A 57,671-nucleotide genomic window follows, 5' to 3' on the forward strand; every position below is an offset into this window, starting at 1 on the left:
ACGAAGAACGCGCCACGCCTGCCGCGCGAGGGCGACGTACTGGACATCCTGACGCGCACCTATGAAGCGTCCTGAGACACGAGTACGAAGCGTCCTGAGACACGAGCGGTCCCGAGACCGAGGGTGCCCGGCCCCGGGCATCCCCTGCAGGGCGGGGTCGCCGCAGGGCGGGGTCGCCGCCCGGGCGGGGCCGTTGGTCGGGCGGGCCGTTGGTCGGGCGGGGCCGTTGGTCGCCGTTCCCGCTCTTCCGTATGCCGTATGCCCCGTCCGGGAGCACGCTGGTAGGCATGAGACTGCGGCAGAGGGTCGCGGGCGTGCAGCAACCGGGGCAGTCGACGCATGCACTGCTGCTGCTCCCGATCCTGCTCATCGTGGTGATCACCGTGGTGGACATCCGCTCCCCCGAGAGCATCCATCTGGGCCCGGCCCTGGTCATCGCCCCCGCGCTCACTCCGTCGTTCGCCGGGCCGCGGACCACGGCGTTCGTCGGGGCGCTCGCGATCGCCGCCCAGACACTGATCGCCTTCACTCACGGCGGGATCGGCACCTCGAACCACATCGTCCAGCTCATCACCCTCACCGTGCTCTCGGTGATGGTCGTGGTCTACAGCGCGGTGCGGGAGCGGCGCCAGGCCCAGCTGGCGCAGGTGCGCACGGTCGCCGAGGCCGCACAGCACGTGCTGATGTGGCCGCTGCCCGAGCAGATCGGCCCGCTGTGGATCGCCTCGCTCTATCTGGCCGCCGAGGACGAGGCGCAGATCGGCGGTGACCTGTACGCGGTGACCCAGTACGACGGCGGGGTGCGCGTGCTGATCGGAGACGTGCGCGGCAAGGGCCTGCCGGCCATCGGGGAGGCGGCACTGCTGCTCGGTGCGTTCCGGGAGAGCGCCCACCGGCACATCCCGCTGGACGGCCTGGCCACGTCGCTGGACCAGAGCATCAGCCGCTACGCGACCGAGCTGGAGACGCCGGAGGAGGCGGGCGAGCGCTTCGCCACCGCCCTGCTGGTGGAGATCCCCGACCAGGATCCGGTCACCCGGATGACCAGCTGCGGCCATCCCCCGCCGCTGCTGCTGAGCCCGGGGCACGCGGTCTCGGTGCCGAGCCTGCACCCCTCGCCGCCGCTCGGGGTGCAAGGGGGGTCCGAGCACACGATGGACGTGTTCTCCTTCGAGCCCGGTGACACCCTGCTGCTGTACACCGACGGTGTCATCGAGGCCCGGGACGCGCACCGCCGGTTCTATCCGCTGTCCGAGCGGGTCACGCGCTGGACGGACGACAGTCCGGAGGCGCTGATGCACCATGTGCGGCGCGACCTGCTCGCCCACGTGGGCGGCCGGCTGAACGACGACGCGGCGCTCATCGCGGTGCACCGCACCGCCGTCGACCACCGTCGCCATCACCACCACCATGGCCGGGGAGCCGGTACAGAGGGCCTCCGGCAGGACTCCGGGGCCCGGTCGCACACGGGGTGAGGGCCTGGAGAGGGTGAGCACCCGGGGCGGGAGAAGGCCGACGGCGGAGAAGGCCCGGGGAGGATGAGATTCCGGGCAGGGGCGCGGGCACGCGCAAGGCGAGGGCACGCGCAGGAGAGGTCCCGCTCGGGGTAGCCGGGGAGGTCCCGCACGGCGTACGCCGTACGCGCTCGGATGCGTTCGGACGCATGGCCGGCGGCGCACGGGTTGGCCACGGGCCCCGGACGGGAGTGTCCGTGCCCCGCACGTTCAACGGTCTTTGGCCCAATGTTTTGTCGTGGCGGTGGTCCGCCCCGGCCGGTCGTTGCGAGAATCTCGGGCGCCCCGAGAACAGGGAGGTGCGATGTCCGTACGACACCTGCTCGCCGGTCTGGCCCTGGTGCCGGCGCTCGTGTTACCCGCCACCGCGCAGGCGGCCCAGGGCGGCCCGCCCCGCGCCCGTTTCGATCTGCAGGCCCACCGCGGCGGCATCGGCATGACGACCGAGGAGTCGCTGGAGGGGTTCGGCAAGGCGATGCGGCTGGGGGTGTCCACGCTGGAGCTGGACACCCAGATCACCAAGGACCTGAAGGTGGTCGTCAACCACGACCGGCAGATCAGCGGCGTCAAGTGCCGCGACACCGGGCCGCTCACGCCCGGCGATCCTCAGTACCCGTATGCCGGCAAATACATCAAGGACCTGACGCTCGCCCAGATCAAGACCCTGGACTGCGGATACCAGCAACTGCCGGGCTTCCCGGACCAGGAGGTCGTCAAGGGCTTCCGCATGGCGGAGCTGAAGGACGTCCTGAACCTGGTCAAGAGCTACCACGCCCACCGGGTCAGGCTGAACATCGAGACCAAGGTCGAGGCGGGCTCGCCCGAACAGACCGCGCCGCGCGAGGTGTTCGTGCGCCGCGTGTACGAGGAGATCCACCGCTCGGGCATCGAGCGGCAGGTGACCATCGAGTCCTTCGACTGGGGGGCGCTGAAGGTGATGCACCGGCTGGCCCCCCGGTGGCCGCTGGTGGCCCTGACGAACTACGACTTCCTCGAGGTCGGCCGGCCCGGGGCGTCCCCGTGGCTCGGCGGGATCGACGCCGACGACTACGGCGGCGACTTCGTCCGGGCGGCCGCCACCCTCCCCGGGGTCACGACCCTCTCCCCCAACTACGGCTTCCCGCAGACCGGCAAGGTCGGCGACCCGGGCTTCCGCTTCTACTCGGACGCGGCGATGGTCGCCGAGGCACACGCCCGCGGCCTCAAGGTGGTCCCCTGGACCTGCGACGACCCGGCGACGGTGGAGGCGCTGATGGACTTCGGCGTCGACGGCGTCATCACCGACTACCCGGACCACGTACGGCAGATCATGGCCGGCCGGGGCATGCCACTGCCCCGGGCGTACCACCCGCACGGCCGGACGTGACGGCCCCGGACAGCCGCGAGCCCCGCCCCGAGTGGGGGCGGGGCGGGACTGCGCGCCCGTCAGCCGGTCAGACGGCCGGCTTGAGGTCTGTGATCTTCAGGGTCTTCAGGTCGGACTGGACGTCGATCCTGCTGACCTCGGCACTGGGGCCGTCGCCCCAGGTGAGCGTGACCCTGCTGGTGGCGTGACCCGCGCCGGAGCCGGTGTGGTCGACCTTCCACTTCACCGGCACGTTCTGCGCGAACAGAATGCCGTCGGCGTGGTTCTTCGCCTCGAACGCGGCGACCTTCTTCTGGGCCGCGGCGGTCAGGTAGAAGCCGCGCAGCGCCTTGGCGGCGCCCGAGGCCGACGGGTCGTCGGTGGCCCAGACGGCGTCGATGTAGGCGCCGTAGAAATCGGCCACGTGCTGGGTGGCGTTGCGCGGGTCGCCCTGAGCGGAGGACACGGCGGCGGCACGGGTGGTGTGGCTCGTGCCGGTGCCGGCGAGGGCGGGCGTGACGGCGGCGAGGGTGAGGCCGGCGGTGAGGGCGACGGCGGTCACCAGGGTCTTGCGATGACGGACGGACATATGGCTCATTCCCCCGGTTTCTTCGCGACCGGGTTGATCCCGGCCTTCTACGGACCTTAAGACCGGCTTTCTCTCCGCCCGGTTCCGCTGCTTACCGCTTTCTTTTTCGCCAATTCCGGGCACCTGGCACCACCGCAAAGGTTGTGCCGAATTCCGGACCGATTCCCTGTCTTTTCGGCCAGATCCGTTCAGGCTGCCGGCGGATTCCGGGCTTCGACCAGCCGGGCCAGACGGTCCAGGGCCATGCGGGTGCCCGTTCGTTGTCCGCCGGCGGATGTCGTCGGGGATGCCCTCGTGCAGGATCTCGACGTCGGTGGCACCGTCGTGCGTCAACCTGCCGGCGCCGCCCGGGCCGTCGCGGGTGAGGGAGATCAGAAAGGGGGCCCGGCCCGTCGTACGGCACGAACGGGGCCGGGGTCCGGGAGGTGGTGGACGGACCCCGGCCCCGGGCCGGTCACGGCATGCGGGCCACCGCGCCGTACATCGCGATGTCCTCGTCGCGGACGTCCTTGTCACCGGTGCCGTCGGGGTGCCACTTGTGCACCTGGACGATGCCCGGTTCGACCAGGTCCAGGCCCGCGAAGAACTCGTGGGCCTCGTCGATGGTGCGCAGCCGCATCGGCATGTTGCGGGCCGCGTACTCGCGGGCGACCCGGCCCACCTCCTCGGGAGCGAATTCCGCGGTGCCGATGGACATCGCCAGGCAGCTCCCCGAGGGGAGCGGCTCCAGCAGCCGGCGCACGACACCGACCGCGTCGTCCGCGTCGAGCATGAAGTGGACGATCGCGATGACGGTGAGGGCGACGGGCCTGCTCAGGTCGAGGGTCCCGCGCAGTTCCGGGGCCTGGAGGATGGCCGCCGGGTCACGGAAGTCGGCCTCGATGTACGAGGTCCGGCCCTCGGGCGCGCTGGCGAGCAGGCCCTGGGAGAGGGTGAGGACGATGGGGTCGTTGTCGACGTACACGACCCGGGACTCCGGGGCCACCGCCTGGGCGATCTCGTGCAGGTTGGGCGAGGTCGGGATTCCGGTGCCGATGTCCAGGAACTGGCGCATGCCCGCCTCCTCGGCGAGCCAGCGCACGGCGCGGTTCATGAAGTCGCGGTTGGCGCGCATGTGGACCGGGAGGGCGGGCCACTCCCGGGACATGGCGTCGCCCGCCTCCCGGTCGGCGGGGTAGTAGTCCTTCCCGCCGAGGATGTAGTCGTAGATGCGGGCGGAGTGGGCGTTCTCGGTGTCGATGCGGTCGGCCGGCCATCCGTTGTCGGGCAACGCCGTGTCTCCCTTGCGGGTCGGGGGGTGTGGACTTGCGTCAGGAAACGGGCACGGGCACGGTCACAGCTCCTTGCGGATCGCGCCGAGCAGGGACTCGGTCTTCCTGGCGGGGGCCGCCTGCGCGCCGAGCCGGTCCAGCGCCTCTCGGTACACCACGACGTCGTCGCCCTTGTCGAGGTAGACGGCGCCGACCAGACCGTTGAGGTAGACGATGTCGGGCAGTTCGCGGGCCCGGAAGCGGAAGAGGTGGTACGCGCCCGCCCGCATCGCCGGGTGCGGGCCGTTGGCGAACGGCATGAGCTGCACGGTCACCTGGGGCAGCCGGTTCAGCTCGATGAGGTGGCCGATCTGCGCGCGCATCACCCCGGGGCCGCCGACCGGCCAGCGCAGCACGGTCTCGTCCATGACGACCCACAGCCGCGGCGGCCCGTTGCGGGCCAGCAGTTCCTGGCGGCGCATGCGCAGCGCGACGCGCCGTTCGGTCGCCCCGGCCGAGGCGTGCGGATTGCCCGCGCCCAGCAGGGCACGCGCGTAGTCCTCGGTCTGCAGCAGACCGTGCACGAACTGGTTCTCGTACGCCCTGATCTGCAGGGCCGCCTGCTCCAGGCTGAGGTAGGCGGCGAACCAGTCGGGCATCACGTCGCGGTAGGTGTGCCACCAGCCGCGCTTGTTGGCCTCGCGCACCGACTGCAGGAAGGTGTCGATCTCCTGCCGGTCGCTCACGCCGTAGACCTGGAGGAGTTTCTCGGCGTCCGCAAGGCGCAGCCGGGCGACCTTGGCGGCCTCCATGCGGCGGATCGTGGAGTGGCTGACGCCGATGGCCGCGCCCGCCTGCTCGAAGGTCAGGCCGGCCCGGGTCCGCGCCTCCTCCAGCTGTCTGCCGAGGATCATGCGCAGCACGGAAGGGGCACCGCCCCAGTCGGTCTCCGTGGTCACGCCCCACCCCCTCGCCCGGGCTTCAGGGTCACGGTCTCACGCGATCGCCCACTCGGACCCGTTCGATCACTTCTTGACGCAAGCAGCCTGCACATGGCCACTTGCAATTTTCAACTTGCCGGTTGCGGGCGGTTGTTGGCGGGTGCCACAGTGGACTCACTGCTCCGACTGACCGAAGGAGCAGGCGGCGCCGTCCAGTCGGGGGAGACCGGGCTGCACCACGGCCTCGCGGGAGGCGGTGTGTCGTCTGCTCTCCGAAGCGGCCGGCTCGTCCGACACGGGCACCCCTGTGACGCGAGGCCGCACGAAAGGCGTACGGCGATGGCACCGCCCTCCTCTCTCCCCCGACCGCTCCACCGGCTGCCCGAGGACCGGACTCCCGGCCGGCCGGCCCCCGGTCCGTCCCCGCTGCGGCTGCCTCCCGTCGGGCTTCCGGCCCGCCTGCCGGACGTCCCGGAGCCCGCGCACCGGCCGGCGGAGGCCGCCGGCGCCCCGAGACCACCCGGAGGCGAGCACCTGGGTCGACTCCCTGGGCCCGACGGCCCCGATCCGCTCGCCTCCGGGGCCGCCCTTCCCGGCCTCTCCGCCGCCTTCGAACTGCCGCCGCTGCCGGCCGTGGTCGGCACGGCCCGCCGCGTGGTGCACGACCTGCTGGCCGCCTGGGGCGTCGGCGAGAGCGCCCGGGACGACGCGGTCCTCATGACCTCGGAACTGGTCACGAACGCGCTGGTGCACGCGGCCGGCGAACGGATCGTGTGCCGGGTGCACCGGGCCGCGCACCGGGTGCGCATCGAGGTCGAGGACCAGAACCAGGGGCCCGCCCGTCCGGTCCCCCGGTGCGCCGGGCCCGACGACCAGAACGGGCGCGGCCTCTTCCTCGTCGACGCGTTGAGCGCCGACTGGGGCGTGTCGGTCGCGGCCGGACGGCCGGCGCGTGTCGTCTGGGCGGAACTGACGACACAACCCGACGCCCCGGACCCGTCCGCTCCCTCACCGGCTGCTCCCCCACCGGCTGCTCCTCTGCCAACAGCTCCCCTGCCGGCCGCACCCGGACCCGCACCCGCACCCGCACCGGCACCGGCACCGGCACCGGCACCGGCACCGGCCACCCCCCTCCCACGGACCGCACCCCACTCGTCCGAAGGAGCCCCAGCCCATGTCCCTGGCCACGCCCAGCCCCGACCTGGCCGCCGACCCGTCCTGGACCCGGACCCGCCCGAAACCGGGACCGGATGACCCGGCCACCGCTCGGCGGGTACGAGCCTTCTGAAGAGATGCCGGCCGCCGGAGGGTCCCGGCGGGGCCGCACCGGCGGATGGCTGCGGACGGCCGGGCCGGGCCGGGACCCGGCGCCGTGGCGAGGAGCCCGGCCGCGCGACCGGCACTCACACGCTGCGTGCACGCAGACCTCCGCCCCGCCCGCACCCCCGGTGGATTCACCTCCGATGCGAGCCGTTCGCGTCCGCCGGCGGTCCGGTGTCCCCGACACGGGCTCGGCGTCCGCTGCGCAGCGTGACACCGGGCGGCGGCACGGGCCGTTCGCGCCCGGCCCCGACGCCCCGCTCTTCCCGTTCCGTGTGCGCAGGGCCGGCCTCGGCTATGCCGCAGGCCCGCAACTGGAGTACCGTGCGGGCGAGATGGGCGGCCGGCGCCGCGCTGCCGCGGGCAGGGCCTGGGGACCGAGCCGTTCGGTGCCGGGGCCGTGTTCGCGCCTGCCCACGCCGGGATGAGCACCGTGCGGACCGGCGCGGAGACCGGAAACACCGTGGGCCGACGGGCCCTGGCCCGGGCGCGGTTCGTCCCGGACGAGGGACCGTCCGAGCACACCCTGCCGACGGGCGCGTGGTCGGCTCCGGCACGACGCCACGGCGGCCGTCCACTGCACCTGACCACCGCAGACATCCACCCCCCGGAGAGGTGACGTGACAGACACCGGATTCAGCCCGGACCGGATCGACACCGGCAAGCCGCACTCCGCCCGCATGTACGACTGGTTCCTGGACGGCAAGGACCACTACCCCGTCGACGCGACAGCCGCGCGCACGGTGCTGGACCTCTTCCCCGGCGTCAAGGACACCGCCTGGGCCAACCGGGAGTTCATGCACCGGGCCGCCCGCTTCGTCGCCGGCCGGGGCGTGAGCCAGTTCCTGGACGTGGGCACCGGGATCCCCACCGAACCCAATCTGCACCAGATCGTGCAGGACGTCGTCCCGAGCGCCCGCATCGTGTACGCGGACAACGATCCGATCGTCCTCAGGCACGCCGAAGCCCTGCTCCAGGGCACGTCCGAGGGCCGTACCGCCTATCTGCACGCCGACATCCGGGAACCGGGGACGATCGTGGAGTACGCCCGGGAGCACCTGGACCTCACCCGGCCCGTCGGTCTGTCGCTGATCGCGGTGCTGCCGTTCCTCACCGACGACCAGGATCCGTACGGTGTCGTCCGCACCCTGCTGGACCCCTTGCCGTCCGGCAGTCATCTGCTGCTCTCCCATGTCAGCGCGGAGTTCGACCCCGAGGTGTGGGCGCGGATCGAGGCCGTGTACCGGTCCGGGGGCGCTGAGGTGCGGGCGCGTTCGCACGCCGAGGTGTCACGGTTCTTCGCGGGCCTCGAACTCTGCGAGCCGGGAGTCGTGCCGGCCACCCGCTGGCGCCCCGACGCGGGGATGCGGGTCCACGAGGTGCAGCCGGTGTACGGGGGCGTGGCCCGCAAGCCCTGAGCGCCGGCGCGTCCCGCACCGGGCGCGCCGGGCCCTTCGGTCGGACATGTGCTGCGAAATGCCGCATCGAAGGGAAGTGTCCATGGCCGACGCCCCGCCGACCCCCGCCCTGCCCCTGCGACAGCTCGGCTTCGAGCACGTCGCCGCCGTCCTCGACCTCGGTCACCGGGTCTACGACACCGAGGCCATGCCCTACACGGGCTGGTCGCTGTCGGCCGTCGCCGGGCACCTGGACGCTCCGGACTCCGCGTGCCTGGTGGCGCTGGACGGCGCGCGGGTAGCCGGTTTCGTCCTCGGGTCGTTGTCGTTCGAGCAGCGTGCCGACTGGGGCTATCTGGAGTGGATCGCGGTCGACCCCGCCCATCAGGGCCGCGGGGTGGCCTCGCGGCTGGTGAAGGAGTGCTGTGCCCGGCTCGCGGCGGCCGGGGCGGTGTGCGTGGTCACGGACGTGGAGCGGCGCAACACCGCCTCCGCCGAACTGATGCGCCGCAGCGGCTTCACGGAACAGGCCACGGTCAGCCTGTTCGTACGGCCCCTCGCCGACTCCTCGCCGGCCGACACGGCCGCGGCCCGGCGTCACCTGACCCGGGCCGCGGCCGAGCGGGTGCGCTGAGGCCGGGGGCCCCTCGGGCTACCCGAAGCCGGGATCGCCCCCGGGCACGGCGTCGGGCAGGACACGGAAGCCGGAGAGGCCCTCGGGTTCCTCGGCGACGCCCGTGCAGTGGGTCACCTGCGCCGTCGGCGGACCCTCGGCCGCCCAGCGCGCCATGGCGGCGACGTCGTCCGGATGCCCTTCGAAGACGGCTTCCACATCTCCGTTGAGCAGATTGCGCACCCACCCCGCCACTCCGCGTTCCTCGGCGAGCCGACGGCAGGTGTCCCGGTAGAAAACGCCCTGGACCCGGCCGCTGACGTGCACGTGCTGGCGGACGCTCATTCCTGTGGCCCCCCGTCCCCGCACCGCTCGTCCTCGGGCGCTTCCCCCCGGCGTGCGGTGATCCGCTGCCGGTCCGGCCAGCGTACGTCGTAGGCCCAGCCGAGGCGTTCGAGCCAGCGGATCAGTCGGGCGCTGGCGTCGAGCTGACCTGTCAGCACGCCGTGCCGGGCGCTGGTCGGGTCGGCGTGGTGGAGGTTGTGCCAGGACTCGCCGAGGGACAGCGGCGCCAGCCACCACACGTTGCCCGAGCGGTCCCGGCTGCGGAAGGGCCGGGAACCGGTCGCGTGGCAGATCGAGTTGATGGACCAGGTCACATGGTGGACGAGGCTGACCCGCACCAGCCCCGCCCAGAAGAACGCGGTGAGCGCGCCCTGCCAGGAGCGGGTCAGCGCCCCGCCGAGCAGCGCCGGCAGGACGAAGGAGGCGAGGACCAGGAGTCCGAAGCGCTTGGAGATCAGCATCAGGGTGCGGTCGCGGACGAGGTCGGGTGCGTACCGGAGGGCCGAGGCGTGCTCGGTCTCGAAGAGCCAGCCGAGGTGGGCGTGGACCATGCCCTTGGCCAGGGCGCGGGGTGAACGGCCGTACCGCCAGGGCGAGTGCGGGTCCCCGTCGCGGTCCGAGAAGCGGTGGTGCTTGCGGTGGTCGGCCACCCAGGTGACCAGCGGCCCCTGCACGGCGAGACTGCCGGCCAGGGCGAGGGCGATCCTGAGGGGCCGTCGGGCCTTGAAGGAGCCGTGGGTGAAGTGCCGGTGGAAGCCGACGGTGATGCCGAGTCCGCTGACCAGGTAGAGGACGGCGGCGAGCACGAGGTCCGTGGGGCTCAGACCGTGCCGCCAGGCCAGGGGCACGGCGGCGAGGAGCGCCAGGAAGGGTACGCCGACGAACACGCCGATCATGAGCTGCTCGCCGTCGGGCCAGGACCGTGCCCTGCCTGCCAGAGGGGTGGATTGCGGGAACTCCGACAAGAGGGGACCTTTCGGCTGGGGCTTCCGGGGCGGGTGCCAGGGCTTGTCCGGCGGATCAGGCCGACTGCAGGCGACGGCGCCTTGGTGCAGGCGAGCGGTGCCGGGCGCGTTCGGCTGCGAGGCGGACGAGGGCGTCGATGCGAGTGCGGGACCCGCCGCGGGCGCAGCCGGGCGCGGGGAATCGGCAGCGCCGCCGTGGTGCCCCCGACACCCTTGCGGCCGGAGGCCGGGGGTACCGGGCTCCGCGACGTCGGCATGGTCCGCCGGACAGCCCTAGTCGACGGTGGTGAAGGCCAGTACCGCGTTCTGGCCTCCGAAGCCGAACGAATTGCTGAGGGCGGCCCGTATCCGCTGCGGGCGGGGTGTCTTGGTGACGACGTCCAGGTCCATCGACGGATCCAGGGTGTCGAGGTTGGCGGTCGGCGGGATCAGCTGGTGGCCGAGGGTGAGCACGGTGCAGGCGGCCTCGATGGCGCCGGCGCCGCCGATGGCGTGCCCGATGGTGCTCTTGACGGCGGTGACCGGCGGCGGGCGCCGGAAGACCTGGTGGAGGGCGTTGTGCTCGGCCGCGTCGCCCTGCGGGGTGGCGGTGCCGTGCGCGTTGACGTGGTCGATGTCCTCGGGGGCCAGGCCGGCGTCCGCGAGGGCGCCCCGGATGGCGCGGGCGGCGCCGTCGCCGCCGGGGTGCGGAGCGGTGAAGTGATGGGCGTCGCAGGAGGCGCCGAAGCCGGAGAGCAGGGCCGCGGGCCGGACGGCCCGGGCCCGGGCGTCCTCGGTCCGTTCCAGGACGAGGACGGCGGCGCCCTCGCCGAGCACGAAGCCGTCCCGGTCACGGTCGAAGGGCCGGGAGGCCGCCTCGGGACTGTCGGCGCGGCGGGACAGGGCGCGCATCTGGGCGAAGCAGGCGGCGGTCATCCGCAGCCGGGCCGACTCGCTGCCCCCGGCGAGGACGAGGTCGCAGGCGCCGGACAGCAGCCAGTCCCGGGCGAGGCCGAGCGCGCTGGTGCCGGAGGCGCAGGCGGTGCTGACGACCATGTTGGGGCCCCGCGCGCCGAGGTCGAGGGCGATCTCGGCGGCGGCCATGTTGGGCACGCTGCGGGGCAGCGCGAGCGGGGAGACGCGTTCCGGGCTGTGGTCGGCGAGCCGGTCGAACTCGGCCTGCCAGCCCTGCATGGATCCGGTGCCGACCCCCATCACGACGCCGACGCGGGCCCCGTCCCAGCCGTCGGGCGTGAGCCGGGCTTCGGCCACGGCCTCGCGCGCGGCGAGCAGCGCGAAGGTGGTGAAACGGTCGAGGCGACGGCTGAGCCGGTGCCCGAGCAGGCCGGCCGTGTCGAGGTCGGGCACCCGGCAGGAGAAGGCCACGGGCAGTCCGTCGAGCCCCGGATCGGCGGTCGCGGTGGACTGCCCGGCGCACAGGCCCGCCCACGCCGCGTCCCGGCCGATGCCGGCGGGTGTGACCAGACCCAGTCCGGTGACGGCCACCGGGGCGCGCCGCGCCTGGCCGCGCGCTTTCACGAGCTGCATGAGCGGTGATTATCCGCGTCCGGTCCAGTGGTTCCCGGCCACGACAACTCGTTCGGCCCAGGACGGCGGCCTCTACCACCCGGATGTGCGAACGCCGCTGACAAACCGTCAGCCGCCGGGGATGGGTACGAGCCGTCGTCGCCCTGCCGGCCTGGCGGCGTGCCGGCGGACACGGACAGGTCCGAACACCCCGCACGGAGCACGACCGGGCCTCGGCCGGGACGACACCGAGGCCGTCGGACGGACGGGCCGCGCCGACCGGTGACGGGGCGGTGCGGTGCGGTGCCTTGGCCGTCGAGTGGACGGGGTGGCGGCCGGTGACGGGCGGGGCGACACCGAGGACATCGAGCACGCAGGCCGCATCGACCAGCGGCAGGACCAGGCCACGCCGAGGCCGTCGAGCAGGCGAGCCGCGTCGGCCAGTGGCAGGGCCGGACCACGCCGAGGACATCGAGCACGCAGGCCGCATCGACCAGCGGCAGGGCCGGACCACGCCGAGGACATCGAGCACGCAGGCCGCATCGACCAGCGGCGGGGCGGGGTCGAGGTGCCCGTGCGCAGGGGTGTGGTGCACTCTGCCGGTCAGGTCCCGATGTGCGGGGCGCGACGAGCTGCGGACGGCCGGTGCTGCGCCGGCCGGATCGGGATCCGGCGTCTCAGGCGCGTTCGTGCACGAGCAACGCCTCGGCTGCGGCGCGCAGTTGCCGCGCCGCCGTGCGGCACGCGGCCGCCTGTCGCGCCAGTGCGGGCGGGCTCCCTTCCGGTGCCGCCGCGCACCCGGTCAACGCCGCCGCGGTGGCGAGCAGCCGGCGGGCGTAGCCGTCCATCAGGCGGGCGTCGGCACGCAGCCTGGCCGCCTCGTCGAGAAGTCCGTCGAGCTTCGGCATCGTTCGGGGGGACTCGATCACCATGGCTGCTCCCAGTGGCCGGGTGCGTGCGGGCTTCAGCGCGGCAGCGTGGCGCCGGCGCTGCGGTGGAGCATGAACTGCGGGCAGGACAGCACGAAGAGCGGCCGGGACACGTCGATGCGGAGCCGGCGCAGCTGCCCCGCCATGGGTTCGGCGGCAGCGGTGTCCAGCCGCAGCCGTACCCCGGCTCCGGTGTGCAGCCGCACTCTGCCGTGGGCCCGGACCAGGGTGCGTACAGTGCGCTCGCCGCGCCGCCCGTACAGGATCCAGTCACCCTCGGGGCAGCGGACGCCCGGCCCGAGGCGGCCTTCGACGGCAAGGCCCAGTTCCGGTGCGGCGAGACCGATATGACGATGCATCAGGTCGGTGTCGGCCGAGGTGCGCAGCGCCCGCTGGCCCCAGATCTGTTCGGCGACCACGCGGGCCTCCTCGCTGCTCACCGCGAGGGAGAGGACGTACCGGCCGGTGCGGCGCAGGTCGACGCGGCGCAGCAGATCGGCGGCCATGTCGTACGGGCGGGGCCGCCACAGGTCGTCCACCTGTACCGACAGGGCGATCTCGGTGTAGGGGCCGATGGTGGAGCAGCGGTGTTCGTACAGCGAGAGCACCGCCAGCGCCCGCCGGCCCAGCCGGCTCGGCGCCATCCAGGCGGCGCCGGGCAGCAGGCCGCGCGCCGTCGCGGCGTCGACGGGGAAGCACAGGTGCAAGGCCGAGGAGTCGTAGTAGCGCACCGGGACGGCGACCGGGCCGGCCGTGGTCGGCACGGAGGAGGTGGGCACGGTGAGGAAGGGGTGGCCCTCGGGCGGGTGGGCGCTGTCCTTGAGCCGGTAGGCCTGCGTACGCACGACCGGTCCGCGGTAGAGGGTGAGGGCCTCGTCGATGTCCTTGCGGACCTCGGGTATGACGGTCCGCAGGTGTTCGATGTACGCGCGGAGCCTGTGGCACTGCGGGAACTCGCGGGTGGGCCCGGTGTAGTCGGCCGCGTACCGGTGGGGGTGGGGGTGCGGGTCGAAGGCACAGTCCGCGCCCCGGCCGTCGGGGACGGGCACGATGTCGTGCTGGTTGGTGATGCCGGCGACCCAGGTGCGCGGGTCGGCGGGCTTCTCGTGGTCGACCGGGGAGCCCACCGCGATCACGTGCGTGATCCGGTGGGCGCGGCAGAACTCCTCGTCCTGTGCGAGGTTCATCAGCGCGATCCCGCCCTCGCCGTGCCCGATCAGGGCGAGCTCGGCGCCGCGCGGGATGCCGTAGTCCGCGAGGGCGAGACGGACGGAGCGGGTGCAGGAGGAGTCGGCCGTGAAGAGGTCGCGCCAGGCGCCGACGAAGTCCTGCGGGGAGTCGTTGCGGGGCCGGCCCGGTGCCGTGCCGGGAGCCTGGACGACGTACCGGACGACACCGTCGGGACCGCGCACGTTCTGTACGAGGATCCGCCCGTCGGTGGACAGCGTCTCCATGTTGCGCAGAAAGCCGAGGAAGGAGCCTTCGGTGGCGATGGTCTGCCTCTCCTGCTCGGTGAGGTCGACGGCCTCGGCGACACCCTCGCTCCGGTGCGAGCCCCCGGCGCGGGCGGTGCCAATGCCGCCGATACTGCCGATACCGCTGGTGCAGCCGATACCGCTGGTGCCGCTGACGCCCTGCGCCGGACCGGCGGCCGGCGCGGGGCCGGTCTCCGCGTTCACCGGGTCCTCGCCCAGCAGGGCGCGGACGGCGAGGAGGTCGGCCATCAGGGGCGCGATCCCGCCCAGCGCGCGCTGGGCGCCCGGGTCCCGGAAGAGGCTGCGCAGGGCCCGTACGGCCGCCATGTCGCGATCCGCGGTGACGGCCTCCGTCAGCCGGCGCATGCCCGGATCGCGGGCGAACTCGGGGTGGCCGAGGAGCACGGCGGCGATCCGCAGGCGCAGCGAAGTGACGGCCACCAGCGCCGCCAGACTCTCCCGGCCCAGTGCCTCCCCGGCCGCGCCGAGCACCTGCCCCATGCCCTTCGATGCCGTGATCGCCGAGCCGCCGAGGCCCCGCTTGTTCGTCAGGGCCCGCAGCAGTGTCCACTGCGCGGCGAGACCGGTACGGGGACGGCGGCGCGCGGAGTCGGTCAGGGACGGCGCGAACAGCGCGGCACTGGTCCGTGCGGACACCTCACGGATTCCCTCGGCCACCTCCGCCACGTCCGTGGCACACCGGCGCAGCAGTTCCTCGGCGTCCAGCTCGTCCTCTGCGCGCCGTGCGGGTGCGTGGCCGTCCGCTCGCATCCGACGCTCCCTCGATTCGACGACGTCCGACGGTCTGCGACCGCGCCCGGGGCGCGGTCTCGCTCCAATCGTCGGCCAGGGACGGCACGCCCGCACCTTCATCCATCCAGGTGCAGGAAGGGCGCCTGCCCGGCCGTTCCCGTGCCCGGCCGGGCCGACAGCGCACGAACCTCCCGCGCGGTCGCCGCACCCGGCCCGCCACCCGAACGGCCCATCGGCCCCGCTGCCTGCACGTTCCTCACCCGTCGGTCATGAGCCCGGCCGCCACCGTCGCGCCCAGCTCCCAGCAGGCCTGCACATCGGTCTTGGCGGGCTCGCCGGTGACGGTCACCGCATCGGCCGTACGCCGCCAGCCGAGGCCGGTGGTGACGGCCTCGACGGCGCGGACGGCGCCCGTGACGTCGTTGCCGCCGTGGACGTAGTAGCTGAAGGGCCGGCCCCGGGTCTCGTCCAGGCAGGGGTAGTAGATCTGGTCGAAGAAGTGCTTGAGGGCACCGGACATGTAGCCGAGGTTCGCCGGGGTGCCGAGGAGATAGCCGTCGGCTTCGAGGACGTCGGCGGCCGTGGCGGACAGGGCCGCCCTGCGTACCACGCGGACGCCCTCGATCTCCGGTGTGGTCGCTCCGGAGACGACGGCCTCGAACAGCGTCTGGCAGTGGGGCGAGGGGGTGTGATGGACGATCAGCAAGGTAGGCACGGCCCGAACCCTGCCGTGTCGCTGCCGCCGCCCGCAAACGACGCCCGGCATCCGACGCCAGACGTCCCACGTCCGGTGAGCGGCACGCGGTGCGCGGTGAGCTTCTGTTGCGTATATCGCGTACGGCGCTGTCGGTGCCCTCGGTTACAGTGGCCGCCCTGAACAGAAGGAGAGACGACGGTGCAGGTCAGGGTGGGGGCCGTGCGAGGGCGAGTGATCCGGGCGGTGATGCTCGCAGCCGTGCTGGCAGGGTGTGCCCCGTCGACGGACGGCGGGTCCACGGCGTCGGGGAGCCCGTCGGCCGAGAGCGCGGGGGCGAAGAGTTCGGGGGCCAGGAGTTCGGGGGAGAAGAGTTCGGCCGCGGCGAGCGGGGGCACCATCGGCGCTTCCGGATCCGCCTGCGAGCTGCCGGTGAGCTTCGACATCGCCCAGCGCTGGAAGGCCAAGGGGATCGACGCCGAGAAGGAGCTGTCGAAGGCGTCGAAGGGATCGGACGGCGACCTCTCGGGTGCCCTCGCCGACGCCTTCCTGCGCCAGGGGCCGGTCACCACCGCCTGTGAGATCGACGCCAAGCCCGCCGGGAAGATCGGCTTCCTGCGGGTGTGGACCGGAAAGCCGGGCGACGCCGACCTGCGCACGGTCCTGCGGCAGTTCGTCGCCGCCGAGGACAACACCGGCCACGCGACGTACCGCTCGTTCAAGACGGCCACCGGCGTCTCCGGCGTGGAGGTGGAGTACCTCTGCACGAGCAAGCTTCTGGAGGAGACCAAGAAGGAGAGCGCACTGGCGGTCTCCACCCCTGACGGTCCGGTCGTGCTGCACCTGGGCGGGATGGACACCGAGGAGCACAACGGGATGCTCCCCGCCTACGAACTCGCCAAGCAGACCTTGCGGATCCTCTGACGGACATGGTCCGGCGCGTGCTCGGTCCGGAGCCGTGGACCGGCCCAGATGAGTGAGGGGGCCGCGGTCCGCCACCGGGATCTCGTGGAAGCCGAGCCGGTCGTGGAACGCCCGGGCGGACGGCCGGAACGCCCTGCCGGTGCGGGGCGTTCAGCAGGACGGCCGTCACCCGGCGGCCGTGTCCGCGCCGCCGCCGGGGCGACAGCAGGTCGGTCCACCCCTCGATACGGTCTTCGGACCGCGCGGAGGCGGACGGCGGACCACCCCCGCGGAGTGGACCGCCGTCCTCCAGTCATGCGGAGCCGGTCAGTAGCGCAGGCGCTTGGCCCGCAGCAGCATGACGAGACCCGACAGGGCGAGCAGAGTGCCGATGGCCGCGGGCCACAGGTGGGCCCCGGTCTCCGCGAGTCCGCCCCGGGCCGCCTGGGGCTCGGTCTGCGGGGCCGGCGCCTGCGTCTGTCCGGCGGGCGGCTGGGCCTGGCCACCGCCGGAGGCGGCGGTCGTGGGAGGCGTGGACCGAGTGGGCCGGCCGCCCTCGTCGCCGCCGGAGCCGGCCGCGGAAGACGCGGTTGTGGCCTTGTCCGCCTCGGCGGGCTCGCTCGCCGCACCCTGCTGGACGGGCTTGCCCTGCTGGACGGGCTTGCCGTGCTGGGCAGGCTTGCCGTGCTTGGTGGTGGTCGCGGGCGAGGTCGTCGCGTCGGTCCTCGGCAGCTCCACCGGGTTGGAGACGGAGGGCGCCGGAGCGGCCGTGCCGCCCGCGCCGGGATCCGCCGTGCCGTCGCCGCCCGGGTCGGCCGTCGCACCGGTACCGCCGTTGCCGCCGTTGCCGCCGCCCGGCTCGGCCGTGCCACCGCTGTCGCCGCCCGGGCCGGCGGTCGCTCCCGTGTCGCCGCCCGGGTTCGGGGACGCGGTGGCACCGGAGCCGTCGTCGCCGCGGGGGCCGCAGGTGCGGCCGGAGTTGATGCAGTCGACCATGTCGCGCATCAGGCTCTCGTCGAAGACGTTGATGAAGTCGCCGTGGTCGGTGACCGGCTTGTGCAGCTGCTCGGGGAAGGAGTCCACCGCGAAGAGCGGAACCGTCCGACCGCCGTCGTTCAGGCTCGGCGCGGCGACGTCGTAGACGATGCGCTGCACCAGCTGCGGAATCGCCACGAAGCCCGTGGGGCAGGAGCCGTCGGGGGCGGCGAAGGCCACGTGGGTGCGGTGGTTGGCGCTGTCGATGTTGCGGCCGTCCCAGCAGCTCTGGAAGCGGAAGGTGCGCACCACGTCACTGCCGGCCGGGCACAGCGGATACTTGTCCTTCAGCTGCCGGTTCTCGAAACCGGTGCAGCTCCAGGAGGCGTTGGCGTTGGCGGGGCCGTTGACGAAGGCCTTGGCGTCGCCGGTGATGATGCGCAGCAGCCGCGGCATCGCGGTGACCTTGCCGCGCGGATTGCCCACGAACGTCAGCGTCACCTGCTTGGCCGTGACGATCTGGCCCGCGTTGCCCTCCGTGCCGCCGCCCGGAGCGCCGGCGTCCCGCTCCTGCTTGCCGTTCTGCAGCCGCAGCACCGGCCAGTAGTACGTGGACTTGTCGCCCCGGTCCACACAGCTGGTGTCGGCGCCGGCGAGGTCCTCGTCGCTGGCGAAGGCGTTGTTGGACTGGTTGCCGATGTAGTCGTGGAAGTGGTGGGCGCCGTTGGAGACACCGGGGGCGACGATCACGTTGTCGGAGTTGAACAGGCCGCCCGCGTTGACGCCGCAGTCCGAGCTGAAGGTGCCGCGCGAGGCGTCGGACTGCTGGGGCGGGTTCGGCACGTTGGGCTGTACGGAGGTGATGTCCGCGTAGTCGGAGACGACGGGTCCGTTGCCGCCCTGGCCCGCGCCCGCCTGCCCGGCACCGTTCTGGCCCTGGCCGCCGCCCTCTTGGACCCCGTCGCCAGGAGAGGCGGTGGCCTGCCCGCCGTCGCCCTGATCGCCGCCGGTGCCCTCCTGGGCGGGACGCAGGGTGCAGGCGGCGAGGGACTCCAGTCCTTCCGGCCGGTCCCCCACCCGGTCGATGGCGACCGCGATCCGCTCGATCGTCGCCGCGCGCCGCTCCTTCAGCGGGTTCATGATCGGGCCGTCGGCGGCGCCGGGATCCGCCCGGACGGCCTGTGCCGACTGCTGGAGCTGCTGGTAGGCGCCGGCGGTCTGCTGGTCCAGCTGCGCGAGTTCGCGGTCGACCTCCGTACGGGCCCCGTCCGGCACCGACGTGAGCCTGCTGCCGACGTCGGGGCAGTCGATCGTGGCCATACCCGCGGACGTGACGTGTCCGGTCGCCTCCGGGCCGGGCTGCCCGCCCCAGCCGCCCTCGCTGGCCGAGGCGTAGACGTTCACCGCGATGAGCCCGCCGCCGCCCAGCATCAGGGCGACCGCTGCATAGGTCGCGCGTCGTGCGCCGGTCGGTCGTCTGCGCCGGTTGCGTATCAAGGTCGTCCCCTTGGGTGGAGCGGGCGTGCGGGCATGGAGTTCCCACGCCCCATACGCATCACGGAGCGCTTGCGTTCAACCGGTTCGAAGATTCTCAGGAATCCGACAGAAATCCGCGGTCACAGCGGAAAGGGCCGAGCCTTCCCGCTCGAACACCACGACGAACATCACAAATACGTATCGGACATTCCGCACTTCAACCTTCACACGAGGGACACACGTTGGCTAGGTTGACCGCCAGGCCGCCCGGCCGCCCCCAGCGGATCCGCCGTGGCGTCCGGGGCCGGGGCTCGAGCGACCCCGGGATCGGCCCAACTGCCCTGCGGGGCAAGGAAGGAGCACGTCTTCCATGGCGCCGGAGAACCGCGACGAGGTTCGGCAGCGGATCGACTCCCTCTACGACCGGGCCGAGACCGACACGGGGAACTTCAACGCGACCCGGGCCATGTCCGCGGCCAACCGGAGCAGGGGCGTCCCCCTGGCGAAGAGGGGCGGCCGACGCCCCGATGCCGCTCTCGACGCGGTGGCCCGGCAGTGGTTCGACGTGGCGCGCGCCAAGCTGGGCCCGACCGTCCCCGCCGCACTGCCCAAGGACCGGCAGCCCGACCGTCCCACGGCTCCGGCCCGCCCCCGGGACCGTGCGTTCGGCGCCCTGCCCGCTGATGAGCGGCAGGCCCTGGAACCGGGTCTAGCCGAGCTGCCGCCCGGGTCCGCGGGGCGGTATGCCAATAGCGTGACGCCGGAGCTGCCGAGCGGATCCGGCACGGACCTGACCGGCCGCCCTCGGGCCGCTCTGGAACCGGGAGTCCGGGGCCTGCCGGGGCTCGCCGCCCAACTCCAGGACAGCACGGCGGTGTTGCCCGGTCCCGTCTCGCCCGGACCGATCGGCCGGGGCGTGGCGGAGCTGCCCGGCGGGAGCGCGCCGGAACTGCTGCCCGGCCGCGCAACGGCCGAACTGCTCGCCGGGGCCGTGCCGGAGCCGACCGGGCCCGGGGCGGCAGCGTCCCCCGGCCTCGGCCTGCCGGACCCGGACGCCCTGGGCACGGCCGTGCTCCCCATCGCCGCGCTGCCCGCCGCACAGGATGCGCTCGCGCCGCAGCCCAGGGAACTGCCCGCCGTCCCTGCCGCGCTCCGGCGCCCGTCCCCCGGTGACTTCAAGACGAGGAACCGGCGCAAGCTCGCCATGGCCCGGGAACTGCTGTCCCGCCGCACCGCCTCCCCGGGCACACCCCTCACGAGCGCCCAGGCCCCCCTCTCCGCACCGGACACCTGGGGAACCGCGGCGGAACAGTCGCCCCGGCCCGCCTGGGGGCAGGAGGCCCGGCCGGTACCGGGACAAGCGGTTCAGCAGGGCACCGAGCCGTGGGAGCAGCCGGGCACCGGGCCATCATGGGGACGGCTGGACACCGGACAGTGGGAACAGCCGGGCGCAGAGCTGCGGGAGCAGCCGCGCGCAGAGCTGTGGCAACAGCCTGGCACAGAGCCGCAGGAACAGCCGGGCAGGGAGCTTTGGCAACAGCCGGGTACCGGGCAGTGGGGACTGCCGGGGGTTCAGCAGCCGGGGCAACTGAGCCCGCAGCAGGCGGGGCAGCCGGTCCCGCAACAGTCGGTCCCGCACGAGTCGGTTCAGCTCGGCACGACCGGCCAGTGGGACCAGCCCCGGTGGACAGCACCCGGGATGCCGACGGCAGCCGTCCCGGCCGCCCCGTTCACCGCGGCCGCCCCCATGACCGGCACCGGTTCCTTCCTCCCTGTCGTCACCGACCCTTTTTCCGACACCGGTTCCTTCCCTGCCGCCACGGCCAACCCCTTGACCGGGACCGGCTCCTTCCTCCCCGTCGTCACCGACCCCATGTCCGACACCGGCCCCCTCCTCCCTGTCGCCACCCACGCCTCGACCGACACCGGCGCCCTCCCCGTCACCGCCCCCCGGTCCACCCATTCCCTGCGGGTCGCGAAGGCCATCGCCTTTGCGCGGGCGCAGGTCGGCAAGCCGTGCGTATGGGGTGCGACCGGGCCCGACTCCTACGACTGCTCCAGCCTCACCCAGGGAGCCTGGAAGGCGGCCGGCGTGACGCTGCCCCGCGCGGCACACCAGCAGGCGCTCGCCGGCACCCCGGTCACCCTCGCCGGCCTCGAACCCGGCGACCTGGTCCTCTTCTTCGACGACGACCGGCACGTGGGCCTGCACATCGGTGACGGCATCATGATCCATGCGCCGGGCCCGGGGTCGTCCATCCGCGAGGAGTCGATCTACGGCGCCGGGGAGTCGGCGATCCACCGGGTGATTCGGCCCGCGTGACGGACGCTCCGTCGGCACCGGTTGCGGGCGGCCACGCCGGGGACAGGCCCGTCATCCCGGGCGGAGGGAAGAGAGGGAAGAGAACGAAAGGGAGCCGGGCAGACCGGCGGCGGTCCGGGGCCTGCCCCTGAGGACCGGCAGCAGTCCGGGCCTGCCGCCCGAAGCCCGGCAGCGGTCCGGACCTCCCTTCGAGGCGGGACTCCCCCGAGGGAAGTCCCGGACGGGCCCATAAAGGAAGCCTTGGACAAGTCATAAGGTCGGCTTATGACGTCATAGACCGGACCCGCGTACTAACTTAGGGCTGCCTTAGTTTAGGCTTCCCGACGAGTCGCCTGTTTCACGCTCGAAGGGAACTGATCATGCCGCGCCCCCTGCGGGTAGCCATCGTCGGAGCCGGCCCCGCCGGGATCTACGCCGCCGACGCCCTGCTCAAGTCCGAGGTGGCCGCCGACCCCGGCGTGTCCATCGACCTCTTCGAGCGGATGCCCGCCCCGTTCGGCCTGATCCGGTACGGCGTCGCCCCCGACCACCCGCGCATCAAGGGCATCATCACCGCCCTGCACCAGGTGCTCGACAAGCCGCAGATCCGCCTGTTCGGCAACGTCGACTACCCGAGCGACCTCGGCCTGGACGACCTGCGCGCCTTCTACGACGCGGTGATCTTCTCCACCGGCGCGATGGCCGACCGGGAGCTGTCCGTCCCCGGCATCGACCTGGACGGCTCCTACGGCGCCGCCGACTTCGTGTCCTGGTACGACGGCCACCCGGACGTGCCGCGCACCTGGCCGCTGGAGGCGGAGAAGGTCGCCGTGCTCGGCGTCGGCAACGTGGCGCTCGACGTGGCCCGTATCCTCGCCAAGACGGCGGACGAGCTGCTGCCGACGGAGATACCCGGGAACGTCTACGACGGCCTGAAGGCGAACAAGGCCGTGGAGATCCACGTCTTCGGCCGCCGCGGCCCCGCGCAGGCCAAGTTCAGCCCGATGGAGCTGCGCGAGCTGGACCACTCCCCCACCATCGAGGTCATCGTCGACCCCGAGGACATCGACTACGACGAGGGCTCCATCGAGACCCGGCGCGGCAACAAGCAGGCCGACATGGTCGCCAAGACCCTGGAGAACTGGGCGATCCGCGACGTCGGCGACCGGCCGCACAAGCTGTTCCTGCACTTCTTCGAGTCGCCCACGGAGATCCTCGGCGAGGACGGCCGGGTCGTGGGCCTGCGCACCGAGCGCACCGCCCTCGACGGCACCGGCAACGTCAAGGGCACCGGCGAGTACAAGGACTGGGACGTCACCGCCGTCTACCGCGCCGTCGGCTACCTCTCCGAGAAACTGCCCAAGCTGCCCTGGGACATCGACTCCGGCACGGTGCCGGACGAGGGCGGCCGGGTCATCGAGGAGGGCGGCGGGCACCTCCGGTCGACGTATGTCACCGGGTGGATCCGGCGCGGCCCCGTCGGCCTGATCGGCCACACCAAGGGCGACGCCAACGAGACCGTGGCCAACCTGCTGGACGACTACGCGAACGGCCGACTGCACGCCCCGTCCTCCCCCGAGCCGGAGGCCGTGGACGCCTTCCTCGCCGAGCGCGACGTCCGCTGCACCACCTGGGAGGGCTGGTACAGGCTGGACGCCGCCGAGCGGGCGCTGGGTGAGCCGCAGGGCCGCGAGCGCGTGAAGATCGTCGAGCGCGAGGACATGCTCCGGGAGAGCGGCGCGCAGTCCTGCTGAACCGTGGGCCCGAGAGGGGCCGGCACCCCGGCGCCGGCCCCTTCGCACGGTCCATGCCCCAAGGCCCCTGACACCGCTGCACTGTTAGGGTCCTGCGGTGTTCTCCCTGAGCGAGCCTCCCTTCTTCACCCGCCTGCGCGAGGCGCGCCGGGTGCTCGTCGCCGGTGCGGGCGGCGGTTTCGACGTCTACGCCGGTCTGCCCCTGGCGCTCGCGCTGCGCTCGGCCGGTACGGAGGTCCATCTGGCCAATCTGTCGTTCTCCGACCTGTACGGCCTCGGTCCGGAGTCCTGGGTGGCGGAGGACGTCGCCGCAGTCCGCCCGGACACCCCGCTGCACGGCGACTACTTCCCCGAGCGCTCGCTGGCCCGGTGGCTCGCCGATCAGGGGCTGCCCGACACCGTGTACGCCTTTCCCCGTACGGGGGTCGAACCGCTGCGCGCCGCCTACCGCGCGCTCCTCGCGCACCTGGACGGCGTGGACGCCGTCGTGCTGGTGGACGGCGGTACGGACATCCTCATGCGCGGGGACGAGCACGGGCTCGGCACGCCGGAGGAGGACATGGCGAGCCTGGCCGCGGTCGCCGGGCTGGACGAGGTCCCGCAGCGGCTGGTGGCCTGCCTGGGCTTCGGAGTGGACGCCTATCACGGCGTCAACCACTCCCTGTTCCTGGAGAATCTCGCCGCCCTGGACCGCGCGGGCGCCTATCTGGGCGCGTTCTCGCTGCCCCGCGAGAGCCGCGAGGGAGCGCTCTACCTCGACGCGGTGGCGCACGCGCAGCGGTGCCACGCAAGTCATCCCAGCATCGTCCACGGATCGGTCGCGGCCGCCGTGCGCGGTGACTTCGGCGATGTCCGGTTCACCGAACGCACCCGGAACAGCGAGCTGTTCGTCAACCCGCTGATGGCCCTCTACTTCTGCGTGGACCTGCCCGCACTGGCCCGCGCCGGCCTCTATCTCGACCGGCTGGAGGGCACGGTGCTGATGCGGCAGATCAGTTCGGTCATCGCCGGGTTCCGCAAGGAGCTGCCCCGGCAGCGGCCGCCCCGGGCGTTTCCGCACTGAGCCGGGGCGGGCCGGTCCGGGGCGGCCGGACAGGAGCCGGTCCGGTCACGACGAGCCCGGCTCGCCCACGGTGGGGTCACGAAGGGCCCGGCACGGCCCCGCGAGTTCACGACAGGCCTGGCGAGAGCCGGGCGGTGCCGTCGTCGGAGGCGAGCGGGGCCCGCCCCTGGGCGGATGGCGGGCGGCCCCCGTTCGCCGGACCATTGTGGGCGCGGTGCGTGGACCCTGGGACGTGTGAACGCAGGTCGTGTGACGTGTGCGGTGCGCGCCCCGGGTGCTCGCGGTGCACACCGTGCGCGGGACGCGCCGATCCCCGTCCACGCACCGTGGCGCGTCCCCGTGTCACACACCGCGTCCCCGTCCCGCACGCCGTCGCGCATCCCCGTCCCGCACACCGCGGCGCATCCCCGTCGCCGCACGCCGTCGCGCATTCCCGTCGCCGCACGCCATGGCGCATCCCCGTCGCCGTGCGCTGGGGTGCACGCCCGTTGCGCTGCGCCACCCGAGGGCCCCGGCCGACACGTTCCGCCGGCCGGCGGTGATACTGGTAGGCGCACCCGCCCCCATCAGCAGATTGGCTCATGTCGAACTCCGCCACCGACCACGCCACCGTCCCGCAGACTCTCTGGGCGGCCCGCGGCCGTCACACCGGCCCCGCGGCCGAGGATGCCGTCCGCCGCACCCTGGCCCGGCACAGGGAGAGCGGGGACATCGACGACTTCGCCGAGCCGCCGCCCGGCTCCGGGGACGCAGCGCACCGGGTCTTCGAGGCGCGCTGGCGGGCCGGCGGCACGGTGACCGTGCGGGCCCGGCTCACCCTCGTAGCCGCGCCGGACCGGCCGGACGGGCTGGACTGGACGCTCGTTGCGGAGGCCGAGCGCCCGTGGGACGACGCCTGGCCCTCTCCCGCGACGCTGTTCTGGCCCGAGTCCGCAGGACCGGAGGGCGACGACGGCGTCTGGGACCACCACCCCGGCGTGGCGGGCCTGCGATTCCGGCAGGCCAACGCACTTCCCGAGGACGACAAGGAGATGCGCCGGCGGCTGCGGGACGCGGCCCGCGAGGCCTGGTGCGTCAACCTCGTCGTGCACGAGGCGATGACCCCGGACGAGCGCGGCCGGCTGCCGCTGGCCGGCCTGCTGCCGCCGGGGCTGCGGCACCGCGTGGTGGAGCACCGGGCCGCGCCGCAGCAACTGCGCGCCGTCAACTGGGCGTTGAAGGTCTTCGGCGTCGAGGTGCCACGCGGCGGCGCCGTACTGCTGCCCCCGGACCCGGCGCCGGACGGCTACGACGGCCGGGAGCACAGCGTGCGCAGCGTCTTCCTGGACGGCTCCGAACCCACCGCGGTCATCTCGGCTCTGCGGCACTTCGTCGCGCTCCCCCGTCCCCTGCCGCAGGGCGCCTCGGAGGCGCTCGCGGACCTGCGCGAGAACTGGACCCTGATGACCCTTCAGGAGGAGCTGGAGCACCAACGCCGGCTGGCCGCCATGTACGCCGAGGCGCTGGAGGCCATGACGAAGTCCCGGGACCTGTACCGGGAGGCCGCCGAGCAGGCCCACCAGGCGCTGGCCGCCTACCGCGACACGCCTGCTCCCGCCCTGCCCCACCAGCACGAACGGCCCGGCACCCGGACGCCCACTGCGCTGCGGCAGCTGACGCGGACGTTCGAACGTCTGCGACCGGCGCCCAAGGGGACACGCCCGGCACCCGGCCCGGACAGCTCGTCCGGCATCGACCGCTCGTCCGGAACCGGCCACTCGTCCGGAACCGGCCACTCGTCCGGAACCGACGGCGCGGACACCACCGGCCCGGAGGACCGGCCGTCGTAGGCCTTCGCCCGGAGCGGCGACGGGGCGGTACGGCGGCCCGGACAGGGAAGAGAACAAGGGGGAAGAGGGAAGGGGCAGAGGGCGGGGAAGGCGGAGCGAGGGGGCCGGGCCACCCCGTCAGCCACGAGGGACAGGAGGCCGCATGGATTCCACCACGACCGTGCTGGTGATCACCATCGTCGTTGTCGCCGCGGTGCTGCTCGCCGTCGCCGTCGGCCTGCTGGTGCGGCTGGTGCGCGCCCGCCGCACCTTGCAGCGGGCCGGTCTGCCCACGGGTCCGCGCTGGGTGTTCTGGGGCGCGGTGCTGTATCTGGTGCTGCCCACCGATCTGCTGCCCGACCCGGTCTACCTGGACGACATCGGCGTCCTGCTCCTCGCCCTGCGCAGTCTGCGCGCCGCCCGCCCGCTGCCGCCCGGACCACCGAACCCTGAACCCCCGGCCTGAACCACCTGGCCCGGACCGCCGAGCCCGAGCCACGTGAACGACCCACTGTGCACCACCTGGCCCGAACCGGCCTGTGCCCAGGCCCGGTGTGCCGCACCATGGAGCGATGCAGCCCACGTTCACCGGGATCCCCGAGCGGCCGACGGCGCCCGATGTCGCCGTGGTCGTCGATGTGATGCGGGCGTTCACCGTGGCCGCCGGTGCGTTCGCACGCGGCGCCGAGAGGATCGTCTTCACCGGCACGCAGGAGGAGGCGCTGGAGCTGAAGGCCCGTAACCCGGGCTGGATGGCCTTCCAGGACGGCGCGCCGGTGCCGGGGTTCGATCTGGCCAATTCGCCCGCCCGGCTGCGCACGCTGGATGTGCGAGGCCGCACGATCGTGCAGAAGACCACCGCCGGCACGGCCGGGGCGCTGGCCGTCGCCGACGCGCGGCTGCTGCTCTGCACGAGCTTCGTGGTGGCCGGGGCGACCGCCGAGGCGCTGCGGCGCGCCCGGCCGGACACGGTGGCCTTCGTCGTCACCGGGGACGGCGGGCGGGCCGAGGAGGACCTCGCCTGCGCCGAGTACATCGCGGCCCGCGTCGGCTCGGCCGGCACCGATCCCGCGCCCTACCTGGAGCGGGCCCGCCGTTCCGGCGCCGCCGCGCGGCTCGCCGAGGGCGTACGGCGGGGCTGGGCGGGCGTCCACCCCGAGGACGTGGGGATGTGCCTGGAGGCGGACGCCTTCCCGTTCGCCATGGTGGCCGCCCGTTCGGACGGTCACCTGGTGCTGCGCCCGGTGGGCGCGGCGACGGCGGCCTGAGTCAACGCCCTTCGCGCCGGTAGGGGTTCACCATGGCGACGGCGAGCAGCAGCACGGCCAGGGCCGTGAGCGCGGCCGCCGCTGCCGCCGTACCGGCCAGCCAGGGCGGGGCCAGGGCCGCGGTCCGCAGCCGGGCCGAGTCCGGCAGGCTGAGCCGGGCCCCCAGCACCGGGCCCGCGGCGAGCGCCGCCGTGAGGCCGAGGGCCACGGTCGCCGTCGGCAGCCGCACCGCTTCGGCGTGCACCAGCAGGGCCAGGGCCAGCAGCGCGCAGAGCCCCGAGGCGAGCAGGGCGGCCTGCAGGTCGCCCTGGGACAGGCCGGCCCAGTAGCGCGGCGCGTGGGCCACGCCGCACAGGAACACCATCAGCGCGGCGGCACGGGCGACCCGCGCGGGGGCCTTGCCCGCCTCGTCCTCGGGGCCCGGGCAGTCGTTCTGGCGCGTCCGCCGCCGGATCAGGTCCGGTACGGCAACGGCGGGCGCAGCCGCGGGCGGCGAGCCGGCAGGCCCCGCGACGCCGCGTACGGGCGGTGATCCGGCGGGCTCCCCGACGGCCGCCCGACGCAGCACCGGCTGGTGCAGCAGCGTCTGGGGCGAGGCCGCCTCGGGCAGCGCCGTCGCAGGCGGCGGCGTCCCGGGCAGCGCCGTCTCGGACAGCACCGTCGCGGGCAACGCCGCCGCGTAGCCGGTCCGGTCGGCGGCCATGCGGGCGATCAGCTCGGCGAGGTCCTCGACGGGCCGGTGGACGGCCGCCGCCTCGACGACGGCACGCGCGCCGTGGGGCTCCCCGGGGGCGCGGTGCAGCAGCTCCACGAGCTGGATGACGTCCTCCAGGGAACGGCACTCGGCGGCCGCGCGGATCACCTCGTCGGCGCTGCCGGCGTCCCCGGACGACCGGCTGAGGAGGCCGACCAGGTGGGTGACGTCCTCGACGGACCGGTCCACGCCGATCGCACGCAGCGCGTCGGACATGGTCCTGGTGTGCTCGGGCGAGCTCTCGAGCAGGGTGATGAGCCGGACGACGTCCTCCAGAGGACGGTCGGCGAAGGCCGCGTGCACCAGGTCGCGCAGCGGGTCGCCGTGGCCCGCCCCGGCCTCGCGCGGGGCCTCGGGGCTCGACTCCGGCGGTGGTGGCACGGCCCGGTTCCCCGGGTCGGGCTCTGCGTCGGGTTCAGGGCCGGTGCCGGGGTCGGGGCCATGACCCGGCGACGGTGGCGCCACACCGTGGGCCGCCGGTGCGGGCGGTGGCGCCACACCGTGACCGGCCAATGCAGGCGGCGGGGCGACACCGTGACCGACCAGTGCGGGCGGCGGGGCGACACCGTGACCGACCAGTGCGGGCGGCGGGGCGACACCGTGACCGACCAGTGCAGGTGGCGGGGCCACGCCGTGACCGGCCAGTGCGGACGGCGGGGCGACACCGTAGCCGACCGGTGCGGGCGGTGGCGCCACGTCGTAGCCGGACGGTGCAGGCGGTGGCGCCACGTCGTAGCCGGACGGTGCAGGCGGTGGCGCCACGTCGTAGCCGGACGGTGCAGGCGGTGGGGCCACGTCGTAGCCGGACGGTGCGGGCGGTGGGGCGACACCGTGGCCGGCCGGTGCGGGCGGTGGCGCCACGCCGTGGCCGGACGGTGCGGGCGGTGGGATGGCGTCGGCACCGACGGACGGTGCGGGCGGTATGGAGGAGTCGCCGTAAGAACCGGGGAACGGGGAGGGGGTGGTCATCTGGGCTCCAGAGGAAGGGTGCGGCCGCACCAGCGCCCCCGCGTGCGGCGCGCGCCGATTCGCAGTCCATTACGCCATTACGCAGTCCATTACTAGGAGCGCGCCGGGGGCCCTGCAACCCGGGTGAGGCAGAGGTGTGAGCTTCCTGCCGTGCACGTCAGGCGCGGTGCGCGCGTCCGGCCCCGGCGGCCGTGGCCCGGCGCCGCCGTCTTCTCCCGCCCAGGTGCACTCTGCCTCCGAAAGGGCGCATTCTTGCTGTGTCATCCACCCGGCGGTACACGGGACGAGGTAGGGCCCATGGCTGGGAGCGGGGAGCAGGCGGTCCGTGCACGGGCCCGGCTGGCCGCGCTGCTGGTCGACGCTTCGGCCGGCGCGCTCGACGCGGCCCAGGGGCATGTGGCCGGTGTGTACCTGCGTTCCGGCACTCCGGGACTGCTGCGTCTCGCGGTCCTCCTGGGACTGCCCGGCCCGCTGTTCCGGCCCTGGTGGCGGCTGCACGTGGACCGGCCCTTCCCGGTGGCCGACGCCTACCGCCTCGGCATCCAGGTGGTGCTCCCGAACGCCACGGAGACGGTGCGGAGGTATCCGCAGTTCGCGGCGGGCCTGCCCTTCCCGTTCGGGTCGGTGTACGTGCCCGTGCCGGGCGGGGCCGAGCCGTTGGGCGTGCTCGCGGTGCTGCATCCGGCGGTGTCGGACACGGCGGAGGAGCTGGTGGACCGCGAGCTGCTCGCCCGGCTCGCCGAGGGTCTGGGGGCCGAGCTGCTCGGCCTCGCCGACGGGGACGAGACGGCGGTGGCCTGGGAGGGGGAGCCGCTGTGCGTACGGCCGCCCGCCGCCCGGCCGCCGGAGGCCCGAGCGGGCCGGTTCGTCTGGGATCCGGCGACCTCGGCCGTGCACGCGGACGAGCGGCTGTACGCGCTGCTCGGCCTCGGTCGGGACGGGTTCTCGGGGACCGGCCCGGCGCTCGCGGAAGCCGTGTCCCCGTCCGAGGCGCACCGGATCCTCACCGCGCTGCGCGAGGCCGCCGCCGGGAAGCCGCCGCACCGTCCGCTGAGCCTGCGGTCGGACGACGGCCCCCTGCGGCTGATCGACCTGTGGCCGCGGCCGGGGCCCGGGGCGGACGGGGTGTCCCTGGTCGACGGGGTCGTCCTCGAGCCGGGACCGGTCATGTCCGCGGACGGCGCGGCGGACCTGCTGCCGCAGGGGGTGTTCTGCATGGACCGGCTCGGCCTCGTCGTGTACGTCAACGCGGCCGCGGCCCGGCTGGCGGGCCGGGACCGGGCGTGGCTGCTCGGCCGTCCCGTCGCGGAGGCCATGCCGTGGCTGACCGGGCCGCCGTACGACGACCATCTGCGCGGCACGCTGCTGTCGGGCGAGCCGGTGCACTTTCACGTCCGGCACCCGGCCGGCGGGCCCGATGCGGGCGACTGGCTCGCTCTGTCGGTCCACCCCGGCCCCGACATCCTCACCTGCACGCTCGTCCCGGCCAGCCGCATGGACGCCCCCGTGGAGCCGGCCCGTGCCGGCCCCGAGCCGCACATCCCCGAGGAGGCCGTGACCGGCGATCCCCCGCTCACGCCGCTGTACCGGCCCATCGCCCTCGCCATCGCGCTGACCGACGCGGTGACCGCCCGGCAGGTGTCGGCGGTCGTCGTGCAGGAGCTGCTGCCCGCGTTCGGCGGCCGCCGTCTGGCCATCTACCTGCTCCAGGAGCGGCACCTGTACCTGGCCTGGGAGACCGGCTTCCCCAAGGGTTTCCTCGCTCCCTTCGAGGGCGTAGGACTCGACGCGCACCTGCCGGGTGTGGAGACCCTCACCACCGGCCGTCCGCTCTTCTTCGAGTCGATGCAGCAGATGGACGCCACCTACCCGGGCATACCCCTGGACGCCGAGGAGGGTGCCCGCGCGTTCCTGCCGCTGATCTCCTCCGGCCGTCCGGTCGGCTCCTGCATCCTCGGCTTCGACCGGTCGCGCAGCTTCAGCACGGAGGAGCGTACGGTCCTGACCGCGCTCGCCGGACTGATCGCGCACGCGATGGAGAAGGCGCAGCGCTACGACACCGAGGCCGCGCTCGCCCGCGGCCTGCAGCAGGCGCTGCTGCCCCGGCGGCTGTCGGCGCACCCTCAGGTGGAGACGGCGGGCCGCTATCTGCCGGGCACCCAGGGCATGGACGTGGGCGGGGACTGGTACGACGTCGTCGAGGCCGGGGACGGGCTCGCGCTGGTGATCGGTGATGTGCAGGGCCACGGGGTGCAGGCGGCGGCCACCATGGGCCAGCTGCGCAGCGCCGTACGCGCCTTCGCGCTCGGCGACCGGCCGCCCGACGAGGTGATGAGCGGGACGAACCACCTGCTCATCGGCCTGGACCCGGGACAGTTCGCCAGTTGCTGCTACCTCCGTCTCGACCCGGCCACCGGACACGCCCGGGTGGCCCGGGCGGGGCATCCGCCGCCGCTGCTGCGCTGCGCCGACGGACGGACCCGGGTGCTGGACATCCCGGGCGGTGTCGTCCTCGGGGTGGATCCGCAGGCCCAGTACCCGGTGGCCGACGTGCGGCTGGAACCGGACGCGATCCTGGCCCTGTACACGGACGGTCTCGTGGAGCGGCCCGGTGCCGACATCGACGACGGCATCACCGCGCTGCGTCTCGCGCTCGCGAAGGCCGGTGCGGTCGCCGGACGCCGGGGCGGGCGGTCGCTGGCCGGGGTGGCGGACCGGCTGACCTCCACCGCGCGGCACTCCGCCGACCGGCCCGACGACGTGGCCCTGCTGCTCGCCGCCATCCGCCGGGCTCCCGCACAGCGCCGGTGAGCGTCCGGTGCCGCCGGACCCGACGGCCGTCACCACGTACGATGGTCTCGCCTGACGGGGCCCGGCAGTGTAGACATGGCCTCATGGTCCGACTGCCCGCGCGGCCCACGCCCAGGCCGCCCCGTCCTGCCGGGCGCCCGCGCGCGTCGCAGGGCCCGCGGCAGCGGGAGACCGGCAAGGACGGCGCCCGGCCGGGTGTGCTGCGGGCGGCGATGACCGGGCGCAGCGTCGCCGGGCAGGTGTTCGTCCTCCAAGTCGTGATCGTGCTGCTCCTGGTCGTGTCGGCCGTGGTGGCGCAGGTACTCCAGGTGCGGCACGACAGCAATCGGGAGGCGCGCAACCGCTCTCTCGCCGTCGCCCAGACGTTCGCCAATGCGCCCGGCACGGCGGCCGCGCTGCGCGCCCCGGATCCGACGGCCGTTCTGCAGCCGAAGGCCGAGGCGGCCCGCAAGGCGTCCGGCGTGGACTTCCTCGTCGTGATGAACACCGACGGCATCCGCTACACCCACCCCCAACCGGACCGCATCGGCAAGAAGTTCGTCGGGACCATCGCGCCGGCCGTGGCCGGCGGCACGGTCATCGAGGAGATCAACGGAACGATAGGCCAGCTGGTGCAGGTCGTGGTGCCGGTGAAGGACGCCGGCGGCAAGGTGGTGGGTCTGGTCTCGGCCGGGATCACCACCGCGCACGTGGGCGGGGCCGCCGAGCAGCAGCTGCCGCTGCTGCTCGCGGCGGCAGCGGCGGCGCTCGTGCTCGCCACCGCCGGCACGGCCCTGGTGAGCAGACGGCTGCTGCGGCAGACGCACGGCCTCGGCCCGTACGAGATGACCCGCATGTACGAGCACCACGACGCGGTGCTGCACGCGGTGCGCGAGGGCGTGCTGATCGTCGGCGGTGACGGCCGGCTGCTGCTCGCCAACGACGAGGCGCACCGGCTGCTGGGCCTGCCCGAGGACGCCGAGCAACGGCATGTGCGGGAGCTGGGTCTTGACGGCGAGACGGCGGGGCTGCTCGCCTCCGGGCGGGTCGCGACGGACGAGGTGCACCTGGTCAAGGACCGGCTGCTGGCCATCAACCAGCGCCCCACCGACCTGCGCGGCGGCCCGCCCGGCAGCGTCACCACGCTGCGCGACTCCACGGAGCTGCGCGCCCTTTCGGGCCGTGCGGAGGTGGCGCGCGAGCGGCTGAACATGCTGTACGACGCCGGAGTGGGCATCGGCACCAGCCTGGATGTGAGCCGCACCGCCGAGGAACTCGCCGGGCTGGCCGTGCCCCGGTTCGCGGACTTCGCCACGGTGGACCTGTTCGACGCGGTGCTGGACGGGGAGGAGCCCAGGCCCGGGACCGCGTTGCGCCGGGCCGCGCTCAGCGGCATCCGCAAGGACGTCCCGCTGTACCCGGTGGGCGAGCACATCCGGTTCGTGTCGACCTCGCCGCAGGCCCGGAGCCTGACGACCGGGCAGTCGGTCGTGGAGCCCGTGCTGCGCGAGGCGCCCGGCTGGCTCGCGCAGGACAGGGAGCGCACCGGGCAGGTGGTGGCCGCGGGTGTCCACTCCCTGATCACGGTGCCGCTGCGGGCGGGCAGTCTGGTCCTCGGCCTGGCGAACTTCTGGCGTTCGGAGAAGCCGGAGCCCTTCGACAGCGAGGAGCTGGCCCTCGCCGAGGAGCTGGTCGCGCGGGCCGCCGTGTCCATCGACAACGCCCGCCGCTACACCCGTGAGCACAGCATGGCGGTGACGCTCCAGCGCAGCCTGCTGCCGCGCAGCCTGCCGGAGCAGAGCGCGCTGGAGATCGCCTACCGCTATCTGCCGGCGCAGTCCGGTGTGGGCGGCGACTGGTTCGACGTGCTGCCGCTGTCCGGTGCCCGGGTGGCCCTGGTGGTGGGGGACGTGGTGGGCCACGGGCTGCACGCGGCGGCGACGATGGGCCGGCTGCGCACGGCGGTGCACAACTTCTCGTCACTGGATCTGCCGCCCGACGAACTGCTGTCGCTGCTGGACGAGTTGGTGGGCCGGATCGACCAGGACGAGACCCCGGCCGACGGGGCTGCCGCGGTCACCGGGGCGACCTGCCTGTACGCGGTGTACGACCCGGTCTCGCGGCACTGCACCATCGCCCGGGCCGGGCATCCGCCGCCCGCGCTGGTGCGCCCGGACGGCAGCGTGGAGTTCCCGGACGTGCCGGCCGGTCCCCCGCTGGGGCTGGGCGGACTGCCGTTCGAGACGGCCGATCTGGAGCTGGCCGAGGGCAGCCGGCTGGTGCTCTACACCGACGGTCTGGTCGAGGACCGGGACCGGGACATCGACGTCGGTCTGGAGCTGCTGCGCGACGCCCTGCGCCGGGCGCCCGACGCCTCGCCGGAGGACACCTGCCGGACGGTGCTGGACCGGCTCCCGGCGCGGCCCAGCGACGACGTCGCCCTGATCGTGGCCCGGACCCGGGTCCTGGGCGGCGACCGGGTGGCGACGTGGCAGGTGCCGTCCGATCCGGCGGCCGTCTCGGAGGTACGGGCCCAGGTCACCCGGCAGTTGGCCGACTGGGGTCTGGAGGAGCTGTCGTTCTCGACGGAGCTGATCCTGAGCGAGCTGGTCACCAACGCCATCCGCTACGGGCGCGGCCCGATCGGCGTACGGCTGCTGCGTGAGCGGACGCTGATCTGCGAGGTCTCCGACCGCAGCACGACCTCCCCGCATCTGCGGTACGCGGCGAGCACCGACGAGGGCGGCCGGGGCCTGTTCCTGGTCGCGCAGCTCGCGGACCGCTGGGGCACCCGCTACACCGTCGAGGGGAAGATCATCTGGGCGGAGCAGCCACTGCCCTGAGGACCGGCCGTCCATGCGGGGAGGGCGCGTGGTGGCGCGGGTGACGGTCTCCGGGGCACGTGGCCGTGCGCGGTCCCGCCGCCGGACGTCCGGGTGCGGCCGGGTGCGGCCCGGGTTCCCGGTCCGCCCGGCCGAGGGCGCTCAGCCCAGGGCGCGGTCGAGGTTGAAGGCGGCGCTGATGAGGGACAGATGGGTGAACGCCTGCGGGAAGTTGCCCTGCTGTTCGCCGGTGCGGCCGATCTCCTCGGCGTACAGGCCGAGATGGTTGGCGTAGGTCAGCATCTTCTCGAAGGCCAGCCGGGCCTCGTCGACGCGGCCGGCCCGGACCAGTGCCTCGACGTACCAGAAGGAGCAGATGGAGAAGGTTCCCTCGTCGCCGCGCAGCCCGTCGGGGCTGGCCTGCGGGTCGTAGCGGTAGACGAGGGAGTCGGAGACCAGGTCCTCGGTGAGGGCGTCCAGGGTGGACAGCCACTTGGGGTCGGTGGGCGCGATGAACTTGGCGAGCGGCATCATCAGCACGGAGGCGTCGAGCACATCGGCGTCCTCGTACTGCACGAAGGCACCCCGGCGCTCCGACCAGCCGTGGTCCATGATCCGCCGGTAGATGGTGTCCCGGGCCTGGCGCCAGCGCCGATGGTCGGCGGGCAGCCCCCGGTGGTTGGCGAGCCGGATGGCCCGCTCGATCGCGACCCAGCACATGAGCCGCGAGTACAGGAAGTTCTTGCGGCCGCCGCGGGTCTCCCACACGCCCTCGTCGGGCTGGTCCCAGTGGTCGCAGACCCAGTCGACCAGCTGGCACAGGTCGTCCCACTGGCCGCTGGAGATGGGCTGCGCCCACTTGTCGTAGAGGTAGACGGAGTCGATCAGGGCGCCGTAGATGTCCAGCTGGAGCTGGTCGGCGGCGGCGTTGCCGACCCGGACCGGGGCGGAGCCCAGGTGGCCCTCCAGGTGGGACAGCTCGCGTTCGGGCAGGTCACAGCGGCCGTCGATGCCGTACATGATCTGCAGCGGGCCGGAGGCGGCGCCGTCGCCCGGGCTGATGTGCGTGGTCAGGAACTTCATGAAGGCCTCGGCCTCGCCGCTGAAGCCGAGCCGCAGCAGGGCGTAGACGGCGAAGGCGGCATCGCGCACCCACACATAGCGGTAGTCCCAGTTGCGCTCGCCGCCGAGCTGCTCGGGCAGGCTGGTGGTGGGTGCGGCGACGATGGCTCCGGTGGGGGCGTAGGTGAGGAGCTTGAGGGTGAGGGCGGAGCGGTGGACCATCTCGCGCCAGCGCCCCCGGTAGCGGGACTGGTGCAGCCACCGCCGCCAGTAGGCGACGGTGGCGTTGAACTCCTGCTCGGCCTCGGCGTGGGCGCAGCCGCGGGGCATGACCTGCTCGCCGAGCTGGTCGAGGGCGAACACCGCCGTCTCGCCCTCGCTCAGCTTGAAGTCGGCCCATGCGTCGCGGCCGTCGCTCTCCACCGCGACCGTGGAGGTGAGCGCAAGGGACTGCTCCGGCGACTCGAAGATGGCCATGCCGTCCACGTGGCGCAGGGTGTGGGGGTCGGCGCCGTAGTTGAAGCGGGGGGCGATCAGGGCGCGGAAGGGCACGGTGCCGCGGACGCACACCACGCGCCGGATCAGCCGGTGCCGGCGCACCTCGCCCGACTCGTCGCAGCAGACGGGCATGAAGTCCTGCACCTCGCCGACGCCGTCCTCGGTGAAGAACCGGGTGATCAGGACGTTGGTGTCCGGGAAGTAGAACTGTTTGGTGCGCGCCGGTACGGCCGCGGCCAGCTCGAAGCGGCCGCCCCGCTCGGCGTCCAGGATGGAGGCGAAGACGCTGGGATCGTCGAAGGACGGGCAGCAGTACCAGTCGATCGTGCCGTTGGTGCCGACCAGGGCGACGCTGCGCAGATCGCCGATCAGGCCGTGCTCGGCGATCGGCAGATAGCGGGGGCTTGCGGAAAAATCCTGCTGGAAGGGCATGCCTGCCATGGCTGAGGCCTCCCCGGTGCGAGGTGCGGGCTCTTTTCCAGCTTAGGGGCGAGTGCTCCGCGACGACGTGGGCAGGCGCTCCGCACCCGGTCCTCGGGCGCCTTCCGGATGCAGGGTGCGCCGAGGCGGGGAATCGTAAGAACGTGCCCCGTTCGGCGGCACCGGCACGGATGCGGTCATCCGGACCGAGGAGGAGGCATCATGTCGACATCCACACCCGAAGAGTCCCGGTCGTCCGACGACCACTGCACCCCGGACGCCCTGCTCCACTCCGCCCCCGCGAGGGACGTCACCCCGGAGGACCTGGTGATGGCGGCGGGCAGGGACGTCACCCCGGCGACCCTCGACTGGGCGCGCCGCAAGCTGGAGACCGAGGGCCAGGCGGCCATCGAGAAGCTGCTGCCCTAGGGCGGTCCGGGAAGCGTCGAGGACACCAACGGGGAGGCACCGGGCGGAGGCGCGCAGGTCACGCGGGGGCGTGTCCGCCCGGCGTCAGGCCGTGGCCGCGCGGGGACGGCACGGGCCTTCCGCGGGGCACCCGTCGGCTGACACACTCCGGAGGGTGCCCGACTTCGACATGCTCGTCATCGGATCCGGACCCGGCGGGCAGAAGGCTGCCATCGCCGCGGCCAAGCTCGGCCGCCGGGTCGCCGTCGTCGACCGCCCCGACATGCTCGGCGGGGTCTCCCTGCACACCGGCACCATCCCTTCCAAGACGCTGCGCGAGGCCGTGCTGTACCTGACCGGTCTCACGCAGCGCGATCTGTACGGGCAGAGCTACCGGGTGAAGGAGGACATCACCGTCGCCGACCTGACCGCCCGGACCCGGCACGTGGTCGGCCGGGAGGTGGACGTCGTCCGCAGCCAGCTGGCCCGCAACCAGGTGGCCGTGCACTCCGGGACGGGGCGGTTCACCGACCCGCACACCGTGGCCCTGCGCGACGAGGTCACCGGGGACGAGCGGCTGCTGAGTGCCGAGCGCATCGTGATCGCCACCGGCACCCGGCCGGCCCGCCCGGGCAGCGTGGAGTTCGACGGGCGCACGATCATGGACTCGGACAACGTGCTCTCGCTGGAGCGGGTGCCGCGCTCGATGGTCATCGTCGGCGCGGGGGTCATCGGCATGGAGTACGCCTCGATGTTCGCCGCGCTCGGCAGCAAGGTGACCGTCGTGGAGAAGCGGTCCGGCATGCTGGACCTGTGCGACGTCGAGGTCGTGGAGTCGCTCAAGTACCACCTGCGGGACCTTGCCGTCACCTTCCGCTTCGGGGAGACCGTCGCGGCCGTCGAACGCCATGCCCGGGGCACGCTGACGGTGCTGGAGAGCGGCAAGAAGATCCCCGCCGACACGGTGATGTACTCCGCGGGCCGGCAGGGCCTGACCGCCGGGCTCGACCTGGAGCGGGCAGGGCTCGCGGCCGACGCGCGCGGCCGGATCCCGGTGGACGAGCACTACCGCACCGAGGTGCCCCACATCTACGCCGTCGGTGACGTGATCGGTTTCCCGGCGCTCGCGGCGACCTCCATGGAGCAGGGCCGGGCGGCGGCGTACCACGCCTGCGGGGAGCCGGTGGGGCGCATGCACAACCTGCAGCCGATCGGCATCTACACGATCCCGGAGATCAGCTTCATCGGCCGCACCGAGGACCAGCTCACCGAGGACTGCGTCCCCTTCGAGGTGGGCATCGCCCGCTACCGGGAGCTGGCCCGGGGCCAGATCATCGGGGACTCCCACGGCATGCTGAAGCTGCTGGTCTCCCCGGTGGACCGCACGCTCCTCGGGGTGCACTGCTTCGGCACGGGCGCCACCGAACTGATCCACATCGGCCAGTCCGTGATGGGCTGCGGCGGCACGGTCGACTACCTGGTCGACGCGGTGTTCAACTACCCGACGCTGGCGGAGTCGTACAAGGTGGCAGCCCTGGACGCGACGAACAAGCTGCGCCAGCTCGACCACCTCGGGGACTGACCGAGGCGGGTCGCGGCCGGGCCTGCGGAGTCGCGGCGGTCCCGGCCGGCGCGCCCCGGCCGATCACGTGCAGTGCACAGCGAAGGCGGCCGTCCCACCGGCCCTGGTCCGCTCCTGCCGCGTCATCGAGCCGCGGACGCGGTGCCGGGCCGAGCGCTGTGCGCCGGTCCGGACGGGGAGGAAGGAGCGGGACCAGGGGCGGCCGTCATCGGGAGCGTGGCCCTTCGCCGGTGGCACAGGAACGGCTGCGCGGACCAGCCTTGTGCCCTGTGCCCGTAGGTGCAACCGATGTGCAGTAAAGCCCGCGACAGGCCTTCCCCATCGGGAGGAAAAGGCCATGGCCGAGGAGGCATCCCCCCGGGACCGACGGACACCGCCGCCGGTCGCCTGCGGTCGAGCGGACCGCCCACGGGTGCGGGACCGGAAGTCTCCGGACGGCCGGACGCACAGGGCGTGCGGCGATGCCCTCTCCCCCGTACCTGTCGTGAGAGCCGCACCATGTCGAGCGCGAGGCCGACGGTTCCGGCGAAGGCGACGGCCGTCAGGCCGTCGGCGGGGTACGCCTTCTCCGGATCGCGCTGGGCGATGAGGTTGCCGGGACCAGGACCCGGTCGAGCGTCCGGGAGACTCCGCTCGTCTCACAGCGCCTTGCGCCGCACGAGCATCGCCAGCACCAGCAGGGCGGGAAGCAGCGGCAGCCACACGGTCAGCAGCCGGTAGCCGAGCACGGCGGAGGCCGCGGTCACGGCGGGGGCGCCGGACGCGGTGAGCGCGAGGGCGAGGGCTGCGTCCAGGGAGCCCAGGCCGCCCGGGGTGGGCAGCAGGGCGGCCGCGCTGCTGGCGGCGAGGTAGAGCAGGGCCACCTGCAGCGGGGACAGGGGCAGCCCGACGGCCCGGCCGACGGCGATGACCACCAGCGCGTGCAGGGCGGCGAAGGCCAGCGAGCCGCCCCACAGGGCCGCCGCGCGGGCCGGGCAGGCGTGCACGGCCCGGATGTCGGCCGGCACGCCCGCCAGCGCCCGGCGGCAGCGCCGCCGCAGCGGACCGGCCAACAGCGCGCCGAGCAGGGCGGCCACGCCGAGGACCCCGGCGAGCACCGCCGGGGAGATGTGCGGGACCCGCAGCAGGCCCGGGCACAGCGGGGCGAGCACCGCGAGCAGGGTGAGCCGGACCACTGCCCCGGCAGTGGCCTTGACCCCGAGCGCGCCGGCCGCGCGGCCCGCCGGGAGCCCGCAGCGCATCAGGAACCGCAGGTTCACCGCGCCCGCACCGAGCCCGGCGGGCAGCAGGTGGTTGGCGGCGGAGGCGGCGAACTGCGCGGCGACCAGCCGTGGTCCGGGCAGCCGCCGGGTGACCGCGCCCTGCTGGGCGAGTGCCGAGGCCGCCCAGGTGCCCAGGGCGGCCGCCGCGCCGGCCAGCAGCCACCCGGGGTCGGCGACGGCCAGCCGCACCGCCCCGGTCTCCAGCGCCGGCCAGTGCCGCCGGGCCAGGTAGGCGACGCAGAGCAGGACCGCGAGGCAGATCAGGGTGGGCCCGTAGGTCCGGCGGCGGCCGACGGCCGTGGCGAGGCCCGCCGGGGAGGTCAGGGCCGCATCGGCGGGCGGATGCGGGACCTCATGGGCGGCCTCGGGTACGGCGTGCTGGGTCATCGACCGTCTCTCCTGCGTCTGCCGTGGCGCCCGGTCGGAACCGGCCCTCGGTACGGCGCGGTGGAGGCGCGGGGCGTCGAGCGGCGTGGACGGCCGGTGCCGGGCGTGACCGGCCGGCCGGGAGCCGTCGGACACCGGGGCGACCACCGGGCGGTGCGGGCGAGGGGCTGTGCCGTGCTGTTGGCGTTGTGCCCGCTCACCGCCGCCGAACAACAGCCTGCGGACAACGCCACCGGGATGGCCCCTCCCTGATGGGCGGCGGGGGGACGAACGCCGGGACGAGCCGGTGCCGGACGGGACGGAACCGGGGGGTGCGGGGCGGTGGCGGTGACAGTGCGCGGCGGTGATGGTGGGGGCGGTGACGATGCGCGACGGCGGTGGGGAGCGGTGACGTGCGCGACGGTGACGGTGCGGGGCCGGAAGCGGTGGCAGGACCGTCCCGTCCCCGGTGGACAGCCAGGACGGACCGGACCCGAGCCGGTACGCCACGGCGAGGGTGCCGGACCGAGAACGGCGAGCCTTGCTCCCGGCAGGAAGCCAGGGCGGACGAACGCCGGGACAAACCCGTGCCGGGCCGGTACGGGGCGGCCGGGCCGGGGAACCGTGGGGTGTGGCAAGGCGGAACGCGGGCGTCCGTCGGGCAGGTGGACCCTCCGGCCCCGGCCCCTACGCGCTGTAAGGTTGGGGCATGGCTGGCACAGGGTCCCGCGGCAGGGTGGAGCGGCGCAGCGCCGGGGCGCTGGAGAGCGAGGTGCTGGCCACCCTCTGGGCCACCCAACGGCCCCTGACCCCGGCGGAGATCCAGGCCGAGATAAGCGGCGGACTCGCCTACAACACGGTGCACACCATCCTCAAGCGCCTGTTCGACAAAGGGCTGGTGCTGCGGGACGCCGACGGGCGGCGCGGCGCGTACCGGCCGGCGAAGAACGCGGCGGAGCTGACCGCCCAGGCGATGCACGAGGCCCTGGACCGGGGCCCGGACCCGATCGCGGCGCTCCAGCAGTTCGTGACCGGCCTGAGCCCCGAGGAGGAGCGGGCGCTGCGCGAGTTGCTCGCCGGAGGCGGCGCATGAGGTTCGACGTGTACGTCCCGCTGCTGGTGTCGCTGCTGCTGTCCGTCGTCGCTCCGGTGCTCGTGGGCCGGGTGGCCCCCGCGCTCGCCGCGCGTGTCCTGGCGTCGGCGGCCGTGGTGACCGCGGCGGCCACGGTCTGGTCGCTGGTGCTGCTGGTGGCCGCGCTGCTCGGGGACGCTCCGCCGGTGGTGCGGGAAGCCCGCCAGGACGGGCGGCGGCTGGTGGATCCGGTGCCGGAGGCGATCGGTGTCGCCGCGGGCGTGGCGCTGGTCGTCGTGGTGTGGCGGGTGCACCGGGCGGTGCGCGCCGAGCGGTGCACGCGGCGGGCGCTGCGTCGGCTGTGCGCGGGGCAGCCCGCGGACACGGAGTTGATCGTCGCCGCGTCCGAGGTGCCGCAGGCGTTCGCGATTCCGGGCCGGCCGGGCCGGATCCTGGTGACCTCCGCCATGCTGAGCGCGCTGGAGCCGGGCGAGCGGCGGGTGCTGCTCGCCCACGAGCGCGCGCATCTGACCCACCGGCACGGACCGCTGGTGACGGCGGCCACGCTCGCCGCGGCGGCCGACCCGCTGCTCGCACCGGTGCGTTCGGCGGTGGTCTTCCTGGTGGAGCGCTGGGCCGACGAGCAGGCGGCGGCCGCCGTCGGGGACCGCCGGGCCACCGCCCGTGCCCTGGCCCGTGCCGCGCTCAGCGCGGGCCGGACCCGCACCGCGTGCGCCCTGCATTTCACCGACCGCGCCGTCACCCGCCGGATCGCGGCGCTCCAGGCGAGCCCGCCGCCGCAGCTGTGGGCCGCGGCGGCGGCCGTTCTCGCCCTGGGCGCCCTCCCGGCGCTGCTCGCCGCGGACGCCACGGACGACCTGATCGGTCTCCTCTTCGGAGCGCTGACCTGACACTCAACGCACGCGACACACGACCCTCCCGCACTCCCCTCCAGAGTGCCGGCCCGACACTCAACGCACGCGACACACGACCCTCCCGCACTCCCCTCCAGAGTGCCGGCCCGACACTCAGCCCGTGGTCGGGGCGCGGTGCTCGGGCTGTTCGGGGGCCGGGCGGGCACTGACCGGCGGCACGGCACGCACGGCGGGCTCGTCGGTGCTCACCGTCAGCGGTTCCCCGTGGTGGTGGAGGGTGAGCGGTTCCCCGTCGAGCAGCGTGTACGAGGCCTTGTCCGCGACGATCTCCACCCTCAGGCGGCGTCCGCGGAACTGCAGATGGAAGGCGAGGCGGCGCAGCCGCTCCGGGAGGCGGGGCGCGAAGCGCAGCCCGGACGCCTGCCCGGCGGCCCGGCGCATACCGCCGAACCCCGCGACCAGCGCCATCCAGGTCCCGGCGAGGGAGGCGATGTGCAGCCCGTCCCGGGTGTTGTGCTCCAGGTCCTGCAGATCCATCAGGGCCGCCTCGGCCGTGTAGGCGTGGGCGAGCCGCAGATGCCCGGCCTGGGCGGCGATGACGGCCTGGCAGCAGGCGGACAGGGAGGAGTCGCGCACGGTCAGCGGCTCGTAGTAGGCGAAGTTGCGGGCCACCTGCTCGTCGTCGAAGTGGGCGCCGCAGGTGTACATGGCCAGCACCAGGTCGGCCTGCTTGACGACCTGTTTGCGGTAGAGGTCGAAGTAGGGGAAGTGCAGCAGCAGCGGGTACTGGTCGGGGCGGGTGCCCGTGAAGTCCCAGCGCTGGTAGCGGGTGAATCCGGCGTGCTGTTCGTGGACGCCGAGTTCGTCGTTGTAGGGCAGGTGCACGGCCTCTGCGGCGTCGCGCCAGGCCGCGCTCTCCTCCTCGTCCACGCCGAGGCGTTCCGCCTCCCGGGGGTGCCGCTCGACGGCGACGGCGGCGGCCAGCAGATTCTGGCGGGCCATCAGGTTGGTGTACGTGTTGTCGTCGGCAACGGCGCTGTACTCGTCGGGGCCGGTGACGCCGTCGATGTGGAAGACGCCGTGGTGGTCGTGGTGGCCGAGCGACCGCCACAGGCGGGCGGTCTCCACCAGCAGTTCCACGCCCGCCTCCCGCTCGAAGCGGGTGTCGCCGGTGGCCTCGACGTAGCGGACGACGGCATCGGCGATGTCGGCGTTGACGTGGAAGGCCGCGGTGCCGGCGGGCCAGTACGCCGACCCTTCCGAGCCCTGGATGGTCCGCCAGGGGAACGCGGCCCCGCCGAGCCCCAGTTGGGCGGCGCGCTCGCGGGCCGCGTCCAGGGTGTTGTGCCGCCAGCGCAGCGCCTCGGCGACGGCGGCGGGGGCGGTGTGGGTGAGCACGGGCAGCACGAACATCTCGGTGTCCCAGAAGGCGTGCCCGTCGTAGCCGGAGCCGGTCAGCCCCTTGGCCGGTATCGCGCGCTGTTCGGCGCGGGCCCCGGCCTGCAGGACGTGGAAGAGGGCGAACCGTACGGCCTGCTGGACCTCTTCGTCGCCGTCGACCTCGACGTCCGCGCGGGCCCAGAAGTCGTCCAGGCAGGTGCGCTGGTCGTCCAGCAGCCCCTGCCAGCCGTCGTGTGCGGCGGCGGCGAGGGCCGCGTCGACCTGGTCGGCCATCGCGGGCAGCGAGCGGGTGCCGGACCAGCCGTGCGCGACCAGCTTCTCCATGCGCAGCGTCTGGCCCGGCTCCAGCACGGAGGTGACGGTCAGCCGGGCCACGTCGGTACCGCTCTCGCTGCGGGCCGTGGTGCGTCCGGGGCCGGTGACCACGTGGTCGGCGGCCACGGCGACCCGGAGGCCGCTGCGCCGGGTGCGGTGCACCAGCCGCAGCCGGTTGCCGGAGGCGAAGCCGTCCTCCTGGTCCAGCGGCGAGTGGAGCGCCATCGCGGCGCGCGGGTCGCCGTTCGAGCCGGGCAGCTGCTCGTTGGCGACCAGCTCCGACTGGATCACCACCCGGCTGCGGCGGCCGACGGCCTCCACCTCGTAGGCCACGGCGGCCACCGCCCGCTGGGTCAGCGACACCAGCCGGGTCGAGCGCACCCGGACCGTGGAGCCGGCCGGGGACGTCCACTCGCAGGTCCGCTCCAGCACCCCGCGGCGCAGGTCCAGTACGCGCTCGTGGCTGACGAGCCGGCCGTAGCGCAGGTCGAACGGCTCGTCGTCCACCAGCAGCCGCAGGATCTTGCCGTTGGTGACGTTGATGACGGTCTGCCCGGACTCCGGATAGCCGTAGCCCGCTTCCGCGTAGGGCAGCGGGTGCACCTCGTGCACGCCGTTGAGGTAGCTGCCGGGCAGGCCGTGGGGTTCGCCCTCGTCCAGGTTGCCGCGCCAGCCGACATGCCCGTTGGACAGTGCGAACACCGACTCGCTCTGGGCAAGGACGTCGAGGTTCAGCTCTGTCTCGCGCACGGTCCAGGGCTCGACCGTGTACGACCGGTGGGTGATCACTGCTTGCCTCCCAGCTCGGAGAGGTCCTTGACGACGACGCTCGCGCCGTGCGCGTAGAGCGCCTCGCTCCGGTCGGCGCGGTCGACGCCGACGACGTGTCCGAAGCCGCCCGCCCGGCCCGCGTCCATGCCGGCCAGCGCGTCCTCGAAGACGGCCGCCCGGGCCGCCTCGACGCCCAGGTCACGGGCGGCGGCCAGGAAGGTGTCGGGGTGCGGTTTGCCCGGCAGGTTCCGTTCGGCGGCGACCACGCCGTCGACGCGCACGTCGAAGAAGTGCTCGGCGCCCACCGCGCGCAGCACGTCCCGGCAGTTGGCGCTGGAGGAGACGATCGCGGTGCGCAGGCCGTGCGCGCGGACGGCCTCCAGATAGCGCAGGGTGCCGTCGTAGGCTTCCACGCCGCCGGTGCGGATCTTCTCCAGGAGGAGGTCGTTCTTGCGGTTGCCGAGGCCGTGGACGGTACGGGCGTCGGGCGGGTCGCCGGGGGTGCCCTCGGGCAGGTGGATGCCGCGCGAGGCGAGGAAGGAGCGCACGCCGTCGGCGCGGGGGCGTCCGTCGACGTACTCGTCGTAGTCGGCGACGTCGTCGAACGGGCGTCCCTGCGCGCCGTCGTGGTCGCGCAGGAACGCGTCGAACGTCTCCTTCCAGGCGGCCGCGTGTACGACGGCCGTCTTGGTGACGACCCCGTCGAGGTCGAAGAGACAGGCCAGGATGGTGTCGGGCAGACCGAGCTCAGTCATACCCAGCACTGTTCCCCCGCCGGGCGGCTTCCAGTGGGTGGCGCGCGCCACACCGGGCGGGGACGTCGGGTGACACACTCTGCTGTGTGCCGCTGACCTTCGACGACCTGCTCACCCGTGCCCGCGCCCTCGCGCGGGGCGAAGGGCGCGCGATCCTCGGGATCGCGGGCAGCCCCGGCGCGGGCAAGTCCTCGCTCGCCGAGCGCCTGGTGCACGCCCTGAACGACGGCGGTCCGGCCTGGGCGGCGCACGTGCCCATGGACGGTTTCCATCTGGCCGACGCGGAGTTGGAGCGGCTGGGCCGGCGGGACCGCAAGGGCGCGCCGGACACCTTCGACGCGGCGGGGTACGCGGCGCTGCTGCGCAGGCTGCGCGAGGAGACGGACGGGGTGGTGTACGCGCCCGGGTTCGAGCGGGTGCTGGAGCAGCCCCTCGCGGGGTCGATCCCGGTGGAGCCGGCCGTCCGGCTGGTGGTGACCGAGGGCAACTACCTTCTTCTGGGGGAGGGTTCGTGGGCGCGGGTGGGTCCGTGCCTGGACGAGGTCTGGTTCTGCGTGATCGACGAGGAGGAGCGGATCCGGCGGCTCGTCGCCCGGCACGAGGAGTTCGGCAAGGACCACGAGGCGGCCGTGGCGTGGGTGCTGGGCACGGACCAGCGCAACGCCGACCTGATCGCGGCCACGCGGGTGCGGGCGGACCTGGTGGTGCCGCCCGGGGCACTGCCCGCGCCGTGCCGGGCGCCGGAACCGCGTCCGGCGGCCGGGCGGGAGTGACCCGGCCGCCCGGCTGTTGTTCAGGCGCGTAGGGTGAGTCCGGGCTCGCCGTGGGCGTCGCCCGCCGGATCGCCGAGCACGGCGGTGAACCGAAGCCGCCGCCGGTCAGGCGGGCGTCGAGGTAGCGGGCGAGCGTGTCGCCGTCCTCCGCCAACATTTCCTCGCCGCTGACCCGGTGGGCCCGGGCGAGGAAGGACAGGGAGATCGGGCCGTAGTTGTTGTCGTAGGCCCCGCCGTGCTCGGGCGGCAGCAGGGCTCCCCGGTCGCGGACCCGGTGGGCGCGGATCTCCTCGGTGTACAGGGCGAGCGCGTGGGAACGGAGCGCCTCCCCTCGTCCGCCGGGGAGATGACGGGCCAGCATCAGACCGCCGACCACACAGCCGATGGCCTGGTTGCCCGCCTCCTGCGGGTTGAAGAACGTCGCCTCGGTCAGCCGGCGCCAGTAGCCGTGCGCCACCTCCGTGAGCGCGGTGCGCCGGCCGTCGTCCAGGAGGCGGTCGGCCGCGTCGAGGACGTTGACCGCCTGCAGCAGCGCCCACACCGTGCTCGGCCAGTCACCGATGGGGTGCGCACCCGCCGCCGTCGTGTAACGGGCTTACGGCAGGACCGAGTTGGCGATGCGGAGGTTCGGGTAGCCGGGGTTGTCCTCGGTGTGGACGCGTTCGCGCAGGTGAAAGGCGAGGCTGCGGCGCACGGCACGGGGCAGGCGCGGGTCCTTGCCGCGCTGCCGGGCGAGGGCGAGCAGGGAGGTGATGCCGAGGGAGGTGTCGCCGATGTCGTGCAGGGCGCCGGGGTGTTCCAGGCAGCCGTCGGGCGCCAGGCGGGCCAGGGCCTGTTCGGCGACGTCGGCGAGGACGGCGTCGTAGGCCTGCGCGGTGTCCGGCAGGTCGTGCAGCGGGCGGCGCTGGTGGGGCAGATGCACGGGGGATCAGCCCTCGTTCCGGTGGTCGCCGGACCTTCCACCGGCCTCTTGCGGTGGATGGGGAAGCAGATGAGGGTCGGGAGGAGGGCGAGTGGCGGCGGGGCGGACAACGCGCCGTGGGTGGACCCGCCGGTCCGGTCCCTGTTCCCCTTCCCGGCCACCCCCAAGCGGTTCGACCGTGTCGAGGTGAACCCGGACGGGCCGCGGGCCGTACCCGTCTGCGCGGCAGAGAGTCTGCCGGTACGACTCGTGCAGCGCCAGGCAGAGGGGACGGACCACGTGGACCGGACAGACCGCATGGGCCGGACGGACCGCATGGACCGCACAGACCACGTGGACCGGACGGACCTCGTGGACCGGACGGACCTCGTGGACCGGACGGACCTCGTGGCCGGGGCGAGCCTGGCGCCCGAGAGCCCCGGTCCGGTTCCCGAGGGCTCCGGCTTGGCGCCCGAGAGCCCCGGTCCGGCTCCCGAGGGCTCCGGCTTGGCGCCCGAGAGCGCCGGTCCGGCGCCTGCGAGCCCCGGCAGCGGCCCTGTGCGGCCCGCTCGCGGTGCGGCGCTCGCACGGGTGCATGCGGAGCTGCGCCGTCGCCGGCGGTGGCTGGTGCCGCTGCTGGTGGCCGTGCTGCTGGCCCAGATGGCCGGGGCGATGGTCACCACGGCCGTCCAGCAGACGCCCACCATCGACGAGCCCGTGTACGTGGCGACGGCCACCGACTACCTGCACGAACACCGGCTGCGCTACAACCCGGAGCACCCTCCGCTCGGCAAGCTGCTCATCGCCGCCGGTGTGGCGGTGGCCGGCCCGCACTACGACCCGTCGTACACCGGCACCCAGGGCGAGGTGGGCCGGCATCTGCTGTACGAGTCGGGCAACGACCCCTGGCGGCTGATGCTGTGGGCGAGACTGCCGGTGATCGTGCTGACCCTGCTGTTCGGACTGGTCGTGTTCGCGTTCGCGCGCGAGGTGGCGGGCACGGCGGGCGGGCTGGTGGCGCTCGCCCTGTACGCCTTCTCCCCGGACGTGATCGCGCACGGTTCGCTGGCCACGCTGGACGTGCCGGCGGCCGGGTTCGTGCTGACGTCCGCCTGGCTGGTGTGGCGGGCCCGGCAGCGGCCGCTGCGCTACGTGCCGCCGGCCGGTGCGGCGCTCGGGGCGGCCGTGGCGACCAAGATGAGCGCGCTGCCCGCGGTCCCCGTGGTGATGGCCCTCGCGGTCGTGTCGGTTCGGGGCGCCCTGCGGGGTGCCGACCGCCGGCGCACGGTGCTCCTGGGGCTCGCGGGAGCGGCGGCGGTGGCACTGGTGGCCCTCGCCGTCGTCTGGGCCGCGTATCTGGGGGTCGACCCGCGGCTGCGGTTCGACCCCGCCGAGCCGGTGCCGGCCGTGCACGGGCTGCGCGCGCGCCTGACGGACCTGCTGCCGCTGCCGCGCGCGTACCGGGCCGGGATGCGGGTGCAGTTCGGGCTGGAGGACTACCCCTGGCAGGGCTACCTGTTCGGGCATGTGTACACGGGCTCGCTCTGGTACTACCTGCCGGCCGCACTGCTGGTGAAGACCCCGCTCGGGCTGCTCGGGCTGGGCGCGGCCGGTTCCGTCGCGGCGGTGGCGGTACGTCGGCTGCGGCCCGCGGCGCCGTATCTGCTGCTGCCGCCCGTGGTGCTGCTGGCGGCGGCGATGACGGGTTCACGGGACTTCGGGACGCGGTACGCGCTGTTCGTGCCGATGTTCCTCGCGGTGGCGGGAGCCGGTGTGCCGGCGCTGCGGTGGCGGTGGGCGGGGTTGCTGACGGGGCTGCTGGTGCTGGGGGTGGCGGTGAGCTCGCTGCGGACGTTCCCGTACTACCTGCCGTACTCCAACGAGGCGTTCGGCGGAACGGCGCACACCCATCGGCTGCTGCACGACTCCAACGTGGACTGGGGCCAGGACCTGGGCCGGCTCGCCGACCGCCTGCGGCAGCGGTATCCGGGCGAGCGGGTGTGGCTGGTCTACAAGGGCAGTGGTGTGCCGTCGTACTACGGCATCCGTGCGTCCGATCCGCGCAGGGCGGCGCCGGACCGGGTGCACGGGCTGCTGGTCGTCTCGGACTCCGCGGTCGCCAAGGCCCGCGGCGCACTGGCCGAATTGATCGAATCCAGCCGTCCGATCGATCAAGTGGGCCATTCGATCACTCTGTACCGGCGGTGACGGCTGTCAGCCCGTCACAGCCGCTGGTCACCACGGTCGGTGAGCTATGTTGAGTGGTCGTGGGAGACAAAGGAGGCGGCCCGGTGCCCTCGCCGCAGCAGGCACGCGCCCAGGCATCAGCGATCACTTCGGGCAAAACCGTGCCGGAGGCCGAGGCGGCACCGACCTCCCAGCTCAGGGAACTCTTCGACGGGCCCCGACTGTCCCCGGGACAGCGGCGGGTCGCCCAGTACCTGATCGAGCACATCACCGAGGCGGCGTTCCTGTCCATCACCGAGCTGGCGGACCGTGTCGGGGTCAGCCAGCCCTCCGTCACCCGCTTCGCCGCCGCGGTCGGCTTCAGCGGCTACCCGGCGCTGCGGGAGAAGCTCCAGTCGATCGCGCTGCGCACGCTGGCCGGCGGTCCCGGCGAGGAGAACCGGGCCAACGAACTGCAGGCGGCCGTCGACGCCGAGATCCAGAACCTGGAGAACCTGCGCCGTGACTTCGCCGACCCCGATCGGGTGATCCGCACCGGTCGCGCGCTGTCCGGCTCCACCCCGCTGACCGTGCTGGGTCTGCGCATCTCGGTGTCGCTGGCCGAGTACTTCGGCTATGCCGCCCGCCGCATCCATCCCGACGTACGGCTGGTGACCCGGGGCGGCAGCGTGGCCTATGACGCGCTGCTGCAGTCGCGCGAGGCCGGCGGCACCTGGGTGCTGGCGTTCGCCATGCCCCGGCACGCGCAGGAGACGCTCACCGCGCTGAGGGTGGCGCGCGGCGCGGGCCTGAAGGTCGCGCTGATCACCGATCTGGCGCTCGGCCCGCTGGCCGACGAGGCCGACGTCACCTTCGCCACCGGCACCGGCTCCCGGCTGGTCTTCGACTCCTACGCTGCGCCGGGGGTGCTGGCCGCTGCGCTGCTGCAGGCCATGACCGACGCCGACGCGGAGCGCACCCAGGCTCGCCTGGAGAAGTACGAGCAGGTGGCCGACCAGCACCAGTTCTTCCTCCGGGACTGATCCTTTCGCGGGGGCGGACCGTCCCCGCAGTTCTTCCCGTCAGGTGCCCCCGGCACGGGGATCATTCGCCAGCAGGGGATCATTCAGTGCATTTCGCGCATGAATGTTTTCATACGTCTTGCAAAGCGGAAGGCATATATAAATACTGCTCACGGATCGCACCGGGCCCACTCCGGGCACGTTCCGCACCCGCGGGTTCACCACCCGCACACCGCCCCGAGAAAGCCGACGGACCGCCATGCGCACGCAAGCCCGCCCGCCGCGCCGGCCCCCGACGCCCGGGGTCCCCGCACGGACACCCCCAGCCGCCGTCTCCTACCCGCTTCGGCGCCCGGCGGGGTGTTCGGTGGCGCACCGCCTCCGCGATGCGCCCGTGGCGGCCCCGGTCATCCCCTAGACCGGGGCCGCCCCATCGTCGGACCACCCTCACGACGCCGCACACCGGAAGCGATGATCATGCCCCTGACCACCACGCGCATCAGCCCCGACTGGCCCTGTCAGGTCAAGACGCCGGGCAGCTACGACTGGGAACGCTCGGCCGCCAAATGGCTGCGCGATCTGATCCCGGCGCGCTACGCCAGCTACCCGGCGCTGATCCGGCACCCCGTGCTGCTCGCCCGGCACGCGCAGATCCAGGTCCAGCAGGAGATACGGGTGGCGCGGACGGCGCTGCAGACCGCCCGGGCCGAGCTGCCCGTCCTCGGCCTGCCCGAGTCGGTCATCGAGCACACGATCAAGCTGTACGCGGCCGAGCTCCTGCAGCTTCAGCACATCGCGCGCAGCGTCCGCGCGGTCAGCGACGCCCTGGCCGGGCGCGGCGGCGGCCGCTGACCGAGCCGCCCGCCCGGCCGCCATGCCCACGGCTGCCCGGCGTCAAGGCGGACGTGGCAGACGAGTGATCGAGCGGTGCGGGGTGTGTCATGCTCGTCGCGTGACGAGCATGCCCGCGCGTCCTGCGGACTCCGGCACCGGCGCCGATGCGGCGGCGCTGGCCAAGGTCGTGGCCCGGCAGCGCGCCGAGCTGGAACGGCTGCGGGACGCGGCCGCGATCTCCGCCGTGCTGGAGCGCGCCAAGGGTGTGCTGATGGCGACGGACGGCTGCTCCCCCGACGCCGCCCACGACGCCCTGCTGCAGCGTGCGGGAGCCGGCAACCGCACGCTCCTGGAGGAGTGCTGGCTCACCCTGGGCGCCCCCGTCGTACCGCCGCAGCAGGACACCGGGGCGGCAGGAGCCGGTGCCTCGCGGCATCCGTCGGCCGCCGTCGCCTGGGAGCCGGTGCCCGTCGGCACCGACGACCTCGCCGACGTGCTGGGCCGCGTCGGCCGGGACCTGGTCCGGGTCGATTCGCCGCAGGATCTGGCCGGACGCCTGCTGGAGCACCTGACGCCCGAGGTGGACGCGGACGCCGTGCTGCTGTACGAGCGGCTGCCCGAGGGCGGGCTGGAACTGGCCGGGCACGCCGGGGTCGACCGTACGCTGGCCGCGCAGTGGCATCAGGTGCCGCCCCTGCGGGGGGTCACCCCCTTCGACGCCCTGTGCGGGGGCGGGCCGCTGTGGCTGGAGGACCCCGCCGCCGACCGGCAGCGCCATCTGCTGATCGGGGACCCGCCCGAGCGGTGGCTGTCGCGGGCCTGGCTGCCCGTGTCCGGAGGGGACGGCGCCGGCTTCGCCCTCGGCGTGCTGCGCCGCCGGGACGGAGCGTTCGCGCCGCGCGAGCGGGAACTGCTGTGCGCCGTGGCCCGGTTGTGCGCGGGCCGGCTGCGCGCCTTCGACACCCCGCCGGAGCACCCCGAGGACGGCATCGCCCCGACGGTGCAGAGCGTGCTCGACGCCCTGCCGGGAGCGGCGATCCTGCTGGCCCCGCTGCGTGCCGCCTCCGGCGAGGTGGCGGACTACCGCATCGACGCCGCAACGCCGGGCGCGGTCGACGTGTTCGGGCGGACCGGACGGGACATGGTGGGCACGCACATCCTGGAGAGCTATCCGGCCGTCGCGGGCGAGCCGCTGTGGCACGGCTACCTGGATGCGCTGATCAGCGGGGAGGCGTTCGAGAGCGAGCCGTTCGTCTACCAGGACGTCGCCGACGGGGTGCCCGTGACCGCGACCTACTCGGTACGGGCGGCGCCCCTGGGGGACGGACTGCTGGTGACCTGGCTGCGGCACGACCCGGGACACCGCCAGGAGCAGCGGCTGGCCGACGTCCAGCGGCTCGGGAACCTCGGCTGGGCCCACTGGAACCTGGTCACCCAGGAGACCGTCTGGTCCGCCCAGGCCTACACCATCCTCGGCCAGGACCCCGCGCACGGACCGGCCCCTCTGGAGCGGCTGCCCGAGCTGGCACTGGCCGAGGACGCGGACGTCCTGGCCCACTCGATCGCCGGACTCGTCGGGCACGCCCGGCCGTTCGACGTCCCGTTCCGCGTCGAGACGCCCGAGGGCCTGCGGCACCTCAGGATCGTCGCGGAGGCCGTGTCGGAACCGGACGGCACCCCTGTCGAGGTGCACGGTTTTGTACAGGACCTCACGGCGCAGCGCAGCGCCGAACTCGCTCTGGTGGAGAGCGAGCGCGCGATGCTGCTGCAACGCGGGATCCTGCAGGCGGAGCGTGCCCTGGCCGCCCGGCTGCAGCACGCGCTGCTGCCGCTGCCCAGCAAGCCGGTCCGGCTGGCCGGGCTGCGCGTCGAGGTCGCCTATCTGCCCGCCCAGTCGGGCATCCATGTCGGCGGCGACTGGTTCAGCGCCATCGAACTGCCCGACGACGAGGCGCTGTTCGTGGTCGGCGACGTGGCGGGCCACGGCATCGGCGCGGTGGCCACGATGGCCCAGCTCCGGTTCACCGCCAAGGGCATGGTCAGTACGGGCTCCTCGCTGACCGGAGCCCTCGCACGGCTGAACCGGCTGCTGCTGCACTCCCGGGACGGCCAGAACACGGCCACCATGGTCATCAGCCGCTACGACCCCGCAACCCATGTCCTCGAGTGGGCCCAGGCCGGCCACCCGCCGCCGCTGCTCGTGCGCGGCGGCACGGTGCGCTACCTCGACCGCCCCAACGGCATGTTGCTCGGTGCGAGCGCGAACCCGGTGTTCGAGTCGGCCGAGCTCCGTCTGGAACCCGGTGACCGGTTGCTGCTGTACACCGACGGTCTGGTGGAGCGTCCCGGCGAGGGCATCGACACCGGCTTCGACCGCCTGGCCGACGCGGTCCGCGCGGGCGGCCCCGGCGCAGGCGGTTCCCTGGAGCCGCTGCTCGCCGTGATGCTGGCGGACGAGCGGCGGGACGACGTGTGCGTCCTGGACGTCCAGATGCCGCCCGAGGAGGAGCAGCCGGACCGGTAGCCGGACCTCGGCAGCCGGACCTCAGCCTCACCCGCCCGCGCCGGCCACCCGGGCGGCCCGGGAGGCGTCCGGTCGGTGTGGGTCGCCGGCCCGGCCGGTACGGGTCGGGCGAGCCCGGGACGGAGCCGGTGCATGCCGGTCGGGCGGGTCCAGGGGGCATCCGGTCGGCGCGGGTCGGGCGGCCCCGGATCGGAGCCGGGCGGGCCGGCCGTCATCGGTCGTCGTCGCGGTGCCGCCAGTACCAGCAGAGGCCGGCGGCCAGCGCCAGCAGGAAGACGGCGGGCACGATCAGACCCGGGATGCGGGAGCCGGTCATCGGCGTGGCCTTCGGTCGTGGTGCATGGTGCGCCCGGCGGCGGACCGCGGGGTGACTGCCCATGGTGGGTCCCGGCAGCCGGTCGCTCCTGGGGTTTTTCCGAGGCATTGCCCGGCGTTCGACCCCGGCTGATCAGCCGCCGTCGGCGGGACCGGTCCGGGACTCCAGCGCGCGGCGGGTGTCGTTGCCGTAGACGCCGGTCTCGTCGCCGCTGATGCCGTACCAGAGCTGGAAGCGGGCCACGGCCGCGGTGAGGACCGCGTCGTAGGTGCCGTCGGCGGAGCCGTCGCGGTAGACGTCGGGAACGCGCAGCAGACGCTGCTGCAGGTCGACGACCTCGGGACCGGTGTCGCCCTGGCGGAGGGTGCCGGCGCCGTCGGGGTCGACGGAGCGGGTGGCCGCGGGCGGGGTGGCCGCGGGCGGGGTGGCGGAGGCTGTGGGGACGGCGGGCGCGGCGGTGTGCGGTGCCGTGGCGGCGGGGTGGGAGGGCTGTGCGCTCGCACGGGCCTCCGGGCGGGCGGGGAGCAGGAGCGCGCAGCCGAAGCCGACGAGTGCGGCCGCGCCGACGGCGACGGCGACGGCGGCCCGGCGCAGCCCGGGACCTGAGCCGAGGGCATCCGGGGCGGGCCGGCCGGCGGGGTGCGGGGTGGCCGCGAAGGGCGGCAGTTCCTGGGTCTCGTCCTCTGCTGCGCCGGGTGCCCGTGCCGTGGTGGCGTCCGGCGGGGAAGCCGGCGGAGGGGCCGGGGCTGAGGACTCGTACTCCTGCGGGTCCGGGTGCATCTCCCGCATCAGCTCCGCGAGGGCGTCGAAGCGGCGCAGACGCAGGACCCGGACGGGTTCGAGGACCGGTCCGGAGCGGGGCTCTTCAGGATCGGGCGGTGTCGGCACCCTGTCCTCCTTCCGTCCCGTGGGTACGGGAGTGCGCGGTCCCCGTGCTGAGATACGGCGCTCACGCCGGAGCCGTTCAGCCTCATGTCGCAGCCCACCAAACGCTCGAAACGTTCAACTTGGCAATAATCATTGAGCGTTTGAGCGACCGCGTGCTAGAAACCGCCGTCATGACGACTCCTTGGTCACGTCGTGGTTTCCTGACCGCTTCCGCAGGCACCGCTGTCGCCCTGGGGCTCGGTACCCGGGCGTTCGCGGCGTCGGACGAGTTCGCGACGCTGCGAGCGAAGTGGCGCACCCTGATCCTCGGCGAGGGGCCCCCACCGCCGAACCCTTCACGTCCCGGCTCGCCGACCTGGGCGCGACGGCGGCCCGGCTGCTCTCCGCCATCGCCCCGGCCGCCGGCTCGCTCTGGCCCGACCTGGTCTATGCCGACCCGGACCCGGACACCGACCAGGAGTCGTACGGCTGCTCGGGCAACATGAACACCAGCTTCACCCGCCTGAGCACGCTCGCGCAGGCGTACTGCCAGCCGGGGACGGGTCTGACCGGCGACGCCGGGCTGCGGGACGCGATCGTCACCGGCCTCGGCCATCTGCACGACGACGTCTACAACGCGGACCAGGCCGCCTACGGCAACTGGTACAGCTGGCAGATCGGCGCCCCGCAGGCGCTGCTCGACGTCTGTGTGCTGATGTACGACGCCCTGCCGACGGAGCAGCTGGCGAACCACCTGGCCGCGGTGGACCACTTCGTGCCGGACTCGGCGGTGGGGAGCTACAGCGGGACGAGTACCGGGGCGAACCGGGTCGACCTGTGCCGGGTGCTGGCGCTGCGCGGCGTGGTGGGCGCGAGCGCGACGAAGGTCGCGCTGGCCAGGGACGCCCTCTCCCCCGTCCTCCCGTATGTCACCTCGGGCGACGGCCTGTACGCGGACGGGTCGTTCGTGCAGCACACCACCGTGCCCTGCACGGGTTCGTACGGCTCGGTGATGCTCGGCGGACTCGGTCTGCTCTTCGCGCTGCTGGCCGGTTCCAGCTGAGTGGTGACGGACGCGAACCGGCAGATCGTGTTCGACGCGGTGGAGCACGCGTGGGCGCCGTTCCTCTACAACGGCCTGGTGATGGACGGGGTGTCGGGCCGGGCCGTGAGCCGGGGGCTCGCGGCGTCGGACCCATCCGATGCGGATGCGCACCGGCCTGACCCTGATGTGGCGGCGGCCGGTCACGGCGGTGACGGCCGCCCCGGCCACGGTCGTCTCGTCGGTGACCGGGTCCGCGCTGACGCTGTCCTTCGGGGATCTGACCTCGACGGCGGGCGCGACACAGCAAATCACCGTCAGGCTGGGATGAGCGTCTCCTGCCCTCCCTGGGCACCCAGAGCTCCCTGTGCTGCTTGTGCTTCCCGTGTCTGCCGGGCCTCGTGGACGAACCGGCTCAGGGAGGCCGTCAGCGCGGTGACGAAGGCGTCCCGGTCCTCCTCGGGGAGGGCGTCCAGGGACAGGTAGGGGTTGAGGTCCTCCAGCTCGACCAGGAGCAGCCCGCCGTCGCGGACGCGGCAGGCGTCGACCCGCTGGATGCCGTGGCCGAGGCCGTTCCAGTCGACGAAGCGGCGGGCGAACTCCAGGTCGGCGGCGGTGGCCGAGTAGGGCTGAAGCTCCCAGCGCCGCCCGGGATCGGGGGCGCACAGGGCGTACTGGAAGTCGTCGTCCACGAAGTAGAAGGACACCTCGTGGACGAAGTCGACGCACGGCTGGACGAGGACGCTCGCGTCGGCGATGCCGGCGAGCTCGCCGAGCCGGCCGGCGGGGAGGATCCGCAGGCCGAGGGAGTCCGCGCCGAGCTTGGGCTTGACCACGTAGCGTTCGGCCACGGGCAGCCGGTGCAGGTCCTCGGCGCGGTCGACGGTGGGGATGACCGGGAAGCCGGCCTCGCTCAGATCGAGCAGGTACTGCTTGCCCGCCATGTCCGCCTTGCCGCTGAGCGGGTTGTACACCGGGGTCCCGCCTGCGAGCGCCCGGGTGCGGAAGGCGTCGTACTCCCTCTGGTAGCCGAGGACGGGCCCGCTGTTGCGGACGACGACCGCGTCGTAGGCGTCCATCAGCGCGGCCGCGTCCAGCGGATGGCACAGGGCGAGGTCGAAGTGCTCCCGCAGCCTGGAGGTCAGGAAGACGTCCTCGTCGCCGTAGCGGCGCCCGCGGGCCGGGTACGCCAGGTCGGTGACGTAGAGGACGCGGGGGCGGGCGGCGGACATGCGGGGCTCCTCGGGCAGCAGGGGTGCAGAAAGGTTACGCCGAGGGGTGGCCGGTTCCGTCCCCGGCCCCGTCGTCCGGGTGCCTCACGCCGAGCGGGTCAGTTCCTCGGGGCCGACGCCATGGGCGAAGGGCGCTCCGCGGGCGTAGCGGGCGACCTCCTGGACGGCCCAGTCGGTCATACGGCCCAGCTCGTTGCCGAGGGAGCCGGCGATGTGGGGCGTGAGCAGCACGTTCGGCAGGCGGTAGAGGGGGGAGTCGGCGGGGGGTACGTCGGGTTCGGTGACGTCGAGGACGGCGTTGAGGCGGCCGGTGAGCAGGTGGCCGGTGAGCGCGGCGGTGTCGACCAGGGAGCCCCGGGCGGTGTTGACGAGGGTCGCTCCGTCCGGCATGAGGGCGAGGCGCCGGGCGTCGAACATATGGTGCGTCTCGGGGAGTTGGGGTGCGTGGATGGTGACGACGTGGCTGTGTGCCGCGAGTTCGTCCAGGCCGGCCGGTTCGGTGCCGAGGGCGCGGGCCTCGGCGGGGTCGACGTACGGGTCGTGCAGCAGGACGTGCAGATCGAGCGGGCGGAGCAGGTCGATCAGGCGGCGGCCGACGCGGGAGGCGCCGACGACACCGACGGTGCGGTGGTAGTTGCCGTGGCCGCTGAAGTACGGCAGCAGGTCGGGCCGGCGGCGTGTGCGGGT

At 73.8% G+C, this 57,671-nt stretch carries 44 protein-coding genes and 3 pseudogenes (2 of these 47 running past the window's edge); 27 read left to right on the plus strand and 20 right to left on the minus strand.

Annotated elements, in window-relative coordinates:
- From ACZ7P3_RS15130 to ACZ7P3_RS15140, 3 genes are all read left to right on the plus strand, one after another.
- On the plus strand, positions 1–75 hold the 3' portion of the coding sequence (locus tag ACZ7P3_RS15130) for an iron-containing alcohol dehydrogenase (protein WP_472081598.1). The gene continues 1,092 nt to the left of window position 1, outside the view; 75 of the gene's 1,167 nt are visible here — the last part of the coding sequence; its start codon lies beyond the left edge, outside the window; it ends in the stop codon at positions 73–75.
- 212 nt (positions 76–287) lie between these two features.
- Entirely contained in the window at positions 288–1,475 is a 1,188-nt protein-coding gene (locus ACZ7P3_RS15135) for a PP2C family protein-serine/threonine phosphatase (protein WP_472081600.1), read from the plus strand.
- A 343-nt stretch (positions 1,476–1,818) separates the two neighbouring features.
- Positions 1,819–2,880, plus strand: a complete 1,062-nt coding sequence (locus ACZ7P3_RS15140) for a glycerophosphodiester phosphodiesterase family protein (RefSeq protein WP_472081602.1) — start codon at positions 1,819–1,821, stop codon at positions 2,878–2,880.
- 67 nt (positions 2,881–2,947) lie between these two features.
- Here ACZ7P3_RS15140 and ACZ7P3_RS15145 read toward each other — a convergent pair whose 3' ends face one another.
- The 3 genes from ACZ7P3_RS15145 to ACZ7P3_RS15155 form a co-directional block, all read right to left on the minus strand.
- Positions 2,948–3,448: a hypothetical protein gene (locus ACZ7P3_RS15145; protein WP_472081604.1), complete on the minus strand. Its 501-nt coding sequence runs from the start codon at positions 3,446–3,448 to the stop codon at positions 2,948–2,950.
- Between the two features lie 454 nt (positions 3,449–3,902).
- Positions 3,903–4,718, minus strand: a complete 816-nt coding sequence (locus ACZ7P3_RS15150) for an SAM-dependent methyltransferase (RefSeq protein ID WP_472081606.1) — start codon at positions 4,716–4,718, stop codon at positions 3,903–3,905.
- Between the two features lie 63 nt (positions 4,719–4,781).
- On the minus strand, positions 4,782–5,657 hold the full coding sequence (locus tag ACZ7P3_RS15155; protein ID WP_472081607.1) for a helix-turn-helix domain-containing protein: 876 nt from the start codon (positions 5,655–5,657) through the stop codon (positions 4,782–4,784).
- A gap of 321 nt (positions 5,658–5,978) precedes the next feature.
- Here ACZ7P3_RS15155 and ACZ7P3_RS15160 point away from each other — a divergent pair, with 321 nt between their 5' ends.
- From ACZ7P3_RS15160 to ACZ7P3_RS15175, 4 genes are all read left to right on the plus strand, one after another.
- Positions 5,979–6,893, plus strand: coding sequence for an ATP-binding protein (locus ACZ7P3_RS15160; RefSeq protein ID WP_472081609.1), 915 nt, complete (start codon positions 5,979–5,981; stop codon positions 6,891–6,893).
- 490 nt (positions 6,894–7,383) lie between these two features.
- On the plus strand, positions 7,384–7,578 hold the full coding sequence (locus ACZ7P3_RS15165; RefSeq protein WP_472081610.1) for a hypothetical protein: 195 nt from the start codon (positions 7,384–7,386) through the stop codon (positions 7,576–7,578).
- Between the two features lies 1 nt (position 7,579).
- A complete protein-coding gene (locus ACZ7P3_RS15170) occupies positions 7,580–8,377 on the plus strand; it encodes an SAM-dependent methyltransferase (protein ID WP_472081611.1) in 798 nt (265 codons plus the stop codon).
- Positions 8,378–8,459: 82 nt separating this feature from the next.
- Positions 8,460–8,990, plus strand: coding sequence for a GNAT family N-acetyltransferase (locus ACZ7P3_RS15175; protein ID WP_472081612.1), 531 nt, complete (start codon positions 8,460–8,462; stop codon positions 8,988–8,990).
- An 18-nt stretch (positions 8,991–9,008) separates the two neighbouring features.
- Here the strand turns inward: ACZ7P3_RS15175 and ACZ7P3_RS15180 are convergent, their stop codons facing one another.
- From ACZ7P3_RS15180 to ACZ7P3_RS15205, 6 genes are all read right to left on the minus strand, one after another.
- Positions 9,009–9,314, minus strand: coding sequence for an acylphosphatase (locus tag ACZ7P3_RS15180; RefSeq protein ID WP_472081613.1), 306 nt, complete (start codon positions 9,312–9,314; stop codon positions 9,009–9,011).
- Positions 9,311–10,279 carry an acyl-CoA desaturase gene (locus ACZ7P3_RS15185; RefSeq protein ID WP_472081615.1) on the minus strand — a complete coding sequence of 323 codons (969 nt, stop codon included), beginning with the start codon at positions 10,277–10,279 and terminating at the stop codon, positions 9,311–9,313. Before ACZ7P3_RS15185 ends, ACZ7P3_RS15180 begins: the two co-directional genes overlap by 4 nt.
- Positions 10,280–10,552: 273 nt before the next feature.
- Positions 10,553–11,806 carry a beta-ketoacyl-[acyl-carrier-protein] synthase family protein gene (locus tag ACZ7P3_RS15190; protein WP_472081617.1) on the minus strand — a complete coding sequence of 418 codons (1,254 nt, stop codon included), beginning with the start codon at positions 11,804–11,806 and terminating at the stop codon, positions 10,553–10,555.
- 656 nt (positions 11,807–12,462) lie between these two features.
- Positions 12,463–12,717, minus strand: coding sequence for a hypothetical protein (locus tag ACZ7P3_RS15195; RefSeq protein ID WP_472081619.1), 255 nt, complete (start codon positions 12,715–12,717; stop codon positions 12,463–12,465).
- Between the two features lie 32 nt (positions 12,718–12,749).
- Entirely contained in the window at positions 12,750–14,960 is a 2,211-nt protein-coding gene (locus ACZ7P3_RS15200; RefSeq protein ID WP_472081621.1) for a hypothetical protein, read from the minus strand.
- Positions 14,961–15,198: 238 nt separating this feature from the next.
- Positions 15,199–15,657, minus strand: coding sequence for a flavodoxin family protein (locus ACZ7P3_RS15205; protein ID WP_472081623.1), 459 nt, complete (start codon positions 15,655–15,657; stop codon positions 15,199–15,201).
- Between the two features lie 180 nt (positions 15,658–15,837).
- Between ACZ7P3_RS15205 and ACZ7P3_RS15210 the strand changes: the two genes are divergently transcribed.
- On the plus strand, positions 15,838–16,560 hold the full coding sequence (locus tag ACZ7P3_RS15210; RefSeq protein WP_472081625.1) for a lipoprotein: 723 nt from the start codon (positions 15,838–15,840) through the stop codon (positions 16,558–16,560).
- A gap of 306 nt (positions 16,561–16,866) precedes the next feature.
- On the opposite strand, the gene ACZ7P3_RS15215 is transcribed toward ACZ7P3_RS15210, so the two are convergent.
- Positions 16,867–18,945 (minus strand): DUF1996 domain-containing protein, encoded by a 2,079-nt coding sequence (locus ACZ7P3_RS15215; RefSeq protein WP_472081975.1) that lies wholly within the window; start codon positions 18,943–18,945, stop codon positions 16,867–16,869.
- A gap of 415 nt (positions 18,946–19,360) precedes the next feature.
- Between ACZ7P3_RS15215 and ACZ7P3_RS15220 the strand changes: the two genes are divergently transcribed.
- From ACZ7P3_RS15220 to ACZ7P3_RS15245, 6 genes are all read left to right on the plus strand, one after another.
- Entirely contained in the window at positions 19,361–21,313 is a 1,953-nt protein-coding gene (locus ACZ7P3_RS15220; protein WP_472081626.1) for a C40 family peptidase, read from the plus strand.
- 359 nt (positions 21,314–21,672) lie between these two features.
- Positions 21,673–23,046, plus strand: a complete 1,374-nt coding sequence (locus ACZ7P3_RS15225) for an FAD-dependent oxidoreductase (protein WP_472081628.1) — start codon at positions 21,673–21,675, stop codon at positions 23,044–23,046.
- Positions 23,047–23,143: 97 nt separating this feature from the next.
- Positions 23,144–24,109: a DUF1152 domain-containing protein gene (locus ACZ7P3_RS15230; RefSeq protein WP_472081630.1), complete on the plus strand. Its 966-nt coding sequence runs from the start codon at positions 23,144–23,146 to the stop codon at positions 24,107–24,109.
- Positions 24,110–24,690: 581 nt separating this feature from the next.
- Positions 24,691–25,938 carry a hypothetical protein gene (locus ACZ7P3_RS15235; RefSeq protein WP_472081632.1) on the plus strand — a complete coding sequence of 416 codons (1,248 nt, stop codon included), beginning with the start codon at positions 24,691–24,693 and terminating at the stop codon, positions 25,936–25,938.
- Between the two features lie 142 nt (positions 25,939–26,080).
- Entirely contained in the window at positions 26,081–26,383 is a 303-nt protein-coding gene (locus ACZ7P3_RS15240; protein ID WP_472081634.1) for a DUF1232 domain-containing protein, read from the plus strand.
- 106 nt (positions 26,384–26,489) lie between these two features.
- Positions 26,490–27,185 (plus strand): 2-phosphosulfolactate phosphatase, encoded by a 696-nt coding sequence (locus tag ACZ7P3_RS15245; protein ID WP_472081636.1) that lies wholly within the window; start codon positions 26,490–26,492, stop codon positions 27,183–27,185.
- Position 27,186: 1 nt separating this feature from the next.
- Here the strand turns inward: ACZ7P3_RS15245 and ACZ7P3_RS15250 are convergent, their stop codons facing one another.
- Complete coding sequence (locus tag ACZ7P3_RS15250; RefSeq protein ID WP_472081638.1) at positions 27,187–28,320, minus strand: hypothetical protein; 1,134 nt, start codon at positions 28,318–28,320, stop codon at positions 27,187–27,189.
- 885 nt (positions 28,321–29,205) lie between these two features.
- Between ACZ7P3_RS15250 and ACZ7P3_RS15255 the strand changes: the two genes are divergently transcribed.
- Complete coding sequence (locus ACZ7P3_RS15255; protein ID WP_472081640.1) at positions 29,206–31,719, plus strand: SpoIIE family protein phosphatase; 2,514 nt, start codon at positions 29,206–29,208, stop codon at positions 31,717–31,719.
- Positions 31,720–31,802: 83 nt separating this feature from the next.
- Positions 31,803–34,541 (plus strand): SpoIIE family protein phosphatase, encoded by a 2,739-nt coding sequence (locus tag ACZ7P3_RS15260; RefSeq protein WP_472081641.1) that lies wholly within the window; start codon positions 31,803–31,805, stop codon positions 34,539–34,541.
- Positions 34,542–34,682: 141 nt separating this feature from the next.
- Here the strand turns inward: ACZ7P3_RS15260 and ACZ7P3_RS15265 are convergent, their stop codons facing one another.
- Entirely contained in the window at positions 34,683–36,521 is a 1,839-nt protein-coding gene (locus ACZ7P3_RS15265) for a glycoside hydrolase family 15 protein (protein ID WP_472081643.1), read from the minus strand.
- A 201-nt stretch (positions 36,522–36,722) separates the two neighbouring features.
- On the opposite strand from ACZ7P3_RS15265, the gene ACZ7P3_RS15270 reads away from it, so the two are divergent.
- Together ACZ7P3_RS15270 and sthA are read left to right on the plus strand one after the other, a co-directional pair.
- Entirely contained in the window at positions 36,723–36,929 is a 207-nt protein-coding gene (locus ACZ7P3_RS15270; protein ID WP_472081645.1) for a hypothetical protein, read from the plus strand.
- A gap of 154 nt (positions 36,930–37,083) precedes the next feature.
- On the plus strand, positions 37,084–38,490 hold the full coding sequence (sthA, locus tag ACZ7P3_RS15275) for a Si-specific NAD(P)(+) transhydrogenase (protein ID WP_472081647.1): 1,407 nt from the start codon (positions 37,084–37,086) through the stop codon (positions 38,488–38,490).
- A gap of 488 nt (positions 38,491–38,978) precedes the next feature.
- Here sthA and ACZ7P3_RS15280 read toward each other — a convergent pair.
- Positions 38,979–39,086, minus strand: a pseudogene (locus ACZ7P3_RS15280) (proteasome subunit beta); the annotation flags it as partial.
- Positions 39,087–39,128: 42 nt separating this feature from the next.
- Positions 39,129–40,076 carry a lysylphosphatidylglycerol synthase domain-containing protein gene (locus tag ACZ7P3_RS15285; RefSeq protein WP_472081977.1) on the minus strand — a complete coding sequence of 316 codons (948 nt, stop codon included), beginning with the start codon at positions 40,074–40,076 and terminating at the stop codon, positions 39,129–39,131.
- A 751-nt stretch (positions 40,077–40,827) separates the two neighbouring features.
- Here ACZ7P3_RS15285 and ACZ7P3_RS15290 point away from each other — a divergent pair.
- Positions 40,828–41,211, plus strand: a complete 384-nt coding sequence (locus ACZ7P3_RS15290) for a BlaI/MecI/CopY family transcriptional regulator (protein ID WP_472081649.1) — start codon at positions 40,828–40,830, stop codon at positions 41,209–41,211.
- A complete protein-coding gene (locus tag ACZ7P3_RS15295; protein ID WP_472081651.1) occupies positions 41,208–42,101 on the plus strand; it encodes a M48 family metalloprotease in 894 nt (297 codons plus the stop codon). Before ACZ7P3_RS15290 ends, ACZ7P3_RS15295 begins: the two co-directional genes overlap by 4 nt.
- 117 nt (positions 42,102–42,218) lie before the next feature.
- Here the strand turns inward: ACZ7P3_RS15295 and ACZ7P3_RS15300 are convergent, their stop codons facing one another.
- The gene (locus tag ACZ7P3_RS15300) at positions 42,219–44,570 is read right to left on the minus strand and encodes a glycoside hydrolase family 65 protein (RefSeq protein WP_472081653.1); all 2,352 of its coding nucleotides are present in this window, start codon (positions 44,568–44,570) and stop codon (positions 42,219–42,221) included.
- The gene (locus tag ACZ7P3_RS15305; RefSeq protein WP_472081655.1) at positions 44,567–45,307 is read right to left on the minus strand and encodes an HAD family hydrolase; all 741 of its coding nucleotides are present in this window, start codon (positions 45,305–45,307) and stop codon (positions 44,567–44,569) included. Before ACZ7P3_RS15305 ends, ACZ7P3_RS15300 begins: the two co-directional genes overlap by 4 nt.
- 86 nt (positions 45,308–45,393) lie before the next feature.
- Here ACZ7P3_RS15305 and ACZ7P3_RS15310 point away from each other — a divergent pair, with 86 nt between their 5' ends.
- A complete protein-coding gene (locus ACZ7P3_RS15310) occupies positions 45,394–46,080 on the plus strand; it encodes a nucleoside/nucleotide kinase family protein (RefSeq protein WP_472081657.1) in 687 nt (228 codons plus the stop codon).
- A gap of 91 nt (positions 46,081–46,171) precedes the next feature.
- Here ACZ7P3_RS15310 and ACZ7P3_RS15315 read toward each other — a convergent pair.
- Positions 46,172–47,002: pseudogene (locus ACZ7P3_RS15315) on the minus strand (hypothetical protein); the annotation flags it as partial.
- Between the two features lie 537 nt (positions 47,003–47,539).
- Here ACZ7P3_RS15315 and ACZ7P3_RS15320 point away from each other — a divergent pair.
- The 4 genes from ACZ7P3_RS15320 to ACZ7P3_RS15335 all read left to right on the plus strand — a co-directional run bounded on the left by ACZ7P3_RS15320 (position 47,540) and on the right by ACZ7P3_RS15335 (position 53,527).
- Entirely contained in the window at positions 47,540–49,189 is a 1,650-nt protein-coding gene (locus ACZ7P3_RS15320; protein ID WP_472081979.1) for an ArnT family glycosyltransferase, read from the plus strand.
- A gap of 83 nt (positions 49,190–49,272) precedes the next feature.
- A complete protein-coding gene (locus ACZ7P3_RS15325; protein ID WP_472081981.1) occupies positions 49,273–50,190 on the plus strand; it encodes a MurR/RpiR family transcriptional regulator in 918 nt (305 codons plus the stop codon).
- A 450-nt stretch (positions 50,191–50,640) separates the two neighbouring features.
- Positions 50,641–51,021 carry a hypothetical protein gene (locus ACZ7P3_RS15330; protein ID WP_472081659.1) on the plus strand — a complete coding sequence of 127 codons (381 nt, stop codon included), beginning with the start codon at positions 50,641–50,643 and terminating at the stop codon, positions 51,019–51,021.
- A gap of 109 nt (positions 51,022–51,130) precedes the next feature.
- Entirely contained in the window at positions 51,131–53,527 is a 2,397-nt protein-coding gene (locus tag ACZ7P3_RS15335; protein ID WP_472081983.1) for a SpoIIE family protein phosphatase, read from the plus strand.
- Between the two features lie 448 nt (positions 53,528–53,975).
- Here the strand turns inward: ACZ7P3_RS15335 and ACZ7P3_RS15340 are convergent, their stop codons facing one another.
- Positions 53,976–54,731 carry a peptidoglycan-binding domain-containing protein gene (locus ACZ7P3_RS15340; protein WP_472081661.1) on the minus strand — a complete coding sequence of 252 codons (756 nt, stop codon included), beginning with the start codon at positions 54,729–54,731 and terminating at the stop codon, positions 53,976–53,978.
- A gap of 170 nt (positions 54,732–54,901) precedes the next feature.
- On the opposite strand from ACZ7P3_RS15340, the pseudogene ACZ7P3_RS15345 reads away from it, so the two are divergent.
- A pseudogene (locus ACZ7P3_RS15345) lies at positions 54,902–55,953 on the plus strand (twin-arginine translocation signal domain-containing protein); the annotation flags it as partial.
- Complete coding sequence (locus tag ACZ7P3_RS15350; protein WP_472082014.1) at positions 55,913–56,083, plus strand: hypothetical protein; 171 nt, start codon at positions 55,913–55,915, stop codon at positions 56,081–56,083. The pseudogene ACZ7P3_RS15345 and the gene ACZ7P3_RS15350, both read left to right, overlap by 41 nt.
- Here ACZ7P3_RS15350 and ACZ7P3_RS15355 read toward each other — a convergent pair.
- On the minus strand, positions 56,070–56,984 hold the full coding sequence (locus ACZ7P3_RS15355; RefSeq protein ID WP_472081663.1) for an ATP-grasp domain-containing protein: 915 nt from the start codon (positions 56,982–56,984) through the stop codon (positions 56,070–56,072). The genes ACZ7P3_RS15350 and ACZ7P3_RS15355 overlap by 14 nt on opposite strands.
- Positions 56,985–57,068: 84 nt before the next feature.
- Positions 57,069–57,671, minus strand: the 3' portion of a protein-coding gene (locus tag ACZ7P3_RS15360; RefSeq protein ID WP_472081985.1) for a hydroxyacid dehydrogenase. Its footprint extends 384 nt past the window's final position; only the last 603 of its 987 coding nucleotides appear in the window; its start codon lies beyond the right edge, outside the window; the stop codon is at positions 57,069–57,071.

The sequence above is a fragment of the Streptomyces sp. NPDC107581 genome, assembly GCF_055657175.1.

Coding starts and splice junctions, on each gene's coding strand:
- ACZ7P3_RS15245 (WP_472081636.1), top strand. CDS start 26,490: ATGCAGCCCACGTTCACCGGGATCCCCGAGCGGCCGACGGCGCCCGAT.
- ACZ7P3_RS15355 (WP_472081663.1), bottom strand. CDS start 56,984: ATGTCCGCCGCCCGCCCCCGCGTCCTCTACGTCACCGACCTGGCGTAC.
- ACZ7P3_RS15220 (WP_472081626.1), top strand. CDS start 19,361: ATGGCGCCGGAGAACCGCGACGAGGTTCGGCAGCGGATCGACTCCCTC.
- ACZ7P3_RS15190 (WP_472081617.1), bottom strand. CDS start 11,806: ATGCAGCTCGTGAAAGCGCGCGGCCAGGCGCGGCGCGCCCCGGTGGCC.
- ACZ7P3_RS15180 (WP_472081613.1), bottom strand. CDS start 9,314: ATGAGCGTCCGCCAGCACGTGCACGTCAGCGGCCGGGTCCAGGGCGTT.
- ACZ7P3_RS15175 (WP_472081612.1), top strand. CDS start 8,460: ATGGCCGACGCCCCGCCGACCCCCGCCCTGCCCCTGCGACAGCTCGGC.
- ACZ7P3_RS15350 (WP_472082014.1), top strand. CDS start 55,913: ATGCGGATGCGCACCGGCCTGACCCTGATGTGGCGGCGGCCGGTCACG.
- ACZ7P3_RS15255 (WP_472081640.1), top strand. CDS start 29,206: ATGGCTGGGAGCGGGGAGCAGGCGGTCCGTGCACGGGCCCGGCTGGCC.
- ACZ7P3_RS15240 (WP_472081634.1), top strand. CDS start 26,081: ATGGATTCCACCACGACCGTGCTGGTGATCACCATCGTCGTTGTCGCC.
- ACZ7P3_RS15225 (WP_472081628.1), top strand. CDS start 21,673: ATGCCGCGCCCCCTGCGGGTAGCCATCGTCGGAGCCGGCCCCGCCGGG.
- ACZ7P3_RS15290 (WP_472081649.1), top strand. CDS start 40,828: ATGGCTGGCACAGGGTCCCGCGGCAGGGTGGAGCGGCGCAGCGCCGGG.
- ACZ7P3_RS15145 (WP_472081604.1), bottom strand. CDS start 3,448: ATGTCCGTCCGTCATCGCAAGACCCTGGTGACCGCCGTCGCCCTCACC.
- ACZ7P3_RS15135 (WP_472081600.1), top strand. CDS start 288: ATGAGACTGCGGCAGAGGGTCGCGGGCGTGCAGCAACCGGGGCAGTCG.
- ACZ7P3_RS15260 (WP_472081641.1), top strand. CDS start 31,803: ATGGTCCGACTGCCCGCGCGGCCCACGCCCAGGCCGCCCCGTCCTGCC.
- ACZ7P3_RS15200 (WP_472081621.1), bottom strand. CDS start 14,960: ATGCGAGCGGACGGCCACGCACCCGCACGGCGCGCAGAGGACGAGCTG.
- ACZ7P3_RS15335 (WP_472081983.1), top strand. CDS start 51,131: ATGCCCGCGCGTCCTGCGGACTCCGGCACCGGCGCCGATGCGGCGGCG.
- ACZ7P3_RS15265 (WP_472081643.1), bottom strand. CDS start 36,521: ATGGCAGGCATGCCCTTCCAGCAGGATTTTTCCGCAAGCCCCCGCTAT.
- ACZ7P3_RS15295 (WP_472081651.1), top strand. CDS start 41,208: ATGAGGTTCGACGTGTACGTCCCGCTGCTGGTGTCGCTGCTGCTGTCC.
- ACZ7P3_RS15195 (WP_472081619.1), bottom strand. CDS start 12,717: ATGGTGATCGAGTCCCCCCGAACGATGCCGAAGCTCGACGGACTTCTC.
- ACZ7P3_RS15215 (WP_472081975.1), bottom strand. CDS start 18,945: ATGCTGGGCGGCGGCGGGCTCATCGCGGTGAACGTCTACGCCTCGGCC.
- ACZ7P3_RS15165 (WP_472081610.1), top strand. CDS start 7,384: ATGAGCACCGTGCGGACCGGCGCGGAGACCGGAAACACCGTGGGCCGA.
- ACZ7P3_RS15270 (WP_472081645.1), top strand. CDS start 36,723: ATGTCGACATCCACACCCGAAGAGTCCCGGTCGTCCGACGACCACTGC.
- ACZ7P3_RS15305 (WP_472081655.1), bottom strand. CDS start 45,307: ATGACTGAGCTCGGTCTGCCCGACACCATCCTGGCCTGTCTCTTCGAC.
- ACZ7P3_RS15235 (WP_472081632.1), top strand. CDS start 24,691: ATGTCGAACTCCGCCACCGACCACGCCACCGTCCCGCAGACTCTCTGG.
- ACZ7P3_RS15160 (WP_472081609.1), top strand. CDS start 5,979: ATGGCACCGCCCTCCTCTCTCCCCCGACCGCTCCACCGGCTGCCCGAG.
- ACZ7P3_RS15140 (WP_472081602.1), top strand. CDS start 1,819: ATGTCCGTACGACACCTGCTCGCCGGTCTGGCCCTGGTGCCGGCGCTC.
- ACZ7P3_RS15330 (WP_472081659.1), top strand. CDS start 50,641: ATGATCATGCCCCTGACCACCACGCGCATCAGCCCCGACTGGCCCTGT.